Here is a 57,671-nt window from a genome sequence, read left to right on the forward strand (position 1 = left end):
TCGCTCTAAAGTGGAATCCTGACTATTATTTCTCATCGTAACAAAATTTATTAAAATTAAATTTTGTTACCGAAATAAGTAACCTTTACAGGAATGACAACTAAGCACCTTCTTGGTAATAACAAACATATGTTCCATAAAAAAAACCGGCAATCACTTGCCGGTTTTCTCTATTCAGATTAAAAGGATTATCCTTTTAACCATGCGTTTTTAAGTTTCTCTTTTGAAGCATCTGTAGCTTTAAAAGTTTCTGTTTCTTCGTAAGGTAATTTTACGGTTCCTTTTATAGTTTGTTCTACACCGCCACGTTTGATTTGAAGCGTGATTGCATCGTTATCTTTCCAGTTTTGACTTTCTGTAATTAAATCATAGATGTTAGTTACGGAATAAGGTTTACTGTTTACAGACACTATGATATCACCACCTTTTAAGTTTAGATTTTTGAAAAAATCATTTGATTCAATGTCTGAGCGAACCAGAATTTCTTTTGTTTGTTTGTCAATAGTGATATAAGGAGTTTGCCCTTTTAAGAAAATTTGTCCAGGTTTTTTCTCCATTGTTTTTGTTACACCAACTTTTGCCAAATAAACGTCATAAGGAATCGGAGTTGTTCCTTGTACATATGCTTTTAAGAATTCTCCAACTTCAGGATAAGTTAATGATGTGATTTTTGCAAAAAGCTCATTGTCATTAAATGGTTTGTCGATACCATATTCATTAGATAATTTATGCATTAAATCAAGAATTCCTCTTTCTCCGTTGCTTTTTTCTCTGATGATGATATCAATACACATACCGATTAAAGCTCCTTTTTGATATACATTTAAATACTGATCTTTATAAGGTTGGTCTAAAACGTTTGCACTCATTACCGTAAATGACATGGTGTCGTTTAAATGCTTAGACTGTTCTATTTTATCAGCAATACGAGTGTAGAATTCACTTTCGTCAATTAACGCTTGATTGATTTGAAAAAGATTAGCGAAATATTCTGTTACGCCTTCATACATCCATAAATGTTCTGACATTTTTGGTGCATTATAATCAAAATACTGAATTTCTTTTGAATGGATGGTTAATGGAGTTACAATATGAAAGAACTCATGAGAAACCACATCTTTCATAGATTCTACCAGTTTGTCTTTTGGCATTGATTCCGGTAAAACTACCGTTGTTGCTGTAGGATGTTCTAAGGCTCCGAAACCATGTGCATCATCTTTAGCCATGCTTGATAAATACAATAGAACAGTGTATTTTTTAGTAGAATTTACTTTCCCTAAAAAGTTTTTCTGCGCGGTCATCATGGTTTTCATTTCCGGAGTAATACTTTCTGCAGTAAATTTTCCGGTTGGAGAATATACCGCAATTAAAATATCCATTCCGTTTACATTAAAAGTAGTGTAATCCGGTTTTGAATACATAATTGGATTCTCAACCAAAACAGCATAACGTGGCGTTGTAAATACATCGCTTGTTTTGCTGGCATCTTCGTCTGTCATTGACGTTGCTCCCCAAAGTGTTTCCGGATGTGTGATGGTCACTTTGTAAGGAACATCTAGTTTATCTTTAAAATAACCTACAAAACCGTGTGTGTTGACCATGAAGTTAACTCCTGCGTTGATGTTGGTACCAGCCGGTGAGAAAACATCATCATTACCAAATCCGGTTCCTTTTTCTGTATCAAAAGTATCACCAACCAAATAGGTAATTTTTTTTAATGTTTTTGCATTTGAAATAGACCATGAATTATCGTCAATTCTTTTTACGGTCAAAGCGTTTCCTTTAGCATCATAAGCTTTAAAGTCATCAGAGAATTTACCGTAATTATCAGTAGAATAAGTTCCCGGTACTGTTTTAGGGATGCTGTAAATTACCTCGTCTGTTTTGATTTGTGGAGGCATAACTGTTACCAGAACCTTATCGTCTTTTACATCTGTAAGGTTAATGTTAACGTCAACGGTATTTGATTTTGCAGCTCCGGAAGAAGATCCCGTTTTACAGCTCCATAATGTTATGGCGAGCGCTAAAGTGTAAATTATTTTTTTCATTATGTTTGAGTTTAGTTATTTGTGTTTGACTGACAAAATGTAAAAATGTTACAGAATTGTGAGTAAACTTATAAAAATAAAAAAAAACTCCTGATTTACAGGAGCTTTATTTTTAGTCTAATTTGTTCTTTATATAATATTTGCCATCCAAATCTTCATCAAAATCATCAATTTTAACGGGTTTTGGTTTAGGTTTGTTTGCTAAAGCCTTTTTTTTCCACATCTCAAATTTTTCAAGAGGCATCTTCTTCTTCAAGATTTCCAGTACTTCTTTCTCTGCCAATCCAAATTCTTTTTTTATAATTTCAAATGGATTTTTTTCTTCTAAGGCCAACGAAACCAGCTTTTCCGTTTGTTCCCAGTTCAATTCTTTGCGGTTACTCTTTTTCATCTCGTGAAAATTAATTCAAAAATAGGTGTTAATGATTAATAGATTGATTTTCAATTTATATATCAATATTAATAAAAAAAATAATTAGTTGGTTCGATCGGGGATATTTTTTTTATGTTTTTAGCTGTTTTTTGCTGATCTCGATTCCTGAAAGGGAATATGGAGTAAGTTTTTTAATTTGTTGTTTTCTTCCGGCAGCATGTGTGTATCTACGCCATAAATCAAATCTTCTTTCGGAAGAGAGGTAAAAGTTCCGAAAAGACGATCCCAAATCGAGAAGATATTTCCGTAGTTACTGTCTGTGTAAGGCAGAACATAATGATGGTGTACCTTGTGCATGTTTGGAGAAACTAAAAAATAGCTTAAAAAGGCATCTAGTTTTGTTGGCAGAGCGATATTGGCATGAGTAAATTGAGAAGCTACGACGGATAGGGATTGATATAAAAACACCATCCACATTGGACTTCCAACCAGTAAAACACCAAGTGTAGTAAATACAAAACGAATTACACTTTCTCCCGGATGATGTCTGTTGGCACTTGTAGTGTCAATCCAAGTATCGGTATGATGAATTAGGTGAAAACGCCAGAAGAATTTTACTTTATGCTGCACAAAATGGGCTAAATAGGCCCCAATTAAGTCCAGTAACAGCAATCCAATGATGGTGTAGAGTACGATCGGAATTTCGGGGAGCCAGTTTAAAAGTCCAAAATGATGTTCGGTTGTCCAATTGGCAGTCTGAATTAGAATAAAGGCCAGAATAAAATTGACAATAATGGTAGTAAAGGTGAAAAAGAAATTGATACCGGCGTGATTCCATTTTTTATATTTCATCTGAAATAACGGAAAGGTATTCTCAATTATCCAAAATAAGGTTATTCCTCCAATCAGAATTAAGCTTCGGTGGGAAGAGGGAATCGTGCTAAAATAGGCTATTATTTCGTTCATGATTCTTATAAGTATTTTATCAAATTTAAGTAATTTATTGATACTCTTTTGAATAAAGTTCTTTCAACCTCTGTCATTCCGAAGAATAGGGAATCACACCTGAAACTCCGCGAAGAAATTTTCTAATCTTTGTCGAATTACTAGTGTGATTCCCCATTCTTCGGAATGACAAAAAAAGTAGCTTAAGTTGTTTAATGTTGCTAATCGTTGTCGAATACTGGATGCGATTTCTCCTAAAGTCGAAATTGACATAAAAAAACAACTAAACTAGAGGATTGTTTGACTTTGTAATAAGTTAAAGTGTAAACATAAAAAAAGAGAAAAACGAAGGCATTAACTTCACTTTTCTCTTTTATGTAATGTAGTAGTAGGTGTAATTTATCTACTACTATGATTTTTTTATGAGACTGATAATAAACAGTAGAATCCAGGCACCTCCGGCAGCTATAATAATTTGCCACAACAGGCCTCCGCCACCAATACCAAGTTTAGCTGCCAGCCATCCGCCAAAGATTCCACCAATAATACCAACGATAATATTGCCAAAAAGACCAAAACCTCCGCCTTTCCACAACTGACCTGCTAACCATCCTGAGATTGCTCCGATAAGTAAAAAATATAAAAAGTCCATAAGTTTATGTTTTTATAATTATTAATTGATTTTGGATGCTTGTTTTACGCTTTGTCGTGATTCTGCAGTAAGGTTTTGTATATAAATCCTGCGACGATGGCTCCCAATATCGGGGCTACCCAGAATAACCAAACTTGAGATAACGGTTCTCCACCAACAAAAACAGCCTGAGATAAAGATCTGGCAGGATTTACGGAAGTATTTGTGATTGGAATACTAATTAAATGAATTAATGTTAGTGCCAGACCAATTGCAACCCCGGCGAATTTTCCGTTGGCAAATTTATCTGTAGCACCCAAAATTACCAGTAGGAAAAATAAAGTCAAAACAAATTCAGCTATGAAGGCTGATTGCAAAGTATAGCCATCAGGAGAAAAGGCTCCAAATCCGTTTGAGGCAAAGGCACCGGCTTTTGTATTGTCGATTGCAAAACCGGCTTTTCCCGATGCAATAGTAAACAAGGTACCTGCGGCAGCAAGTGCTCCAACGCATTGTGCAATGATATAAGGAACAAGGTCTTTTGCAGGAAATCTGCCTCCGGCCCATAAACCGAATGAAACTGCAGGATTAAAATGTCCGCCTGAAATATGTCCAACAGCATAAGCCATTGTCAGGACGGTAAGACCAAAGGCAAGTGCTACACCAGCAAATCCAATTCCTAAGTCAGGAATTCCGGCTGCAAAAATGGCACTACCACAACCTCCAAAAACAAGCCAATAAGTTCCGAAGAACTCTGCAAATAATTTTTTCATAGTTAAATAATTTTAATTAATATTTAGTTGTTAACGGGTATATACATACGCCCATAAAATCAATGCGACTTGTAAGGGCAAGCGTATTAATAGAATGAAATTTAACAAAGAAAAACCCTTTTTGCTCTTTTGAAACATATACCAATTGGCAGGAAATACAGCAATTAACAAAGCTATAATTCCCCAAGCAGCAATAACTGTTGAAAAAGGAAGGGTGAGGAGGATGCCCAGAATAATTTCGGCAGCTCCACTTAAACTATTTAATAATTTGGGGTTCTGAAAATAAGGGGGAATGATGGTAATGTACATTCCCGGGTTTTTAAAATGATTGATTCCGGCAATTATATATAGAAAAGCCATTAGATATAAATGCCAAGGTAAATTCATGATATCACTTGTTTATCACGAATTTATAAAAAAATTAACAAATATTGTATTATATTAAGTTCTTTTTTTTGGAACTATATAAAATCGATTACTTTTTGCCTTTGAAATTTACATTCATTATAATGATCGCCAGTATGATTAAAACAATACCAACCCATTGTAAAAAGATTACTTTTTCATCCAGTAAAACATAAGCCATCATTACGGAAACAGGAAGTTCAAGTGCAGAAACGATACTTCCTAAACCAATTCCTGTTAGAGGGAAACCAGCATTCATTAACATCGGCGGAATAATGGTTCCGAATAAAGATAATATAATTCCCCATTTCAGGAAAATTGCAAGGTTAAAAGGAGTTACCTGAGTAAAAAAGGCAAAAGAGAATACAATTACAGCACCACCCATAAGCATGTACAAACTACGTTGTGCAGATGAAATTCCGGTTGCAACACGATTTGCAGTAAACATGGTTGTGGTAAAAGAAGCAGCTGCCATAGCGCCCCATGCCATACCTCTCCAGTCAAGTGCTACTTCGTTGTGTATAATATTGGTTGCTAAAACAGTTCCCAGCAGTACAATAAATACGGCGATAACTTTTTGTTTTGAAGGTAATTTTTTTTCTAAAATCATTTCAAGTAAAACCCCCATCCAAACGGTTTGCATTAACAAAACAATACCAATTGAAACCGGAATATACTTTACAGCAAGGTAGTAGAATAAACTGGTCATCCCCAAAGAAGTTCCGGCTGTCATCAGACTAATGATGTTTTTGGATGTTGCTTTTACAACGCTTTCTTTGTTTTTGACCTTCTGAAATGCATTAATAAGTAAAATACCAATTATACCCAATACAAATTGTGAAGTGGTAACTTCGGCAGTGGTATAGCCTTCTGAGTATGCCATTTTTACAAAAGTGGCTAACATTCCGTATGTTGTAGCACCAATTGCAACTAAAAATACTCCTTTTAATACATTATTTTGTAACATCCTAACTTGTTTAGTTTAAAAAATTAAAGCCGGCAAAGGTAAGCTATTTTGTTTAAGATTTAGTGTTAAAACTTCAAAAACCTTGTCATTGCTGTAATTTTAGCATTTGTTTTGGTGCTAAAATTGTGGAATTGAGGGAAAGTAGAAACGAAAAAACCACCAAAAGAATTTTCCTTTGGTGGTTTTTTTATATAAATCTCTGTGGCAATTATTTCACAGGCTGATTGTTGTACGTTTCGATTTCGAAAATTAAAGTAGCATTTGGCGGAATCACACCTCCGGCACCTTTTTCTCCATAGGCTAAATTAGAAGGAAGAAAGAAGATTGCTTTTTCTCCGTCAGTCATCATGTCTAATGCTTCAATAAAACCCGGTATCATTCCGTCTTTTTTACCTACTGCAAACGGAAAGGCCTGATATCCTTTTTGCGCATCTCTGTTAGCGTCATATTTGCCATACGCTTTTGCTACATTGGCAATGCTGCTGTCAAAAAGATTTCCGTCTTCAAAATAACCGGCATAGTGAAAATAGATGTTAGACCCTTCAGGAGATTTTACTCCGGAACCTTTTTGTGTGATTTTATATTTTAAACCGGAAGCTGTTGCAGTTGCTGTAGCTTTAGTTGCTGCAAAGTAAGCCGCTTTTTCGGCAATTACTTTTTGGTTTTCGGCTTTTTTAGCTTCTCCTTTTTTAGCATCATCGCTGATTACTTTTAAAGCATCAAATTTCTTGGCTGCAGCACCTTTGCGGGCGATTGTAATTTTTGTCATGATATCATCCTGAACTATTTTGTTCACAACGTCCATTCCTGAAACTACGTGACCGAAAATGGTGTGTTTTCCATTCAACCAAGGCGTATCTTTATGTGTGATAAAAAACTGACTTCCGTTGGTAGCCGGACCTGAATTGGCCATAGCCAAAACGCCGCCTTTTTCAAATTTTAAATCGTCTACGAATTCGTCTTTAAAGGCAAATCCGGGACCACCTGTACCGTTTCCGTCCGGATCACCACCCTGAATCATAAAATCGTTGATAACTCTATGGAATTTTAATCCGTCATAAAATGGTTTTCCTTTTAGTTTTTCCACTTTCATATTAGGATTTTTTCCTTCAGCTAAAGTAATAAAGTTAGCGACTGTTACCGGAGCTTTTACATACTCTAATGACAAAACGATGGTTCCTTTAGTGGTCTCAATTGTTGCAAAAATTCCTTCGGCAGCCGTTGTTGCTTTAGGAGCTACTTTTGTTGTAGCCGTTTTTGCAGCTGGTTTTGCGGCCGGTTTTTTTGTCGCTTGTGCCTGAATATTAACTACTGCCAGACAGAATAAGAATAGAAGTTTAAATTTCATCGTATTTAGAATTTAAGTCTATATTAGTTATTGTGGTTTCTCTAATAATTGAATTTCGAAAATGATATTCGCATTTGGTGGAATAACCCCTCCGGCTCCGGTTTCTCCGTAAGCTAAATGTGATGGAATGAAAAGAACGGCTTTATCTCCAAAAGAAAGTTGCTCGATTCCTTCAATAAATCCAGGAATCATACCGTCTTTGCGACCTGCCTGAAATGGAATTGGCTGGTAACCTTTTGCTTCTGCTCTTGCCTGATCAAACTTTCCGAATGTTTTACAAACTTCTTCTACGCTGCTGTCAAATAAGGTTCCGTCTTCTAAGAATCCTGCATAATGAATGTACAATTGTGCTCCTGTTGCAGGTTTTTTACCGGTACCTTTTTCTGTGATAATGTATTCTAAACCAGTACTTGTTTTAGTAGCTTTTGGTTTTAAAGAAGCATAATAAGCTACTTTTTCTTTTTGAACTCCTGCGTATTTACTTTTTTCTTTCGCTATTTCTGAAAAATAATCGTGAAATACTTTTACGGCATCAAACTTTTTTGCTGCCTCACCATTTCTGATAATTGTAATAGTTGTGATATTATCGTTTTGAACAATTTTATTAACGACATCCATTCCTTTATCCACTACGTGACCAAAAATCGTATGTTTTCCTTCTAACCACGGAGTCTCAACATGTGTGATGAAAAATTGACTGCTATTTGTTCCGGGCCCATTATTTGCCATTGCTAAAACACCGCCTTTGTCAAATTTTAAATCAGAGAACTCATCCTTAAATTTGTATCCTGTATCGCCTGAACCAGTTCCCAGAGGATCACCGGTTTGGATCATAAAATCAGCAATAACACGGTGGAATTTTAATCCATCAAAAAAAGGTTTCTTTTTAAGGTTTTCATCCGTTACAAATTCATTTTTGCCTTCAGCTAATGTTATAAAATTGGCAACTGTTATGGGTGCTTTTTTATAATCTAATTCTACAATGATACTTCCTTTATTTGTTTCAATTTCAGCGTATAAACCATCTGGTAAGTCACTGTGTTTGTCTTTACAAGAATAAAACGAGGTAGCGGCTAATAGTAATATTAAAATACTCTTTTTCATTTTTTTAATGTTGTTTTTACGGGTTTAAAGTGTCTTTTTTAGTCTGAACTGTTGGCTTTGGAGCTACCGGTTTCGGAGTTTGTGTACTCGGAGTCGTTGCTTTTGGCGCTTCTTCAGGTGTGAAATTTCTTAAGGTAACGGTGCAAATTAAGGATTGATTAGGTCCTATTTTTTTATTGTCTCCATGATAACCATATGCGATATGTGATGGAAATAAGAAGTTTACAGTTTCGTTTTTACGCATCAGTTTTATACCATCGCGCAATCCCATCATGATCTCTTGTTTGTCTACATGATAGGTTTGTGGACCAAGTTCAGCTTCAGGGTAGATAATTTTGCCCTGAATATCTTTTATTTCCAGATTGTAATAGGCAATATCTCCTCTTTTTGGTCGTAAAGTATCAATGAGATTTTGCTCCTCATAGGCGTACCAATATCCTTTTTGTGAAGCAAAATACTTTACTTTAGGATTGCTTTTGATTATTTTCTTTATGATATCTTCTTCGCTGGCAACTAATTTTTTGTTCCGATCAGCTGATTTTTTCATGAAAGTACCCGAAGCCCTAGAAATAGGTCTTCTGGCTTCTTCGTGTTGCTTACAGCCTACCAATAAAACGGCAAAAAGTAGGGCACAGCTGCTTAGTTTTAAGTAGTTCATATAGGTTATATTGCTAGTTTAGTTATTAAATCTTCAAACTTTTGAATAGTTTCTTCCATAGAAACGTCAGATCTTCCGCCGGCAGCATTACTATGTCCTCCGCCGTTAAAATGATCTCTTGCGAATTGGTTGACGTCAAATCCTCCTTGTGAACGGAATGATATTTTAATAATCTTTTCGTCTTTATTCTCTATAAAAATAGCAGTAAAAAAGATTCCTTTCATGCTTAATCCGTAATTAACAATTCCTTCGGTATCGCCTTTTACATAATTAAAAGAATCCAGTTCGTCCTGAGTAAGCGTAGTATAAGAAGTTTTATATTCTTCAAAAACTTTCATATTCTGCAAAGCACGACCTAATAACTGCAAACGGCTGTAGGAACTATTGTCAAATAATAAAACCGGAATTTGCGTGTTTTCGACACCCAAATCAATTAATTCGGCTATGATGCGATGCGTATTTCCAGTAGTTCCCGGAAAGCGGAAAGAACCTGAATCGGTTAGTATTCCGGTGTAAATACAAGTAGCAATGGTTTTGTCTAAATCTTCTTTTTTGTCTAAAAAAGAAATAAAATTGTAAACCATCTCACAAGTAGAACCAAACGAAGTGTCAGAATACATATAAGCAGCATAATCATCAGGTTTTTGATGATGATCGATCATAATAAATGGCGCTTTTAGCTTTGCTAAGGTATGTTCCATTTCACCTGTGCGATGAAAAGCATTAAAATCCAGCGTAAATATAATTTCTGCTTCTTCTAATATTTTCGTACAGTTTTCAGTGTCTTTTTCAAATATTTTTACAGTTTCAGAGCCCGGTAACCAAGCTAAGAAATCAGGAAAATCATTAGGTGCAATCACCGTTGGCAGATGATTGTTTTTTAATAAAAAATGGTATAAACCTAACGTAGAGCCCATGGCATCACCATCAGGACCTCTATGCGGAATGATAGCGATTTTCTTTGGGGTTGCGAGCAACAATTGTATCGCTTGAATATCTTGTATTTTCATAGTGTGCGAATTTACATTTTTTTAATGTAATGTTGAAAACAATTTGGAGATTAACACACTTTTAGCGATTAAGGTTGAAAGTTGTGTTCTTTGGCTTCGCTTAAGATGTTCTTCGGCTTCGCTCAGGATGTTCTTCGGCTTCGCTCAGAATGACAATAGGTATTGATTTTCCCTTCGACTTCGCTCAGGATGACAGTCGGTATTGATTTTCCCTTCGGCTTTGCTCAGGATGACAGTGGATATTGATTTTCCCTTCGGCTTCGCTCAGGATGACATTGAGTATTGATTTGCCTTTTGGAATTTGGAATTTTAAAATTGGATTTACCTATAGGTTTTCCAGCTCTTTTCGCTGTAATTTCTGGTACAATTTGTATTTGGCGCCTTTGACAATTTGTGATTTGTAAATACCAACTGAGCCCGAAGAAAAATAGGCAATAGTACAGGAAATAGCGATAAATAGCCCGGGTTGAGTGCCAAACAACTCCATTCCCATGATGGTGCAGGCAATGGGGGTGTGGGTCGCACCCGAAAATACGGCGACAAAACCCATACCGGCCAAAAGGGCTATTGGTATAGGAACGACAAGGGAGAGTGCGCTTCCTAAAGTAGCGCCGACAAAGAATAATGGAGTTACTTCACCACCTTTAAAACCTGCTCCAAGTGTAAATCCTGTAAACAGAATTTTGAGTAAAAAGTCATACCACGCATTTGCATTTGAAAAAGAATCCACAATTACCGGTACGCCTAAACCGGAGAATTTTGTGAATCCAAAGCCTGTAATGGCGATTGCAAGAACGATTCCTCCAACAAACGGACGTAGTGGGGGATATTTGATGTTTTTCGAAAATAGAGAACTCCAAAAATGAGTAGTTCTGGAGAACAGCAAAGCAGCAAATCCGAATAGAATACTGATAAGGATAGTGTAGAACAAATTGGTCAGATTGATTTCGGGTACATCGGGGATACTGTAATGCGTGTGTTTGACCTGCCAGAATTCAACTGTGAAATAAGCAGCATAAGCCACTAAGAAAGATAAAAAGATGCTTTTTAAGTTGATTTTACTAAAATACAGTACTTCCAAGGCAAAAATAGCTCCGGCTAATGGCGTTCCGAAAACGGAGGCAAACCCTGCGCTGATTCCCAAGATAATCAGAATCTTTCTTTCTGAGGGATCTAATTTAAAAAGCTTTGTAAATTGATCGGCAATAGCACCTCCCATTTGTACAGCTGTGCCTTCACGTCCGGCAGAACCTCCAAATAAGTGGGTCAGTAAAGTTCCTAAAAGAACCAGAGGAGCCATTTTAAACGGAATGGTTTTCTTTGGAGTTTCGTATTCTTCCAACAAGAGATTATTTCCTTTTACAACCGACTCTCCCCAATGATGATAGCTCAATCCGACCAGTAGTCCACCAAGGGGTAAGAGCCAAATAATCCAGTTGTGATGGATTCTAAATTGTGTAACCCATTCTAACGAAATTAAAAAAAAGGCAGAAGCCGATCCTGAAAAAACACCAATCAAAAGACAAATGAGAACCCACTTAAGTGTTGTCAGGAGTATTGTTTTAGAATTAGGTAAGGTCATTTACAGGTTTAGTTTTTTTAGCCACGAATTTCACAAATTTACACGAATTTTTATTTTAAAAAGAAAGCAATCTTCATAATCCCAAAATCTGTGGCAAAAAAAGTCGAGTGTTTTTTAGCCACGAATTACACAAATTTTTATTTTAAAAGATTGAAACGTTTAAAAAATACACGCTTAATCTGCAGCAAAAATAATTAGTGCAATTCGTGAAATTCGTGGCAAAAAAATTACTGCACAACAGCTGTAAATTCAATTTCAACTAAATATTCGGGAGCGATCAGTTTGCTGATTTCGTAAAATCCGGTTGTAGGTTTTACATCTTTAAAAAAGGAAGAATGTGCTCTGGCAACATCTTCAAAAGTATTGATATTAGTAGTGAAAATGCGGGTTCTGATTACATCTTTCATTCCGACATTTAAATCTTCCAGGACTTTTTCTACACGTTCCAGAATATTAAAAGTCTGTGCATAGGCGTCGTCAGCTTTTACTTTGTCGCCGTCAACAATTGCTACAGTTCCTGAAACTTCGATGATATTGCCAATTCGTACGGCGCGACAATATCCCATTTTGTCTTCCCAAGGTGATCCTGTTAAGATGTTTTCTCTTTTCATTTTTTTACTGTTTTATTGATTTGTTTTAGTCCTTTTAAAAACAAAATCCGGTTAGTTAATTAGGCTGCAATTTATAAAATACGAAATTGAAAAGAGCAAATTTTGTTTGAAATCGTTTTGAAAACCAAGCTTTTTTGTGATATTTTAAGAAATGGATTTTTATGAGTTATTCTATTTGATGTTGTTCGAAAAGACGAAGTTTATTCTGAGTTATCGTCAGATTTTGTTGCAGTGTTTCTATTTTGTTCAGGAGATGAGCGATGGCATCTATGCCTTCAAAATTAATTTTCAGATCATAATGCAAACGAATCATTTTTTCTATAGCGGGCAATTGTTTAATGTATAAATATTCGTCATTTTCCTGAACAATAATTTCTACCAGCCCGTAATTATTTAGTTCGGTTATAAAGGTGTGTTCAATTTCGTGATAGGTGCAAAATTGTTTGATTTGAATTAGATTTTTAGTGCTCATGACTTCTTAGTTTAGAAAGTTCTTCAAATAATTCTTTTTCTTTTTTGGACAGCTTTGTCGGAAGTTTCAAGTTGTAAGTAATATATAAATCTCCAAACTGACCTTCTTTTTTGTAGATCGGAAATCCTTTTCCTTTTAATTTGACTTTTGTTCCGGGCTGCATTTCTTCGGGGACTTTTATCTTTACTTTTCCGTCAAAGGTGTTAATGAAAATCTCGCCTCCGAGAATGGCGGTATATAAATCGAGAGCAACATCGGCGTAAAGGTTATTGCCTTCTCGTTTAAAGTCGGAATTGTTTTCGATGGAGAAAGTAATGTACAAATCGCCATTAGGCCCTCCGTTCGCACCAGGTCCACCATGACCAGGGAGTTTTATGATTTGACCGTTTTCTACTCCTGCGGGAATTGTAATCCGGATGTTTTTGCCATTTACGGTCAGATTTTGTTTGTGTGTGCTGTATGCAGCATTTAAATCTAATTGTAATTCGGCATTGTAATCCTGACCTCTGTATTTAGATTGGCTTCTGTTGTTTCCTGCCGAACCGTACATGGAGTTGAAAAAATCGGAAAAATCACTACCGGAGAAATCACCTCCCGAAAAGTCGCTGTAATCGGGATTGCTTTGTGGTCTGGTACGCTGTTGTTGGTTAGGGTTGTAACCGGCCTTTTCAAATTCGTCGGCATGTTTCCAGTCTTTTCCGTATTTGTCGTATTTTTTTCGATTTTCAGGATTGCTCAGGACTTCGTTAGCCTCATTTATTTCTTTGAACTTTTTTTCGGCTTCTTTGTCGTTTGGATTCAGGTCGGGATGGTATTTTCGTGCCGCTTTTCGATAGGCTTTTTTTATTTCGGCTTCAGTAGCGGACTTTGTAATTTCTAATGTTTTATAGTAGTCGATATAATCCATTTTTTATGTTTTTAATAAAGGTAGATTAAAACATTGAAGTTAGGAATAAGTTGTTAATTTTCAAAATGATATATTTTTTGAAAGGGAAATTGCGATTAAGAAGTAAGATATTAGGTGTGAATTTTTGTTGTATTAAAACTTATTTTTTTGATTTTTTGGCAGGTTTTTTGTTTCCAAAAAATAGCCTAATATATTGTTATAAAAGTCTTAAAGTTGTAGCGCCTAATTAAATTATGCTATTTTTGTGAAGCTATACTTGATTTTATAAAAATTAAAAAAGGCATTTGATAATACTTTTTTCAATGAAGCAAATTTTATTTTCCATACTATTTTTAACTGCCCTAACAGTATCAGCTCAGACTGAGTTTAGTACCAAGTTTAAGGCCATTCCGGCTCCTAAATTTAGTGCAAAACCTAAAAAACTTCCATCTCCGGAAATCAAAGATCCTGCAGGTACTAATTTAAATATCCCAAGTATAAAAACGCCCAATGTTTTTGATAATACCAGTATTACTCCTAAATCTAAATTTCAGGTTGGAGAGCAAAAAAGTACTTTTAGTATGTCAACCGAAACCGATTTTGCTAATCCGGGTGATCGTTATGTTCCTAAGATGGAAAAAGAGGTGGATAAAGCCTTAAGGGCGGAAGGACTTAGAGAAGGAAGGGGAGAATTGATTAAGAAAAATATCTCGTTAGGAGATTTTAGAACGCAATCGAATTATTTTGTTGTGAAATTCAGAGACTTTGGGGCTATTGATGGTGATTTAGTTAAGGTCTCATCTAATGATATAGTAATTAATCCTCAGTTGTTTTTGGATGCTAGTTTTAAAGAAGTAAGAATTACGCTTCAAAAAGGGTTCAATAAATTAGATTTTGAAGCTTTAAATATAGGTACTTTAGGAGGTAATACAGCAGAAATTCAGGTTTATGATGACAAAGGTGTATTGGTTACCAACGACTATTGGAATAATCTCGCTGCAGGTTTTAAAGCGTCAATAATAGTTACTAAAGAGTAGTTTTTTTTGAGGTACAAAGGTACAAAGGTACAAAGTGGCAAAGGTACAGAGGTAGAAAATAGATAAACTATAACCTGTTGGGTACAATTACTTCGTCAATTCGCTTTGCTCGGGTGGCAAAAATCATACTTAACACATAGAAACATAGCTTTTAGTTATGAAAAAGAGTATAGAAAAGAAACATATTTCTATCACATAGTCAATCAATCGACTTCGCTCAGACTGACAATTGAAAATTTAAATAAGTTAAACGCCTTTTTTCGTTTTCAAAACTATGTTCCTATGTGTTTAAAAAAAATACACCCAACGGGTTAAACTATAACTATATCCCTTTGAGCCTTTGCCACTTTGAACCTTTGCACCTAATAAGTTAAAAAGGATCAGCAGTAACTCTGAACTTCATATCTGCTTTTACCGTTACATCTTTGGTAAGCGTTTCTTTTAAGGTAACTTTTGTTCTGATTTTATATTTATCGGCTTTGATGTATTGGTCTAATCTGGCATCTGTGCTAATCAAATCAATTGTATTGCTTGTTGCGTTGATATTATCCTGATACGCTAATTCTATTTCGTCAGAGTCGTTTGTTGAGATATAGAGGTGAATTGATTTTAAGAAAGTAAATGTTTTTCCTTCAGGGTCCGTAATCGTTAGCCTAAGTGATTTTAGTTTTACATCTTTTACTAAACTCGCTTTGGTTCTGTTGTTGCTAAATTCAGCAGACGAGTTGGTGGTCACATCCGGTGTTATGATTTCCGAAGGTAAATTAATAGGGGAAGTACTTTTTATCTGAATCGAAGTTTCATTCGAAATTGTAAAAGTCAATAAATCATCAACAGAATTACAGGAAGCTAGAAATAAAGTAAGGAAAAAAGACAGGACGATTAATTTTGATTTCATGGGTTTTTTTGAAGTTGTTGAGTTTCTAAGTTACTGAGTGGCTAAGTTTTTTGTTTTCTTTTAATCTTAGGTAACGGATTAATTTAGAGATTTAGTATTAAATGTTTTTTTTGAAGTTTCTAAGTTGCTTAGATGCTAAGTTTTTTACTTTTAATCTAAGAAGCTCAGAACCTTATAGGCTTAGAATCTCAGTAAATGAGTAATTTCGGTTTTATTATTAAAATGTTTTTTTCGATACTTACGAAAAGTTGTTGACTTTGGTTTTTTCGAAGTCGGTAAGATATTAAGTTTTTCGTTTTTTAAATCTGAGATTCACAGATCCTTAGAATCTTAGAGTCTTAGAAACTCAGCAACTTTAAAAAAAAACTAAAATCAATTTTTCAAATTCGAATATAAAAAGTACTTTTGCGCATGCAACACAACGTACTTATTTTAGATTTCGGATCGCAATATACTCAACTTATTGCGCGTAGAGTTCGCGAATTAAATATATTCTGCGAAATTTTCCCATACAATCACTTCCCAAGTGATTTATCACCTTATAAAGCTGTAATTTTAGGAGGAAGTCCTTTTTCTGTTCGCGCAGAAGATGCTCCACATCCTGATTTATCTCAAATTCGAGGCAAGCTTCCAATGTTGGCAGTTTGTTACGGAGCACAATATCTGGCGCATTTTAGCGGTGGAGAAGTAGCTGCTTCTAATACCAGAGAATATGGTAGAGCTAATTTGTCATATATTAAGGAGAATGAAGTTTTCTTTAACGGAGTTTCAGAAAATAGCCAGGTTTGGATGAGCCACAGCGATAGTATCAAAGCTTTGCCGACAAATGCAGTAAAACTGGCGAGTACTCATGATGTAGAATTTGCAGCTTATAAAATTGAAGGCGAAACGACTTATGCTATTCAATACCATCCTGAAGTTTTCCATTCTACTGATGGATCAAAAATGTTAGAGAACTTTTTAGTTAACATTGCCGAGGTTCCTCAAAACTTTACACCAGGTGCTTTCGTAGAAGAAATGGTGGCAGAGTTAAAAGAGAAATTAGGTGACGATAAGGTTGTTTTAGGATTGTCAGGAGGAGTAGATTCTACTGTAGCGGCAGTTTTATTACATAAGGCAATAGGTAAAAACCTATACTGTATTTTTGTAAACAATGGTTTACTTCGTAAAAACGAATTCCAAAATGTATTAAATCAATACAAAGGAATGGGATTGAACGTAAAAGGAGTAGATGCAGGTGACCGTTTTCTTGGTGAATTAGCCGGAATCAGCGATCCTGAAACCAAACGTAAAACAATTGGACGTGTCTTTATCGAAGTTTTTGATGACGAATCGCATTTAATTGAAGACGTTAAATGGTTGGCTCAGGGCACTATTTACCCTGACGTAATCGAGTCAGTTTCTGTAAAAGGACCTTCGGCTACGATTAAATCACACCATAATGTTGGTGGATTACCGGATTATATGAAATTAAAAATTGTAGAGCCGCTTAGAATGCTTTTTAAAGATGAAGTAAGAAGAGTTGGAGCTACTTTAGGAATAGACCCTGAATTATTGGGAAGACACCCTTTCCCGGGACCAGGATTATCAATTAGAATTTTAGGAGATATCACTCCGGAGAAAGTTCAGATTTTACAAGATGTTGACGCTGTTTTCATCGAAGGATTAAAATCATGGGGACTATACGATAAAGTTTGGCAAGCCGGAGCAATTCTGCTTCCTGTAAACAGTGTTGGTGTAATGGGAGATGAGCGTACTTACGAAAAAGTAGTAGCGCTTAGAGCCGTAGAATCAACAGACGGTATGACTGCTGACTGGGTACACTTACCTTATGATTTCTTAATGAAAGTGTCAAATGATATTATCAATAAAGTAAAAGGGGTGAATCGTGTAGTATACGACATAAGCTCTAAACCACCTGCAACAATTGAGTGGGAATAATATTTTTTATAGTAAGGCGTTACAAATGTAACGCCTTATTTTTTTCTCCAATTCGTGTTAAATTCGGAAAATATTTTTATTTGGATGCAAGAAAAAGTCAGAAGAGGAGTTATAATAAGAACGTCATTATTGCTAAGACCGCAATTAATCTAAGATAATAAGCAAAAAAACAGGCTCTGGGAATCTCGCTTTAAACAAAAAGTAGTACCTTGTTTTTCGAATTAAAAATTAAATTGTTTTAAGCCCTATTATGAAGTATTATTTTACATTATTTTCGCTCGTTTTTTTAGTAACCTGCTCTGCTTTTTCTCAGGAAAAGGCCGTGAAGTATACGGTTTCGAGCGGAGAAACAATCAATCAAATTGCTCAAAAATTTAAGGTTACTCCTTATGATATTTACCAATTAAACCCGGACGCCAGAAAAGCATTGGCTCCAAATACCGTACTGTTAATTCCTACTAAATCAGATAAATCGGTAGCAACCAAAACAGAAGTAGCTTCTACAAAACCAAGTGCTTCCGGAAAAGTAATTACACATGAAGTACAGCCAAAAGAAACGCTTTTTGGGATAGAAAAAAAATATGGAGTTTCTGATGAGGCATTAAAAGCAGCCAATCCGTTTTTGGTAACGAATGGTTTGCAAATTGGTCAGACGCTTACTATTCCTTCAAAAGGAGCCGCAGTAAAAAGTACTGCTGCAGTAAGTGCTAAAGTCAATAAAGCACCGGCTCCTGAAAAATATATATATCACGATGTTTTGCAAAAAGAGACCAAATATTCTATCGCAAAACAATACAATACAACGGTTGAAGATTTAGAGAAGCGCAATCCGGAGATTGTTGCTAATTTAGCAGTTGGTCACAGGATTACGATTAAAGGAACTGCTCCAAAAACAGAGGAGACAGCTCTTGTGGTGGCCAAGGTAGCAAAAGCTGTTGAGCCTAAAAAAGAAGACAAACCTTCAAAAAAAGCAGTTACTTATATGGACTATCAGGTGAAACCAAAAGAAACACTTTATAGTTTGTCAAGAACGTTCCAGTTAACTCAGACCGAATTAACCGAATTAAATCCGTCACTTTCTGAAGGAGTAAAAGAAGGAATGGTTTTAAAAGTACCAACCGGATTCCTTGCACCGACTCCGATTATTGCGCAGCAAAAACCAATTGTAAAAGAAGGAGAGAAGTCAGCTGATGATTCCGAATTCGGAGCTATAAAAGTGATTGAAAAAACAAAATCGGAAACAGTTGGTGCCAATCCTGAAGTGGTTGAACTGACTAAAAGAAGAGGACAAAATGACCGTAAAAAATTAGTTTTATTATTGCCTTTTAACCTGGCTAAAATGCAGGCGGATACGGTAAGTAGTACTAATAAAATTAAAAGTGATAAATTTTTGAATATGACTCTTGATTTTTATTCGGGAGCTATGATGGCGATTGATTCAGCTAAAGTTTTAAGATTACCAATTGATGTTTCGATTTATGATTCACAGGAAACAAAAAACACTTCAAATACATTGACTTTAATTGCACAGAATAAGTTGCAGGATGCCAGTGCGGTTGTAGGGCCTTTTTATCAAAGTAATGCAGAAAGTACAGCTAATGCATTGCGTTCGTTTAATGTACCTGTAATTTCGCCATTATCAAAAGATGCAGCGAATCCAATTGACAATTTGTACCAGTCTATCCCAACAAATGATGTAGTTAAAAACGCTGTTTTTGATTATATGCGTGCTAAAAACGGAAACATTGTGGCGGTAGTTGATAAGAAAAAAGAATCGGTTGTTACCTATATTAAACAAAATCAAAAAGGAGTTGTTTTCGCTGCTTTGACAGAAACCGGAGGTTTAGATGTTGCAAACTTAAAAAGCTTGTTATTGCCTAACAGAATGAATTATGTTGTAATGGAAACTGCTAATACCGCTATGGTTAAAGCGACTATTAAAGCATTGATTGACGCGCAAAAAACCTGTCAGGTACAGTTGGTAATTTTAGAACCAAACAGTACTTTAGATACAGACGAAATTAGTTTTGAGAATTTAGTAAAATTGAAATTAATGTACCCTTCGGTAACGCGTGAAGGAAATGAACCGGGTGTTCAGATTTTTAAGAAAGAATATCGATTGAAAAATAAAGTAAATCCAAATACGTACGCTACTCGTGGATTTGATGTAACTTTTGATACCATGATGCGTTTGGTTCAGGGTAAAACGTATCAGGAAACGGCAGATTTAATGACAACAGAACAAGCTGACAATAAATTTCAATATTACAAAAAAGAGGATGGCGGACACGCAAACAAAGGTGTTTACATTTTATATTACGATTCAGACTTAACTTTAAAAGTAGCCAATTAATGACATCAAAAGTAACCTATTTAGGAGATTTAAGAACAAAATCAATTCATGTGCAATCCGGTAGTGAAATCATTTCAGATGCACCAATAGATAATAACGGAAAAGGAGAAGCCTTTTCTCCAACCGACACCGTTGCCAATGCTTTAGCAAGTTGTATGATGACAATTATGGGTATTAAAGCCCGTGATATGGAAATTAACATCAATGATTCTACAGCGGAAGTAACTAAAATAATGAACGCTGAACCAAGACGAATCGGAGCAATCGAAATTGTTTTTGAAATGAAAGGAACAACAGACGAGAAAAGCAAAACGATCTTAGAACGTGCTGCTATGACCTGTCCGGTTTTTTTGAGTCTGAATAGTGAAATTGAAAAGAAAATTAGTTTTAACTGGAACTAATTTTTAAGATTATATTTTTTAGAAAGCCTTTCGTAACAACGAAAGGCTTTTTATTTTGTGTCTGTGGCTACGGGAGTTTTGCGATTGCATTTTGTTTTTTATAGGACAGAAGAAATAGATTTTATGAGTTACGGTTATAGGAATAGTGTAAAGGAATTAACTCTCATAGCTTTTTAGTTTTTCTTCCAGTTGTCTGTTTTTTTCTTGTAACAATTCGATGTGGTCCATTATAAATTTAGGAATTGTAAATGTTTCTGCCTTAAGGGGATATTCATTGCTACTATTGCAGATCGTATCAATCTCATATATATCTTCTTTTTCTAAGCCTAAATGTTTTGCAAGTTTAGTCCATTCGGCTTCGGATATTTTCTTTAAACCATTTTCTCTCCTGGAATAATTTGCTTGTGACATTCCAACTAAATCTGCCAATTCTTCCTGAGAAAAACCTTTGTTCAGTCTGGCATTTAATAATTTTTTCTTCATTAAAGATATAGTTTAATAGGATTGATGATAATCTGTTTTTTTATGATTATACGTAACGTAAATCTGATGAAATAGCAATATATGCGGGTAAAAATAAAGATTGTAATTTTGTTAAATTCAAAAAAAAAGTTAAATGTCCTCGAACACATCTATTGAATTTTCTGTATAATATTCGCATGATTTTGCATAAGGATGTTTTTTGTAATCCTATATTTTTACTTATTATAATTATTTCTAATGTGTTAATTTTTTTATTTGATTAAGTTATGAATGTAAGAGTTTCAATTATTTGTTTTTTATTTTATTTGAATACGTCATTTGGACAAAGCTTAGAAGATAAGCGCGATTCTATTCCGTTTCAAAAGGAAGCGGTTTTTTGCAAAGTTTGGGGGTTCTTAAAATATTATCATCCCAATGTGGCTAGAGGAAAGTATAATTGGGACGAGCAGTTTCTGACTCAGTTGCCCTTAATTCAAAAAGCCAAAAACAAAGAGGAAATATCCTTAATCTATCTTAACTGGATTATTAGTCTTGGTGATGTAAAAAAGCAGAATATTTCCGAAGAAAAAGAGGATTCCAAATACTTTACTAAAAATTTAGATTTAGCATGGCTTGGTAATGAGCACTATTTTAATGCTGCTGTTGTGGAGAAGTTGCAGTTTATTAAAAACAACCGATATCAGGGAAAACCTTTCTATGTGGACAGAGCAAAGACAGGCAATATTTTGATGATTAATGAGAAAATGTATAAAGAAGCATTGTATCCGGAAACCAATATGAGAATTCTCAATCTTTGCAGATACTGGAATACTGTAGAATATTTTTTCCCATATAAATATATGACAGATCAGAAATGGGAGGATGTACTACCAGAAATGATTGGCAAATTTGTGCTGGTTAAAAATGAATTGGATTACAATTTAGCAATGTTGGAAACAGTGGTGAAAACTGATGACGCCCATGGCGTATTTATAACCGATAAAACGGCCGGCTTTTTTGGACAATTGTTTTTTCCTGCTACCTTAAAAATAATTGAAGGGAAGGCAATAGTAACAGGTATTCCCAATGATTCATTAGCAAAAATCAACGATTTAAAAGTGGGAGATATCATCGAGGAAATAGATGGCGTACCGATCGCCACAATTATAAAAAACAAATTAAAATATTTAAGCGGTTCTAACAAAGATGGCAAATTAAGAGGTACCTATTATTATTTAGCTAATGGAAGTACAAATACGGTTGATGTAGTATTGTCTCGCAATTCTGATACACTTCGAAAAAAGGTATCCCGATATCCGTATTATGCGATCTATAAAAGGGAAATTTCATCTGAAAAATATAAATTTCTGGAAGATGGTATTGGTTATGTAGACATGTCAGCTTTGCAAATGCCAGATGTTGACAAAATGATGAAACAATTTGAAAACGCAAAAGGAATAATTATTGACATACGCAATTACCCTAATTTTCTTCCTTATGTTTTGGCGCGAAGATTTATAAAGAAAAGTAAAGACTGTATCAATCTTATTGAACCTGATTTTACATACCCGGGCAGATTTCACCACAGAAAAACAATAACGATTGACCCTTTAAAAAACTATTTTAAAGGTAAAGTGGTCTTATTAGTTAATGAGCAGACACAAAGTAGAGCCGAGTTTAGCACTATGTTATTACAGGCAGGGGATAATGTAATCACAGTGGGTAGTCAGACAGCCGGAGCTGACGGGAATGTTTCGGATTTTTATTTTTTAAAAGACAGATCTATTTTGTCCGGAACCGGTATTTTTTACCCGGACGGTACAGAAACACAAAGAAAAGGTGTAAAAGTAGATATAGAAGTGAAACCTACTATAAAAGGAATTCAATCCGGTGTAGATGAAGTTCTTCAAAAGGGCATTGAACAAATAAAATAATGAGGCAGTTTCTGGATTGTGAAGTGGTTACTTAACCTGATTCGTCTTATCCTAGTTTGTAGAATTGCCTTTTAATTGTCAATGACGCAGGAGACCCGAGCGATAGCGAACAGGCGAGGTAAATAGCACTTGATACTTTATTCATTCATTCATTCATTCATTCATTCATTCATTCATTCATTCATAATTACCGTAAAATTGTCATTTCGACTTTAGGAGAAATCACAACAGGAATTCTATACAGCATATCGCCAATCTTTGTCGATTTACTAGTGCGATTTCTCCTAAAGTCGAAATGACATGTTAGAAAACACTGCGAGTTTTCCAGCCAAAAAAAGGGCATCTAATTCAATTAAGATGCCCTTTCTCACTAACTAACCAATATATTTACTTTGAAAACTCAAGTTTTTGTAGTTTGTTCCAACCTCCACGTGTGAAATCAGGGATTTCTACAGGAGCTGAATTATTGTCAAGAGAAATTTCTGTTAACGGACCTAAGCAAGACCATTCTGCTAAATCGTAAACGTCCATATCTAGTGGCAATCCTTTTTGAAGGCAGTAGATTAATCGGTAGTCCATTACGAAATCCATTCCGCCGTGACCACCTACTTTTTTAGCCTGCTCTTCGATATCTTTTACAATCGGGTGTTTGTATTTTTCCATCAATGCTTTTTTAACTTCTGCTGGAACAAAAGAGTGTGCATTTAATTTTTCATGATTTGGTTTTACATCATCTCCTAATTCTTTACCGTCTAAAGCGTACCCTTCTAATGGATATTTATTGGCAAAACCTTTAGTTCCGCTCAATTGATACATTCTGCTGTACGGACGAGGAGAAGTAACGTCATGCTGAATGTGGATTGTTTTTCCATTTTCAGTACGAATCATAGTCATGGTGTGATCTCCATTTCTAAAATCTTTAATTTCTTTTCCTGATTTTTCTTTGATATAAGCAGGGTTTCCAACTGCTTTTGTGTCCATAGAAACCAGGAAATTCATTTTATCACCACGGTGAATATTTAGTGCTTGACAAGCTGGTCCCATACCGTGAGTAGCGTAAATATCACCACGATGTTTAATATTGTAATCCATTCTCCAGTTGTTCCAGTACTCTCCCCAGAAAGGTTGTAAGCCATGAATATATGAACCTTCAGCATGAAGAATTTCTCCAAATACACCTTGCTGTGCCATGTTTAATGTCGTAAGTTCGAAGAAGTCATACACACAGTTTTCAAGTTGCATACAGTGCTTACGTGTCTTTTCAGACGTATCGATAAGCTCCCAGATTTCTTTCATTGTCATCGCACCCGGAACTTCTATGGCTACGTGTTTACCGTCTTTCATAGCCTGAACACCAATCATCGCATGGTGTTTCCAGTCTGTTGCGATGTATACTAAATCTACATTTGGTAATGCAGTAACTTTTTTCCATCCATTTTCATCACCATAAAATTCCTGTGCTTTTGGAAGTCCTGCTTTGGTTAAGATTTCGTTTGCTTTAGAGGTATTTTCCTGTGTCATATCACATAATGCGACAATTTCAACACCCGGTATATGTGTCATGCGTTCTACTGCTCCCGGACCACGCATTCCAAGACCAATAAAGGCCACGCGAACGGTCGGTATTGGCGTAGCGGCCAGACGTAAAACATCGGTTTGGCCTTTTGCGCGTGATGGAGTTTTGGTTTTAATCATTTGCGCCGATACAATTGCTCCACAAAACAAAATGCATACGGTTAAAATGAATTTTAAATTACTAGTTTTCATAATTAATTTGATTTAAATGATTTGATAATCTGTAATTGGATTATCGGTACTATTTTAATTTTTAATCTGTTAGTTGTACTTGTTCTCTATCATAATAGAAGCGATTTTTTGAGAATGAAAAGAGGATCACTTATTTTAAATCTTATAGTTTAACTATGTGAAAGAAGCGTGTTTCTTTTTTAAACTCCTTTTTTTAAATAAAATCTATGGTTCTATATGTTATAAAAAAATACAAATTACATCTAACAGGTTAACTTTTATTTTTTCTGTCAATTACCTATGGCAAAGCAGTGAAATTTATTTCCGGCTTTTTATTCGTTAACGGTCTTGTAAAGGTAGTTTTTGGCGTTACAAAATCATTAAAGAAACCTCCGTTTTTCAGAAAGAAAGAACCGTTTTCTGAACCACCTGCAAAATCCATTCTGTATTCTTTAGCTCCCGTATTGTCGTTTGTGAATCGAGCGGTATTAATTTCAGTCCAACTTCCTTTATCATCACAAACCCACTGATTGTTGAATAAAACTTTACGAGAAAAATCTCCTTGTTCCGGAACAAAATTCTCTAAAAAGGAGTGAAATCTTTTTAGGTAGGTATTGGTCTCAGGACGGTTAAAACTTGCAATTAAGGACCATTTTCCTAACTCTGGTGCGTAAAAATAAGCGGTGTAAGTAGTGGTATTGTTTCCTGCCGGAGTTCCACGAAGTAAAAACTTGTAGGTCGTTCCCGCTTTCCAATTGTATTTTAAGTAACTCTGTCCACCTGAACCTTCATTTCCGAATTCTCCCGTGTACACGTTTTCTCCTTTTTTCAACATTTTGATTTTATGCGAATCAGGAATACTGTTCGGATCATCGGTAGTAAACGGACTCCATACCGAAAACAAAACTCTTCGTTCTGTTGCAGAGTTCACCTGAATTCCAAAATAACCTTCACCAAAACCATTCGCCATAAAATAAGAACCTATTTTGTCTTCATTCTCAGGAATTGTCAACTCATTGTAATACCATTCGATATTGCTGGTTTCCGGTACCTGATAGTTTAAGTGAACAGATGGGCCACGTCTTCCCCAGTGATAAAAGCTGCCTTCGTTATTTGGTACATAAGCTATTTTGCCTTCATAATCAGCACTTGCAATCGTTAGACGACTAATAGACGGAAAACGATCGCCTGTTTTGCTGATTCCTTTTATTTTGACTGCAACATAACCGGCTTGTTTAATGGCCCAGGTTCCGGCAATAACTGCTTTTTTTGTGGTAGTGAAACTTACTTTTTTGGACTCGTTGTTGATTGAAAATTCTACTTCAGATTTTCCATTTACTTCAACAGATTCTTCTACGGTAATTTGGAATGTTCCGGCTTTTGCAATTTTAAAATAAGCGGTAAAAAACTCACTGGAATCGGTCCAGTTTTCTATACCGTTGTCTGTAATGGTGTTGTTTCCATCCAGATGTTTAGAGCTATAAGCATTCCCGCCAAGCGGAAGGGAAATTTTTGTTTTTGGGTTTGTTAGTAGAGTTTCGCTTCCCGGTGGTGTATTGTTCTGTGATGAATCATCATTATTGCTGGCGCAGGAAAACGATACTAAAGAGGTGGCAAGAAACAGGTAAAATATATTTTTCATTATTTGAGGTTGTTATAGGATTATGGTTTATAAGCTATTTTAAAAACAACCTCTCTAATAGTTTATTTAATTAGAGAGGTCGTAAACAAACAAAAAACAAATATTTAAACGTTTATGGATTCTGAGTCAAAGTTCCCGGATAAGCATTTACTTCCGATTGCGGAATGTATTGTATCACACGAGGACTTGAAGCCGGAACATCTATCATTGGCAAATGTGGACCCGGATAGTGACGTGTCATGGTTTGTCCGTTTCTGTAAACATCATAACCACGGTGCGCTTCGAAGGCCAATTCTAACTGACGCTCTTCATCAATTCTTTGTACGGCATTGGTACTGTTTAATGAAGTGTAACCTCCGCCAACAATTGATCTTTCTCTAATAATATTAAGATTGGTCAATGCATTGGTATAATCTCCTTTTTTAGCATACGCTTCTGCCATGTTCAGGTACATTTCTGCCAATCTCGAGATAATAGGAGAGTGCAGGTGTGAATCATTATTCTGTAAAGAACATTTTGTAATATAGAACATTGGGTATACACGATTTAAAAGCATCATGTAATCTTTTTCACCGGTATAGATTTTACCTTGGTAGGTGATCGCATATTGATTTTCGGCTGCGTTTACTACGGTAAGATCATAATCTGTGTTTGAAATGGTGATATAGTAATCTCCATTCGGTTTTGTTTTTAACGGTTGTTGTACATAATTGTAACCGGTTTGAGCCCCAGCGGTATTGAAAACATCAACAACAAAACGGAATGCTGGTGTTTTATTTCCATTAGCATCTTCTGTAAATTGCGGATCGATGAACGCCCAACGAGCATCTTTTTTCAGACCGGCTTTTCGTAATAAGTCAAGATATTCGCCACTGGCATACATTTCTCCCCATCCTTGTCCCTGAATATTGGCATACATTCCGCCAATTCCATAATAGTGATCAAATCCTGAATATTCTGATGCAACTCTTTTGATTGCAAAAATGGTTTCAGTTTGTTCAGGAGCGTCCGGTGCAAAAGTATTGTATTTCATAAAGTTCGTACGACTCAACAAATTGTATCTTCCGCTTGTAATTACTTTCTGAGCATATTCTATAGAAAGTGTTGCATACTGCTGATTTGGAGTTTCGTAAGTTCCACTCATGTATAAGTATACTCTTGAAAGCATCGCCTGTGCAGCTTCTTTGGTTGCAAAAGAAGCAGCCTTGCCAACAGTCATAAGAGCTTCAGCTTTCTTCAAATCACTTATTGCCTGATCGTAAGTTGCTTTTACAGTTGAACGATCCGGTAAATGAAGGTTACCAATATCAGCCGGCAGACCATTTACGATTGGCACACCTAAATTTGTCTCAGGCGATTGTGAATAAGGTCTTCCGTAAGTTCTTCCTAAGTAAAAATAAATCAGACCTCTTAGATAATAAGCTTCTCCAAGTTGTTGATCAACTGCAGCGCTTTCTCCTTCAGAAATAATTTTTATCAAATCACTTGATTGTGAAATGATTTTGTATCCATTATTCCAGAAAGTAGATAATCTGCCATTATCAGGAATGTGTTGATAAGAAATAAACGAGTAAAAAGAGTCAGTACTTGTCCCTCTGATCATGATGTTATCGCCCGGATATTCACCAACACGATGCATTACGTCTGACCATCCTTTTAGTTGTGCATAACACCCGTTTAGTAAAACTTCGATTGAAGCTTCTTTATCTTGTTGTATTTTTTCTTGTGTATAGGAGCTAAATGGCTCTCTGTCTAACTCACATGAGGACAGAAAACTAACTGCAATACCTAATATTAATATCTTTTTCATGATTTTGTTTTTTTTAAAGTGTTAGATTAAGTCCAAGTGTAACTCTGCTCGTTTGTGGATATACGCCCGTATTAACACCCGAAATTACATATTGACCGGTTGCACTATTGTAATTTGGTGACAACTCCGGAGTTACACCTGAAAAATGAGAGATCGTAAATAAGTTTTCACCTGCAACAAATAATCTTAAACCGCTGATACCTGTATTTTTAACCGGTATGTTATATCCGATAGAAAGGCTTCTCATTTTCAGGTAAGTTCCGGTTTCAAGGAAACGGGAAGAAGCTTTATTTGAGTTGCTTGTATTATCATAAACAGCCTGTGGGTGTGTAGCAATATCACCGGGTTTTTCCCAACGGCTCCACCCGCTATGCAGTTGCATTTGATTTCTGTCGGTATAAGCTCCGTCTGAGTCAAACTCTGTTCTTGAATAGTTATAGATTTCTCCGCCAACAGAATAGCTGAAAATGGCTGCAAAATCAAAGTTCTTATAGTTTAAACTTGTAGAGAATCCACCAAAGAAATCTGGAGTATATGATCCTATTATTTTTCTGTTTTTGAAAGCATCTGCATAATTGTATGTTTTTACGCGTTCTCCATCAGCATTGGTAGTATACCATTGTGGTTTTCCGTTTTCCGGGTCAACACCTGCCCATTCTGTTAAGTACCAGCTGTCTACATCTGTACCTGGTTTTAATAGTTTAGAAGCAGAACCTGCAACACCACTACCATCACCAACAATAATTTCTTTACGGTCTCCGTAAAGGCCGGTTACTTTGTTTTTATTTACACCAATATTGGCGTCAAAAGACCATTTCAGGTTTTCATTTTTAATGATATCTACATTAATAGAAGCTTCAAAACCTCTGTTGTTTACAGCTCCAACGTTTCTCCAGATACTAGTTACACCAATAACTCCCGGAAGCGGAACCTGGTACAATAAATCGGAGGTGTTTTTATTGTAATAATCAAATGTGATGTTTACTCTGTTGAATAAACTTACATCCAGACCTATACCTGCAGTATATGTTTTTTCCCAGCTCAAATCAGGATTTGCTAATTGAGAAATCAAAGCACCCGGATTTTCGTCATAACTTTGAGAGAAAGAGTATAATGGCAAGTGTCCGTATAAGCTGTTAGGACGATTACCTACTGAACCATAACTGGCTCTTAACTTCAGGTTATTTACCCAATCAGCTTTAAAGAAGGCTTCATTGTGAATGTTCCATCCTCCACTAATAGAAAAGAAATTACCATATTGTGCATTTTTTCCAAAGTTTGAGGCACCATCGCGACGGAAAGAAAACTGAGCTAAATATCTGTTATCGTAAGAGTAGTTCATATTGGAAAGTAGAGATTGTACTGCCCATTCTGATCTGTTTCCTTTTACTTTTTCCGGTTTAGCAGCAGGATCTGCTACAAAGATTCCAGGAGGAATTCCGGTTGCAATAGCGTTGCTGAATTTAGAACTATATTCATTCCACTCATAACCGGCAATAGCGTTTATTTCGTGTTTATCAATTTTGGTATTGAATTTTAATAATTGATTGGTGTAAAGTCTGTTGAACGTACTGAAATAATCTTCAATTCTACCTTTCACGGCTAAACCTGATGAAGATCTCGGATCAGAGTATGAGCTAGAATTTCCATTGCCAATAATGTAATTGTTTACAGATGCAAAAGTCAGCCATTTAGTAAATTTAATATCAAAATCCAGATTGGAACGCACGTTGAAATCTGCAGATTCAGAGAAATCCCATTGTAAGTCATACAAGTAATTAGATCCGGTCGTATTGACCCAGGTTGGATTCGGTGCGTTTCCTACCAATGATCCATCCGGTAAGTATGGGCTATCCCATGGCAGATTACGATACATAGCACCAACAGAATGTTGTTTGTCGTAATTAGTTTCTTTTGTTAAGTTTATCTGAGGTCTTATGGTTAACCAGCTATTTGGTTTGTATTCAAACTTCATCAAACCATTATATCTTTTATAATCATAACCAATTATGGCTCCGGTCTCTTCATAATAGCCTACTGAAACATAACTTTTAAAGTTTTCACCACCACCGCTTACAGATAAGTTATAATCTTGGGCAACACCGGTTTGAGTACCGTTTTTCCACCAATCGTAGTTTTTGTTTCTTAACTCAGGTGTCCACCAGGATGCATTTTGAAAGATTTGTTTGTTCGAAAAAGAATTGTACAGGTCATATAATTCGGCTCCGTTCATGACTTTGAAATTGCCTGAATTTATTCTGGCCAAAGCAGTTTTGGCAGAGAAGTTGATTGTTGCTTTACCGGCTTTACCACTTTTTGTCGTTACCACAATAACACCGTTTGCACCTTGTGAACCGTATACTGCTGTAGAAGCGGCATCTTTAAGAACGGTTAGGGATTCAATATCAGAAGGATTCATGGTTGGGGAGCTGCTCCCTACAATTACACCATCTACAACCCAAAGAGGATCGGTGCTTCCGTTTACAGTGCTTTTTCCTCTGATTACTACTTTTGATACACCTCCGGGCTGACCGCCACTTGTACTGACAAAAACCCCGGTTGCTTTTCCTGCCAATAGGTTTTCGACATTAGGAGTGGTAACATCAAGCAGTTTTTTATCGTCTAAAGTTTGCAGAGATCCTGTCAAACTTTGTTTCTTAACCTTGCTGTACCCAACAACAACAACTTCATCCATTTGTTGTCCGGCTTCTTTCATCGTGATTTTCAAATTACCACTTCCTGCCGGTGCTTCTTGTTCCTGCATACCCAGGAAAGAGAACACTAATACAGCAGAAGAATTGGGTACATCGATAGCAAAACTACCATCCATATCGGTCTGAACACCGGTTTTGGATCCTTTTATGATAACATTTACTCCGGGAATCGGAATTCCTTTCTCATCTACTACTTTCCCTTTTACTATTTTCTGGAATGCGAATAAACTGGTTTTGTTTAAAGTTCTTTCAGTGGAGGGAGCAGCTGCATCGGCTGTCTGAAAGCTTAATGACAAAAGTGAAACTAAAGCCGCTTTTAAGCTTTTGTCAAGTACAGTTTGCAGGGCTGAGTTTCGGGGCTCGTTTGCAAATACTTTTTTCATACTCTGGTTGGTTTTGATTAATAAAATTGAATCTTTTGTTAGTTGATTTTTTTTCTTTCAATAGTTAAAACTTAGTTTTTATTACCGCCTTTATTTTCACTTTAATACGCAAAAAAAAAGAGTGAAACGGAACTAAAAATGGAGCACTAAATTTTAATTATTCGACGAAACTATCGATTATATTTTTATTAAACAAGAAAAAACAGAAAAAATGTGCTCGAACACACAAAATTTGTGTTCTCGAGCACATAAAAATGCAATAATTGCTTTTTTTGACATAAAAAGATGACGATTTTTTAAAATAAAATAGAAAAGACAACGTTCTTTTGTTTAACAGGAATCTTAAGTTGAATATTTTGCTTTTAGTAAATAATAGTTATTTTGTTTTATTAAGTAAGAATGTGTTAATTTTTGAAGCTGTATATTGCTAATAAGTTGATTATTTGTTTGAGAAATGATATCGTGTTTTTTTGTGGGTTTTTTATTTCAGAGTTAAAAATAACTTAAAAAGTAGTGTTCCTTTTACGGAAAGTTTGACTTATATTAGCCTTTCAAAAGCGAAATAAAAGTGTGTTTTTTTGAGCACTGAAATTTCGAAAAAATGCCAGCCAAATTTGGTTAACGAATAGTTGAAAATCGGAAAAAATATGAGCGCAATTTTAAAAGAATATCAGGTTAAATTTATCGACCAAAAGAAAAAAAATGAGGCTGCAGATTTAGATTTTAATTTCTGGGAAAAAGCAAATTGTTTAACTGATTTTTGTTCGCCCTGGAATACGGATTCTTTTTCAAAAATTGAATTTCGGGCACTCTGGGATTTTGACTATTTGTATTTTAATTTTAAGGTTTTTGATGGTAACATTTATATTGATCAAAAAGACGATAGTATTGACAGTATCGGAAATTCGGACCGCGTAGAATTGTTTTTTAGAAAAAATGAAGCAATGAGTCCATACTATTGTCTGGAGATGGATACAACAGCCAGAGTGATGGATTTTGAGGCGTATCCCAATCATAATTTTGATTTTGAGTGGAGTTGGCCTAAGAACGAATTAAAGCTCAAGGCGTCAAAGGAAAGTACTTTTTTTATACTTCAGGGTAAGATTAGTATTTCGTCTTTAAAAGCTTTAGATTTAATTCACAATAACATCATAGAAACAGGTGTGTATCGTGCTAAATTTTCTCAAAATAACGATGCACAATATGAACCTACCTGGATTACGTGGGTGAATCCGGGCACGGAGACGCCTAATTTTCATATCGCTTCTTCTTTTGGGAGGTTTGTTTTAATGGAATAGCGGTTGTTGTTTAACTGCTAGGGGCGCAAAGTTTTCTACCGTGTCATTACGAAGAATGAGGAATCACACTAGAAACTCCACACAGTATGTCGCCAATCTTTGTCGAATTACTGGGTGTGATTTCTCCTGCGTCGAAATGATAATTACAAGGGCGATTCGGTAAATGATAGGGTGGTAATACAATAGCGACAGTTAGAAATAGTATGGCTTGAATAAAGCACAAAAAAAAAGAGATTGTCTCACAGCTATGAGACAATCTCTTCCAAAAACAAATAATACTAACTAAGTTAAGGTACTTAGATCTTAAGTTTCTTGATGTCGTTTTTTAGTATTTCTGACTGTTGAACCTCTTGATTAATGGAGTTACATGGTTTTTAGTGTCTTCGTCTAAAGAATTTAATGCTTTGTCGGCCTCATCAGCTGAAAATTTGGTTAATCCGCAGATGCCGGCTGCAATTACATTATATGATTGGTTTTTGATACTTTCCAGCATCAATCCTTTATATTCCGGATTGACTGTAGAACCTAATTTTATAATCGCGGCAGCTCTTGCAATTGTCTTTTTATCGTTTTTGGCGATATTCAGTAAGCTTTTTAGAGCAGCATTTTTGGTTTGATTGTCTTCTAAACTAATTGCTTTGATGCTTAAAACGCGCACATCGTCTTGTTGATCTTCTAAACCGGCCAATAGAATTTGCTGCGCATCCTGACTTTTAGCTGTAGTGGCAAATTTAACCGCTTCGATTCTGTTGTAATAGGAGGGAGCATTTTTATATTGAAAAAGATAATCTGCTATTTTTTTGTTGTCAATAATTTTACCTACTAAAATTTTATCAGGATCCAGGTCTGTAAAATTAGGCTGTGCCGGTACATCAAAACTAAAAGTTTGTTCTCTTTTGTCAATTAAAATATCCTTTCTTATTTTGGTTCCGTTAACGTAAAAATCAACTTTTAGAGGAAGGCTGAACGTTTGAACGGAGCTTTCTTGTGTTTGTTTTACCGCTATAGTTGCTTTTCCATCTGCATATCCGTATTCGACATTTAAAATAGGATTCCCACCTTGGTAGTACCATTGGTTAAAATAAGGGCTCCAGTCTTTCCCGGTGACCTCTTCCATTGCTAAACGCAGTTGATGTGATTCTCCCGATTTAAAAGCATTTACAGTTAAGTAACGATTTAAGGATTTAAAAAAGGCCGCATCACCCATTTGATTTTTTAAGGCATATAAAATAATGGATCCTTTGGAGTAGCTGATATTATCAAACATATCATCTTGGTTTTCGTAATGAAAACGAGCTAAAACAGGGCTGTCCCCATTTTTTTGAGAACGCAGGTAATTTTGTAATTTTTCATAACGAGATCGGTCTTCTGCGTCTTGTCCTGCATCATGTCCATGCCAAAGTACTTCACCAAAAGTGGCAAAAGATTCATTCATGGTTAAGTTAGACCAGGATTCGGCGGTAACATAATCTCCAAACCATTGGTGAAAAAGTTCGTGAGCAATGGTACTCTCCTGATTATCGTCTAACAATTCTCTTTCGGTTCTTTGCACATATTCACCATGTAAAGTGGCCGAAGTATTTTCCATTGCACCCGAAACAAAATCTCTGGCTACCACTTGTGAATATTTTACCCAAGGATAATCCACGCCTAACATTTTGCTGTAAAAAGCCATCATATCGGGTGTTTTTCCAAAAATCTGTTTCGCATAGGGTGCGTATTTTGGCTCCAGATAATAACTGACTTCTTTTCCTTTATAATAGTCTTTATAGATTTTAAAATCGCCAACTGCCATCATAAATAAATAAGGAGAATGCGGTAATTCCATTTTCCAGGTATCGGTACGCGTACCATTTTTATTTACTTTTTGTGCGGTTAACTTTCCATTGGATAGAGTGGTGTATTTGGACTCTACCGTCATAGCGATTTCAGAAGTTGTTTTCTGATTCGGTTTGTCAATTGTCGGAAACCAGGCCGAAGAAGCTTCTGTTTCGCCTTGCGTCCAGATTTGAACCGGTTTGTCTCCTTTTCCGTCAGGATTTATAAAGTACAGACCTCTTGCATCCGTAATCGCATTGCTTCCTTTGGCTTTTAATTGATCCGGTTTTGCTGTATAATTAATGAAAATCGTATATTTTTCTGTGCTTTGGTATTTTCTGTTTAGTGTAATAAAAATCTGTTGGTTATCGTATTTGTATTTTAAAGGAATACTTTTTTGTCCGTCAATAATGGCAATTTCTTTAAGATCCATTCCTTTGGCATCTAAAGTAAGTGTATCTGTTTCGTAAAAATGAGGTTTTAGCGTAAGCCATCCTTTTCCGTACAAATAACGTTTTCCATAATCAAAAGAGACTTCGAGCTTGGTATGAAGCAAATCGTGAACTTTTAAAGGTGTAACTCTATAAATCGACAAATCACTTTTGTTTTGCTCTGCATTTTGTGCCTCTATATTTTGGCAGCCCAATACGACAAGACTAAAAAAGGTGTATTTTAAAAAATGTTTATTCATGGTATTTTAATTTATATAAGGTAGTTTTTATAGTTTTTCAATAATTCGAACTTCACCGTCTTTTTCCTCTTCGGTTAAATTTCCCGACGGGTTTTTAGTGTATACTTGTAAAGTCCACTGAATAATTTTGTTGGAAGGATATAAAGAAGCTTGATTTTTTAACCATGCCGCCGCTTTTTCCGAAGAAGAAGTTTTTTCAATTGCCCAGGCAGAGACAAGTTGATTTGCGGGTAAAAAGTTCATAACCGTATTATCTATTTTCGGATTAAAAATAGTAATTTTTTCTAATGCTTGCCTAGCAGCTTCCAAATTATTAAGACCGCTATAACATTGATAATCCAGCCAGTTTTCCAGTCTTTCGTCGATATCTTCCTCGTAGGGTTTTCCTACACCCAGATTGGATGGCCACAACTTGGCATCGGCAATAAATTGAAGTGCTTTTTTGTATTGTTTATTTTTCAATTGAGTTACTGCCTGCATCAGTTTGGCTTCATGATAAAGCTGTCTTCCTATAGTGGCGCCTTCAAATGGAAGAATTTCCAGTTGGGTCAAAAAAGCATCCGCTTCTACGTATTTTTTGTTCAATAACAACGTTTTGGCATACAACATTCCGATGATATAATTTTCTGAATGTTTTTTGTAAAAAGGAGCTACAATTGCCAGTGCTTTATAATATTGTTTTTGACTGATATAATGTTCTGTCAGCAGTTTATAATACCTCCAGCCTTGATTGTCTAATTTAATGGCTTGTTGCAAACTTGATACAACCAGATTAGAGTTGTCTTTTAGTAAAGTCGCTTTAGCCGCATAAAAAGCAGGATCTGTTGGTTTGGTACCACATTGTGAAAACAATTCTTTGGCTTTGGAAAGCGAATTGCGATTCCATTCAATTAAAGCCAAATGGTATTTCAATTGCCATTGCTCATTTGTAGGGATTAGTTTTTCGAGAATTTCAGCAGTTTCGGGACGGAAAGGAAAACTGGTCCCGGGTTGTATGTTGCTTAAATCAACAGTTTTATTTTCTAAAAAGGCTGTCCAGTACCTAATTTCAGCATTTGGATTGGCAAGTGCAAAAACTTTTAAAGCATCGTCTGTACGATTCAATTGCTGGTACCAGATGCCTAATTCAAGATGCGTTTGCTCCGGCATTTCATTTCGGATAAGAGAGGTAAAGTGTAGTTTTGCTGCTGCTGAGTTTTCCCAAAGGTATTTTTCAAATCGAGCAAAATGATTCAACGCATCAATAGCGGTAATTTTGGCTAATACTGCAGTAGCTTTTTCGGAGTTGTTTTGCACACGATAAAGTACCGCCAACAATTGTAAACCTTCCAGATTGTATTGGTTGTATATGAGGCTTTTTTCGGCATATTCTATTGCTTTTTCCGGTTCATTTTCGGTAAAATAAAGTTTACTTAATTGGGTATAAGCAGCGGTGCGATATTCGACACTTGAGGCTGCAATATCAAAACCATCTTTGGCATCGGTGCTGTTTCCTAAATGTAAATTGGCTAAACCATAATAATAGTTTGCCGCAGGATCGTAAGTGTTTATGGCTAAAGCTTTACTTGCTGTTGCAACTGCTTCTTTGTATTGCAGTTTTCTAATTTGTAAAGAAGCCAGATCAGTCAGAGCGGGGGCGTAGTTTGGATCTTTATTTAGACAAGCCAATAGTTTTTCTTCCGCTTTGATGTAATCTTTAAAACTGATGTAATTTTTTCCTTGAAGATACAATCCGTACAGCGAATTGTTGTCAAAATCTTTTGGCATTTCTAACGGACGGCTGAGATTTCCGTCCTTAGGATCAGAATTCCAGACCAGTTTATTTTCGCCAAGTGTAAGCCTTATTTTATTCGGATCAACTGAAACTGAAACAGAGTCTTTGAATACCTGCAAGGTGGAAAGCGAAATAGTTTTAGAATAGATTTTCTTTTCGCCTTCAAAAATGTCCAGTTTATCATTTATTTTCTGAAGCGGAGAAAAATAGATTTTCAGCCACCCATTTTCATTTTTGACATTTACTGTACCATAATTATTAGCTTTTACGAAACCTTTGGTTTGTTTTACAGGAAACCAATATTCAGTCCAGGAATCGGTTTGATAAGGAGCAAATGAGCGTTGTTTAAAAGGAGTTAGGCTGCTATTTTCACTGGCTTGATTGAATAATCTGCCGCTTTGTACTTCTACGTATTGCCCGTTGGTATCGGTCAATAATTTTTCCCAAATCATTCCTTGTTGTGAGAGCCCCCAGATCCATATTTTTTTGCCTGCTTTATCATCGTGGTTGCTGTATCTGGCCATTCCAAAATCTTCGTCGTGCCAATAGCCACCGAAGAAATCAGTGTATTTTCCAAAGACATGATAGGATTTATAACCGCCAAAATCGTTGTTGTTATAAAAAGAGACATCTTTGCCGTTTTGCTTATTGATTGGCCAGGCATTGTGCTCGCCATCATGACCAAGATAGGTGGTGCCCGGATAAATAAACTGTAGATTTCCGGCTGCTTTGATTCCGGTATTCATCCAGGTGTAATAAGGCTGTTCGAATTCTGTGGAATTAAACCAAAACGAATTGGTGGTAAAATAAGCCTTGTCTTTTGGCAGATTGATGTCCAGTTTCCAGGAAGTACGGGTCAATAAGTCTAAAGCCTGAATCACACAGCTGACACTTCCGTCTTCTCTGTTAATAGTTATAAAATCGACCGGAGTGGCACAATTTGGTGTGTGACCGATAATGCCATAATTGCCTTCTACACCACCGCTGGTCCAGGGGCCACGCATGGCAATATCTCTGAATTTGATAACATGATTGTTATAAACAAAGTCTTTTCCGGTTGATTTCTCTATCGCAGACCAAACTTTTCCACCTACTTCGGGCAGAATCATTAATTTGATATAATCATTTTCCAACTCAATCACTTTCCATTCTTTTTGGATGGGTTTATCGGTAAAACCATCAAAACGGAAGTACGGATAAATTTTGGTATCCGGCTTCGGAATCGGATCAGGATCTGAAAAAGGATAAGTGGTAAATACTTTTTGATATTCCTTTATGGTTGGTGTTTTCTGGGCATTTACCAAAAGGCTGCCAAAAAGAAAAAAGGGTAGTAGCGGTTTGAGTTTCATAGGAAATGAATTATCGGTTTGGTAAGTATAACGGGATAAGATTTTTAACACATAGGAACATAGATTTTGGTCGACTAAAAAAGGCATTTTATTTTTTGTAAAAGCACAAAGCTATGTGAACCCAATAAGTTGGGCTATAAAAATCTTTTTTCCTTTTCTATAAACCTATGTTTCTATGTGTTTAAAAAAATATACGTCAAGTATTTAATATTGAGCTATGTTTCGGTATGCCTAAAAAATCTCGCAAAGTCGCAAAGCCGCCAAGTTTAAAAAAAAGAAAAAAAACTTTGCGACTCCGCGACTTTGTGAGAAATACCCCAGTGTTAATAAACCTGTCGTTTAGTATCGAAAATTACTTCACAATAAGCAACCAGCCTTTTCCTTTAGCAACCGGAATCTCTTCTTTTGTTGTAAAGTTCTGTGCAGGTTGGAAATTAGCCACTTCCAATGCTGTAATGGTTGCTTTGGCAGGGTTGATTCCGAGTTTTTTCCAGTCAATGTTCAGTTTTACTTTTACATCAGTATCAGCCCAGCTTGCGATCGAAATTAAAGCCGAATCCTTCTTTTTGTAAACCGTTGCCAAAACTTTTTCATTGCTTGTTTTTACCGGACAGTTCTCACTCCAATACCCAATCATTTCAGAACCTTTAATTCCGAAAGTATCCCATAATTTCCAGATTGGTCTTGGGTCAGCATTGTGGCTCCAAGGCATTCTGTTGGTCATTCCGTATACCATTCCCCTCCACGGATTTCCTCCATCTTGCAACATTTCTCCCATTAGTCCAAAAGGAATACCACTTACTTCTGTCAAGAAAAAGTCAGGATTGTTTTTTTCGTAGTCAAAATATTCTCCGAACCATAGTTTATTGATGTACGGGAAGTGCTCCATATACAAATTGGCGCTGTTGTTAAACCCATCACTTTTGTTGTATTGATTCGCACTGTGTAAATCTATAATTCCCGGATGACCGTCTTTGGTAAGCACTCTTTTGATACGTTTCATAGTGATTCTGTCAAAAGCCACGTCATCCAAATAAACACCATCAATGCCAACATTTTGTGTCAACCAATTCATTCCTTCCACATAATAATTGTGCCAACGATTCATACCGCTGTTTACAATGGCAGCATCTTTTATTTCTGGAACAAACCAGGCAGCGATATAATCATCGCCAACATGTTCCTGTAACCAGGAGAACCCGCCTCCTTTTCCCGGAGAGTAAATTTCGTGTCCTAAACTTCTTAAAGCAAAAGTTTCATAAGCCTTATTGGAAACCTCCCTAACCGTATTGTAAATTTTTACTTTCAGATTTTTTTGATGTGCTTCATCAATGTAATCCTTCATTTTTTTGAATTCAATAAAAGGATAATTGATATACGGATTAATCGCATTGGCATGGTGTATATTGACTACCGTTGCCCCAGTTTGAGCGATTGTATCCAGGTTGCTGTATTTATGGTAAAACTTGGTGTTCCATTGAAAATCAGTATCTATTTTACGAAACGGAGTTATCAATAAATTAAAGTTGTAGTATAAAACATCTCCTTTTTTTAGCGAACGATTGCCACTGTAGGCATTGACCAAAACTGTTTTTTGGTTTGGTGTTATCGTAATTCCGCCTTTGTTTTCGTTACCCCAGGAAGAAGGTAACAACAGCGGTTTTTGCAAATAGAAATTAGTATTTAGCGGACGGCTGTATTTTTCGTCTCGCAAAGAAAATTGCAATCCGGCATTCACATTTCCGATCCAGGCACCATCCTGATTTTTGTGTGCCACATCCCATTTCCAATCCAAAGTCTGAGGGCGATCTCCGCCTTTCTGACCTAATCCCATCATGTATTTTGAAGCAGAAGGCTGCATCGGCAGCTGAAAATTGATGTCGTTAAAAGAAGCATCTTCCAAAGCGGTAATTTTTACAGCATACGATACAAACCCATCAAATTCAATACTTCCTGTAACATCCATTTGAAGGGATTGTGAAGTAGAAACATTTTCCCAGGAAATGGTTCCGGCTTCTTTTTTCAGGAATTTAAGACCTGAATTTTTCCATTTTAGAGATTCTTTTCCGTTGGTATCTATAAAATGAAATGCTGCCGGAGCAGTGAAAATATCATTTGGTTTGGTACCAATAGAAGTCATTTCGGGAGTAAAGAAAGTTTGTATTTGAGTTGGAAAACCATTGGCCCCCAAAACTAATTTTCTTCCCAATAAAGAGATCTCAGAATCTTTAACTGTTATAGGAATATAAGGTGCTATGACAGTATTCTCCTGAGCTAAGGTTGAATTTAACCATTTTAAACGTGTCATTTTTTCCGGAGAATCGATTCCGCCGTTTTGGGTAACTTCGTTGCTTATTTTTATTTGAAGTGTGATTTCTTTTGTTTTGCCGTCACCACTTACCACCGCTTTTCCGGTATAGGTTCCCGCAGCCGTAGTTTGCGGAATATCAATACCACACCACATGGCTTGTATTTTTCCCTTTGAAACCGAAACCGTATTGGCAAAAACAGATCCGTCGTATCTTGTTCCGTCAGTATTGATGCAGTTGATGTATTTTGCTTCAAGGATTGCTCCCGTACTACTGATTAAATTTGAAAAAGTAATTTTTAAATTGTTGATATCCTGCAAAGCATAAACCCCCAATTGAAAAGCCAAATATTCGCCCTTTAATGCCGTGTCTGAAAAGGTGTTTTGAACTCCTTTTTGTATCCAGCGCTGTGGCAGATCATTTTTCATTCGGATGGAGTTTAATCGATCTTCCGGAAAAACGATAAAAGAACTACCGATGTTTTTAGCAATGAGGTCTTTGGTTTCTGCTGCTGTGGCAATTACTTCCATCGGGTAAAAACTGTTAAAAGCATTTACACTCTGAATTTCTTTAACAACAGTATTGTCTGCAACATCCGTTTTTATTTTTGCCAGCCATTGGGCATTGGCTTTGTTTTCCGGTTTGGCGTAAACTCCTTTTGGATAGTTTGCATCACCTTCGTCAATATAAGGCATATAGTACACATAATAAGTCGTTTGACCTGAAACAGGTTCAAAGAAAATGGTACCACTTTCTCTATTGATATTTGCCGTTTTTAGATTTGTAATTTCTTTTCCGGTGGCATCCTGAACGATAATTCTTTTTTGTTCCGGATTTTCATCTCTTCGGCGCCATTCGATAGTGGTTTTAGCAACAGTACCGGTGCCGGAAAATACCACTACTGCACGATGATTTCCCAGTTGATTTGGGTTCCAACTGTCGTTGCCGTCGGTATATTTTATTTGTTGCGCACTCAATGGAATACTGAGAATGAAAAAACACATTAACAATATTCGATTTAAAATTGGTTTGTTCTTAAGGTTTGACTTCATTTTTTGTTTAAGTTAAAGGAGGGTAATTATATAAAAAGTTAGTAAACGGCTTTCCATCCGTTTTGTTTCCAATAAGCGATAATGGGTTTGTAAGGCCCGTATTTATGTTGTTCTTCAGAAAAAGTATCACTAAATGGACTGTGGGCATAATCGATTGGTTTGCCCATTTTATTCGGATAGTCAAATGTTTTCGGATTTGGTCTGCTGTGTATAGCATCATCATTTACATAGGCGGCAATATCAAGTGCTTCCGCATCTGTGAGATAGGGTTTTCCAACTGTTACTTTATCGTATGGCATGTTGCTTTTTAGCCATTGTGCCTGTTTGATAACCCGATGCATGCTTGAACCCGGCTGATAGCCATATTGTCCCCAAAGCGGTGGATAAACGTAACCGGATTTATCCTCGTTGTATTTTCCTTCTCCGTCATTTCCGTGACAGCGAACGCAGTTTTCGATGTACAGTGCTTTTCCTCTTTCGGGACTGGCTGCTACATCTGGAAAATCAATTTCCAGGTTTTTGGCGCCTTTAAATTGTCCGTCTTTTGGAACAAACTTGCTAATCCATTTAAAATACGATAAAAAAGCAACCATTTCTTTTCCGTCAAGCGGAAGAGGTTTGCCCGAATGTGGACGCATAACGCAATTATTAACACGTTCTGCCAGCGTTAGAACTTTATTCTCACGTCCGCGATACTGCGGATAATTATCGTGTGAAGACATTAAGTTAAAGGCATAAGGTTTTGTACCGGCGTTCTGATGGCAATTGGTGCAATTCATTTTATTACCTAAATATTTTCCGTTGATGCCGTTTGGACCAATATAATAAGCTGTTTTTAGCATTAATTCTCTTCCATAACGAACGGATTCACCAAATTGATCGTCCGGAATTTTTGAGGTGTCTATAGTAATGTATCCTTCATCGTCTGAAGTCTCTTTTGCTAATGTTTGAGAATTAGAAGTATTGCACGAATTGAAAACTACAATTGGCAGCACTAAAGAGAAACCAATAAGAATTATTTTTTTCATGTTTAAAAATTTTAATCTGATACTCGAATACTAAAAAGAAATCTATTTAATACACAACTGCGTAACTTTAGAATTAACAATTTAAGAGGTTTCAGGAAAATCATAATTTTCTACCTCGTCTTATGTGATTTATTTTAAGTAAAACGCTTTTTTACGCCCAGTTAACTATGTCTCTATGTGTTAAAAAATACAGCCAAAGTTTTTTTAATTTAAAAGAAACGGCTTTAGCTTTTCTTCCTCTATAAATTCAACCCGATACGGAGGAATTTCGGACTCTAAAGCCCAAAGTAAAACCCCTTTTTTATTCGTCAGAACCGTTATATGTCTTTTGGAGCAACAGCATAAAATCGTTTCTTTGTCAATCATATAAGCACTTCCCATTCGGTCATTATAAATTTCTTTGGGCAATTTTATCTGAAAATCCAGTTGTACAGAACGATCTTTCTCGTTTACTTTCAAAGCAAATACAGAAGATTGTTTTTTGTCAACACCATTATCAAAAAAAAGTAAACTGCCTTCCGGATTAATGTGGGCGGCATGTGCTTGCGAGAAATTGGAATCTTCGTTTTGAGATAGGGTACCATTTTTCCCTATTTTCCAGATTACTTTCCCCGTTTTGGCATCCACTTTCCAAATCTGACCGTTATTATAAAAAGAGATCAGAAAGTTTCCGTCTTTATCATAATTCAGACTGTTGGCGTGCATCCAGTCTTTTTTCGTTTTTAATAATGCCTTATCTTTCATCGGATCGAGGTCATCAAAAACACTCCATTTCCAAAGTTGCTTTCCTTTTTTGTTTAAGATAAGAATACCATCTCCATTGATTGTATCTTGTTTTTTACCACCGATGGCGGTTAAGTCGATTATTCGTTCATCCACAAATAAAGTAACAATTTCATTGGTCGATTTTTTGATGATTTCATGATGAATGACTTGTTTAAAATCGCCTTGTCCTTTTTTAATATGTGTTAAAGTATCTCCTTGTAAATTGATTTCCAAAATCTCACTGCCATAACTTGTTGGCTCATTGTTTTTTCCTAAAATGGCAATAATAGATTGGTCTTTAGTAAAATGTGTCACCTTAAAACCTGTTCCTTCTACTGTATGATACCATCTCAGATTGCCTTTGTAATCTACAATATAAGCGACACCCGGCGTTTCTCTTTTGCCCATTAGTAAAAAGCCTTTTTTGAAATTTTGAGGTAAAAGCTCCGGTTTTTGAAAATTCGCTTTAAATTGTTTTTGTAGCCATTCCGGTAATTTTCTGGATTTAAAATGATATACTTTACTTGTCTTTTTTTCTCCGTTTGCAATAGTAACCAACTGAAAACTATAGTTAGTTTCAGGCGAAATGTTGCAAAGCACCAAAGAATGTGAAAGCCCTGCTTTTGAAACAGGCGAAGTCACTTTGTTTTTTATTCCTTTTTTATCAGCCCAATATTCCGCATATACCTGAAGATCGTCACTCGTACTAACATCGATCTGAATTTTCAGTTCGTTGTTGCTATGAGTGCCAATAGTAATGTTTAGAATACGATTCTGATTTTTAGAACAACCTGTCAATACAAGCAGCACCAAAATAAAAGACCATTTTACAATTAATTTTTTGATCATAGGAAAGCTTCTTTTGTGGAACAGAAAGATACCTCTTTTGTAGGTAATCAGGAACAGACAACATTAAAAACGTTTAGCTGTTCCTGATTTTTCTGCTTTTATTATCTGTTGGCGTTACTCAGATTAGGGTTGAGGTCAACCTGGCTCTGCGGATACGTATAATATTTATTTTGAGGCATTTTGATTAGTGCAGCTTCTCCAACTCTAAGATGATAGGCATTTACAAGTACATCGTATTTGTTCATTCGGATTAAATCTGAACGACGTTTGCCTTCGTAGAAAAGTTCCCATCCTCTCTCTTGTAGTATAGCATCTCTCAGTGTGCTTTGTGTGTGATCTGCGAGAACCAGTAGTTTGGCGTGAGATCTTCCTTTAACCTGATTGATCAGATCAATAGCTTCAATAGTTGGACCACTGATTTCGTTTAAGGCTTCCGCTCTGCTTAACAATACATCTGCATAACGTAAAATGTTTACACTATGACCATCATAATAGGTGGTCGTTTCATCGTCTGCATATTTTTTGGTCGCTACATCGGGCATGTAAAATACGCCGGCAGGAGGTTCTGCGCCCAAAGAAGGTGCTTGTTTGTGCAGCAAACCATCAGTTCCCATAAATTCAGGAAAAAAGCATTGTTTTCGCTCATCTTCATTTCCAAAGGTGTTGTAGAAATCCCAGTTTACGGTGTAATATTGCCATCTGTTTTGAACAACCGGATGATCAATTGGCCCAAAGTGATTCAATAGTTCCGTTCCGTTGGTATTGGCATCACTCAGAGAAGAAAAAATGTTTTCGGCGCACCATTTGTTACTTTCTTTAAACAATCCTAAATAACTAGGATAAAGACTGTATTGTCCTAAATTCATGACTTGTTGCGTAAGGGTAACCACTTTTGGCCAATCGTGGGCACGCAAATACAATTTTGCTAATAAAGTAAGGGCGGCGCCTTTTGTAGCACGACCTACATCATTACCTCCGTAAGTAGGGTTGTCCTGATAATTTACAGGAAGAACAGCAGCAGCTTCGTTAAGTTCTTTGATCAGAAAAGCATCAATTGCCTCAACAGAGGTTGGAGGGGTTTGCTCCAGATAGTTTGGATTATCTAAATTAGCATCCGTAATTAAAATTACGGGGCCCCAGGAATCTGTTAAGTCCATATAGGCGGAGGCTCTCAGAAATCGGGCTTCTGCTATAAATTGGGTTTTATCTGCATTAGTGATTTCCTGCATACGATTGATATAGTAAATCGCATTATTGGCATTGGAGATCAACTTGTACATAGAATTCCAGTCTTCTGCAAGCAAACCGTTGGTTGAATTCCAGGTTCCTAACGACAATTGTCCGGGATCTCCACCATACTGGCAATGTCCCAGATCGGTTGCAATATCGGTTAGCGCAAAATGGCGGGTAGCCCAGTATGAAAAATTATCCGATACTGAAGGACCTTTTAGTCTTCCGTAGATCGCGTTAACAGCCGCTATCGCATCCGATTTTGTTTTATAACCGTTTATATTGGTCAAATTACTGTACACCGTGGGATCAAGATCCTCATTGCACGAAAACTGTATTCCTGCGGTGAGTAAAAGTAAAAGGATAGTATATTTTTTCATTTTAATAAATTTAATGTTATTAAAAAAGTACTTTAGACTAGTGAATGGTAACTTTAATACCTAAAATAAACGTTCTGGAAGCCGGAAAGGAATTAAAGTCAATTCCACCGCCTAAGTTTTGTTTTGTGGTATTATCAGCAACAAAATGTCCGTTTACTTCAGGGTCATTTCCGGAGTATTTTGTGAAGGTCACTAAGTTCTGGCCAATAGCGTACAATCTGATATTGTCTATAAATTTAATTTGTTTCAGCACGCTTTGCGGAATACTATACCCCAGAGTAACATTTTTCAAACGAAGGTAAGAGGCTTCTTCAACAAATTTTGAATTGACATAACTACCATATTTACTTTTATAATACCCGTCTCTCGGGATATCGGTATTTTCGTTTGTACCCGCAACCCAACGATTTAAGGCGTCAGTACTGGTTGTAGATTCTCCAACCATAGCAGTCATATTGTACACAGAATAATCAAAAGCACCCTGAAAGAAAATATTCAGATCAAAATTTCCATATTTAAAATCATTGTTTAAACCGGCAGTATAATGAGGAGTAGAGTTACCTAAATAAGTTCTGTCCTTGGCTGTAATAGTTCCGTCACCGTCTAAATCCTCATACTTTGGATCTCCCGGTACAGAAAGAGGTTGAGCTGCATAAGTTTCTCCTGTTTTTATGACTCCGGCATATTTGTATCCGTAGAGTACACCCATTTCTTTGCCGGGTTCTAATCGGGTAAATTCTTGCCCGGAAACCGTACCGCTTGGGTTAGAGGTGTTATTGCTGATGATCTTAACATTGTTGGCAAGTGATACGACTTCCTGTTTGTTGTACGCAATATTTAGAGACGTTGTCCAGGTAAAAGTATCTGTTTTGAAATTTTGACTGGTAAAACCTAGCTCAATCCCTTTATTATCGACAGTACCTGAGTTAATGGTTTGTGAACCAAAACCCCACCATCTTCCAACAGGAACATCCAATAGAGCGTCTGTAGTTCGTTTTTTGTACACATCCAGGGTAGCACTTAATTTGTCGTCAAAGAATCCCATGTCCAGACCAAAATTGATTTGGGTTTGTTGCTCCCATTGTAAATCAACATTTGGCAAGTTGGTAGGCTCATTAGCACCGACAAAATTACCCGGTGATATTGTTACTCCCCAAGGTGATAAGAAAGAAAGGAATTTGTAATCACCTACACCATCACTTCCCGTAACACCGTAGCTTGCTCTAAATTTTAACTCGGAAAATATATTTTGATTTTTCATGAAAGGCTCGTTTGTAATTTTCCAAGCAATCGCTCCGGATGGAAATTTTCCATACTGATTGTTAGGGCCAAATCGGGAAGAGCCGTCAAGTCTAAAAGTAAATGCAACCAGATATTTATCTGCGAAAGAATAATTCAGCCTTCCGAAATAAGAAGTTAGCTTCGTTTCAAATTTTTGGGTTTCAGGTTTTAGATAAACAGAGGCACTCTCAAGTCTGTGATAGGTTAGTTCATCACTGGCAAAACCCGTACCGGCTGCTTTTATACGTTCGTAAGTATCTTTTTGATTGGAAGTCCCGACCATTGCGGTTATGCTATGTTCTTTTATAGAAAAATTATAAGTCAGATACGTATCGGTAATCCATCTGAAGTAGGTTTTGTTTTCTTGAGATCCCGAACCTTTCAGTGCTGCTCCGGCAACCAAAGTACGAGGCGTATATTTTCCCTGAATGTTTTCCTGCCATTCTGCACCTGCTCCAAAATGAAACGTCAGCCCCTTGATAATTTCATAGTCCATAAACATGTTTCCGTTGACCAATCGGTTAATCTGATGATCTGTAGGTTCTAACAACAGCGCTAAGGCATTGTCTTTTCCTTGGAACTTATAATAGGAACCATCGGGATTGTAAATTGGAACAGATGGGGGAGCGGTCTGAATAGAAAACAATGGCGCTAAAATATTATCTCCGAAATCACTGTTGTTTCCTTCGCTGGCTGAGCCGTAAACATTTGTTCCTATATTTAGTTTATCGCTAAATCTTTTTTCACCGCCCATTCTCACCGTATATCTTTTAAAGTCTGTGTTTTCCAGTGCTCCGGTTTGTTTCAAATAGTTTCCGGAAAGAAAAAATTTAGAGGTTTTGTCGCTTCCGCTAAAAGTAATCGTTCTGTTAATCACTTCTCCCGGACGTGTTGCAGCTTCGAACCAATTGGTATTGGCAATCGGAAAACTTGCCGGGAAAACAGGCGGTCTGCCGTTTTCTTTTGCAATGGCATTCTGAATGGAAGCATATTGCTGCCCGTTTAGCAAAGAAGGTTCTTTGATAATACTTTGAAAACCATCAGAAATCTCCGCTTCAATTTGCATTTTACCGGATTTTCCTTTTTTGGTCGTGATCATGATGACACCATTTCCTCCTCTCGAGCCATAAATAGCGGTAGCAGAAGCATCTTTTAAGACCTGAATCGTCTCAATATCATTTGGACTTATAGAAGCACCCGTGGCGGTGATAAATCCGTCTACAACATACAAAGGATTATTGGATGAGTTAATAGAATTTCCCCCTCTGATGATGATAGAGGGTGAAGTTCCCGGCGCATAACTGTTTTGCTGAACTTGTACTCCCGAGGCACGACCTTGCAAAGCCTGACCTACATTGGTAACAGTTCCGCCTAAATTTAAATTGTCTTTATTAATGGAGCTTATTGAACCGGTAAGGTCTTTTTTCTTTTGTTTTCCGTACCCGATAACCACAACTTCATCTAATTTCTGACCGGTTTCTTTCATTGTAATCTTTAGAAAGCTGCTCCCGATTGTTACTTCCTGATCTTCCATTCCAATGTAAGACACTATAAGTTTGGTAACATTGTCTGCAACTGTAATCGTAAAAGTACCGTCAACATCTGTTTGTACGCCGGTAGTGGAACCTTTTGCTAAAACATTAGCACCCGGCAAAGGAAGTCCGTTTTGATCCGTTACCTTGCCTTTAATCGTTTTTTCAAAAAACAACCCAGTATTATTTTTGTACGTCGTATGCAATAAAGAAGCTGCCGAGGCCTGAAACGTAAAAACTAATAACGAGAGAACTGTTAATTTGACCTTTTTACCGGATAGAACATTAATCCGAAAATCTCTAGGCTTTTTTTGGGTTAATAATTTCATACTTTAATTGAGTTTGGTTAATTAATAATCTGCTTTTTTTATTTGTAGGTTTTGGATTTCTTTTTTGACTGGGAATACTATGTTATTCATGAATTGAATTCGTTTTTCAATAAATCACCATTTCATTTTGTCAACCTTACTTTCGGTTTATTTGCTGTATTTCTGCCTGCTTTAAACCTTCTAAAAATGCTTTAAAATTTCACCTATTAACTTAATTTTAAGAATAGTACCTAACGAAATTATCGATTATATTTTTATAAAACAAGAAAATCACAATAAAATGTGCTCGAACACATTAAATTAATGTTCTCGAGCACATAAAAATATATAAAATGTAGTTTTTAACTTAAAACAATATGTTTTTCGTGAAATATTCTGACACGGAAATGATGTTTTTGATTGAGTATTTTTTAATGTTATACGGTTATTTAGTTGGTTATCATTAGTTCTTGTGTAAAAAGTGTGAATATTTGATAAATAAAAATAACATCTTGTGTGGATAAAAAGGACTTGTATATCTGCAAAAATAATGGCTTAAAAAAGGGCATTTCCTGTTAAATTTATGATGTGATAAATAATCTTGAAAATGAGATTAAAATGGAGTGTGTTTTTAAGTTATTTTTAATTTTTGAAGAAAATAAAATTAACAAAAAATTAAGAATTCGTTTTTGAAGCGGTTGAGGTTGTTTTTGGATAAATATATCCGGAATATTTTAAAGACAGATTTGGGTCTCGCAAAGTCGCGAAGACGCAAAGTTTTTTTATAGCAGGTTGTATTTATGCTAGTCCACAAATCTGATGGTTCAAGTTCTTGGAAGTTTTCTCACGCAGATTTGCTTCGCCAGTTCGCTATCGCTCGGGTAGCAGATTTATTCAGATTTTATCTGAGCACAAAACAAATATCGGCTTAATCTGCAAAATCTGCGTGCAAAAGACTTTGCTTTGTATTGATACTTTGCGAACTTTGCGTTCAGTACAAACAAAACTCTTTGCGCACCTTGCGGTTAAATCTGGATAAAGGCCTTATGAAACATAAAACCCCGCATTCTCCACATTAATAATATCAATTGGCAGCAATACCGTCTCCGGAATCTCTTTGCTGTATAAGAAATGCTCCACCAAAGTGCTTACGCCTAAATAAGCCTGTCTTTTTTGATTTTGATGAATTAAAAAATGAACCAGTCCCTGATTTAAGAAGCTCACATTTTTTTCGACTAAATCATATCCGATAAGGGCTATTTTTTTATCTTTTTGTGCCGCAAGTATAGAGGCAATTTCGTAGGCTTTTGATGTGGTAATAAAAACTCCTTTTAGATTAGGATGTTCTTTGGTGAAATTTAAAAACTTACTTTCTACATTCGCATGTTTTAATTTTAAAGTAGTCAAAGAAAAGTTGTTCAGTTTTTTTTCATCAAAATAATTTCTGAAGCCTTTTTCTTTCTCCTGCATGTGCACGGCATTTTTCAGACTTTCGTCAATATGTACAATTGCAATGTGACCATCTTCTAAGATCAAATTCATTAAACTGGCTGCCACGCGACCGCTTTTGTATAAATCCTGTCCGACGAAACTTTTAATGGTATCTGATTCGACCTGATTATTAAACGTATTCACCATGATGTTTAATTCATCATATTGTTTTACGGCTTCTAAAGTTTCTTTGTGAAATAAGGGTGCAATCAGAACCGCTTCAGGCGAAAGGTTAAGGACGGTTTCATTTGCGGCTATAAATGATTTTTTGCTTTCCGGACTAAAATAATGAATGGAAATATTTACATTGTAAGCTTTGTATTCTTTTACAGCATCCTGAATCCCGTTTACGCAAGGAAGCCAATAAGGATCTATTTTAGGATCGGGCAATAATACACAGATGCGATAAATCTTATTGTTTTTTAAATTCCTCGCAATCAGGTTAGGTTCGTAATCTATTACTTTCAAGACTTCGTTAATCTTTTCAAGAGCTGCAGGAGAGACCTTTCCTCTATTGTGTAAGACACGGTCGACTGTCCCTTTAGAAACTCCGGCCATGTTTGCAATATCCTTAATAGTGTATTTCTTATCCATAGTAGCAAATATATAAATTTGATTTAATTATTTGATTATATAGTTTTGAGTAAAAATAAAAATGTGCTCGAGAACATTTTTTAGTGTGTTCGAGCACATTTTTCTATTTTTTCTTGTTTAATCAAAAAATAATCTATAGTTTCGTAAAATCAAAACCCAAAATCAGAGCGAAATTTATAATCAAATAACATTGTATTTTTATGAAATTCAGTGTTTTAATATCATGTACATAAGTGAAAAGAATCATAGCATCAGCACCGGGGAGAACGTGTCTTTTTGGAGACCATCAGGATTATTTAGGGCTACCGGTTATAGCCTGCGCCATCAATAGAAAAATAAGCTTAACTGCAGAGCAAAATGACAGAAATGCATTTGTTCTTAATATGGTTGATATCGACGAAGTTAGAATAATTGCCATAGATGCAGCTTTTGCAACTTTAGAACCTCGTGATTATTTTGCTTCCTCACTGAGGGTGTTGCGCAGATACGGTTGCATACCAACGGTTGGTTACGATATCACCATTACAGGAGATATTCCAATCAATTCGGGAACATCAAGTTCATCGGCATTGTTGATGGCCTGGATTCGTTTTTTAATTGCCGCTTTCGGAGTTAATGATGAGGTTACACCTGAGTTTATTTCGAAAATAGGATACGAGTCAGAAGTGTTGGAACACAGAGAGCCGGGCGGAATGATGGATCACTTTAGCATTGGAGTCGGGAATATTGTTTATATCAACACCAAAGATCCTTTTTCTTACAGAGTTATAGGACAAGAATTAAAAGGCTTGATCACCGGAGTTTCCGGGGTTCCAAAAGAAACAATTGGTCTGCTTGGAGATTTAAAAGGAAATGCTTTAATGTCTATTGATATCGTAAAACAAAACTTTCCAAATTTTGATTTGCATAAGTCAGAAATCGAAGACGTAGATCGATATAGAAATTGTTTACCGGATCGGTTAATTCCGTTTTTTGAAGCTGCTATTAAAAATTACCATTATACCAAAGAAGCCTTAAAAGAGTTCGAAAAACCGGTTTTAGATCTTAAAAAAATTGGTTCTTTAATGAATGATCACCATGCTGTTTTACGTGATTTACTTAAAATTACAGTCCCAAGAATTGACGATATGGTAAACGCTGCCCTTAAAGCAGGGGCTTACGGAGCTAAAATTGTCGGTTCAGGCGGTGGCGGAAGTATTGTTGTTATTGCTGATCCTAAAGTAGAGGATGCGGTTATAGAAGCGATCTTGAAAGCCGGAGCAGAAGAAGCTTATGCGGTAAATGTAGATTCAGGCGTAAGGATTTTAGAAAATATTGAAATTTAAAAAAAGAATATGCATAACAATTTAGTTATTCTTGCCGGAGGAGCTTCTTCCCGCATGAAAAAAGAAGCGATTTCTGCTAATTTATCTCCGGAAGAAACAGCGCAGGCAAATGAAAGAAGTAAAGGTTTGATCGGAGTAGGGGCCAGTGGAAGACCACTCTTAGATTACCTTTTGTTGAATGCAAAAAAAGCAGGTTACCAAAATATTTACATTATTATTGGAGAGCAGGGAGGTTTGTTTAAAGAGTTTTACGGTAGTGAAATGAAAAACAATAATTTTCACGGACTCAATATCTCATTTGCAGTGCAATATATTCCGGAAGGAAGACAGAAACCGTTTGGTACAGCTGATGCTTTGTTTCAGGCTGTAGAGCAATATCCGGAATTAAATACACAGCAGTATTCGGTTTGTAACAGTGATAATTTGTATTCCGCTGCCGCATTACTGGCACTTCGTGAAACAGAAAGTCCTAATGCTTTTATTAGTTACGATCGTGATGCCTTGGTGTTTCCGTTAGAGCGAATTTCGCGTTTTGCAATCGCTAAACTGGATCAGAACAATCAATTGCTGGATATTTTGGAGAAACCATCAGCCGATGTTTTAGAAGATTACAAAGATGTGCAAGGAAAAATCAGAGTGAGTATGAATGCTTTTAAGTTTAATGGAGCTACCTTATATACGCATCTTAAAAATTGTCCGGTTCATCCGGAGAGAGATGAGAAAGAATTGCCTACTGTACTTTTAAACTCCGTAAAAGAAAACCCCGGCACAACGGTTGGTATCGCATTTTCGGAGCATGTACCTGATTTAACGGCAAAAGAAGATATTGCAGACGTAAAGGAATACCTTCAAAAATATTACCCTGACCTAAATTGGGAAGCAAAAAATTAACACAATTTTCATATCTAAATTAGGAATAAGACCAACTTATTGTATTACTTTTGCCTTGCAAAAAAAACGCAAAAAACCTGCGTTAAAAACGCAAAAAGTAATTTAGTGTTGATTCTACTTTAGATTTGAAACCAAAATCTTTTTAACAATCAACCAAAAATAGTATGTCAAACATTGAAAATGCAGTTCGTTTAGAGAGAGGGAATCCGGTTATTCCGATGGTGATTTTAACCTTGTTGTTTTTTATTCTGGGTTTTGTTACCTGGCTTAACGGACCTTTAATTCCATTTTTCGAATTGGCCTGTGAGTTGTCTTCTTCACAAGCTTATTTTGTGACTTTTGCTTTTTATATTGCCTATTTTGTTATGGCAGTTCCATCCTCCTGGATTATCGAGAAAGTAGGATATAAAAATGGTATATCTTTAGGATTAATGATTATTGCTGCCGGTGCGTTTATGTTCTATCCTGCTGCATCAAGCCGTACTTTTTTGTTATTTTTGATTGCATTGTTTGTAATGGGAACCGGTTTAGCTGTTTTGCAGACTGCTGCAAATCCGTATGTGGTTGTTATTGGTCCGCGTGAGAGTGCTGCGGCTAGAATTAGTGTGCTTGGAATTGCAAACAAACTGGCCGGATTTGTGGCCCCACTTGTATTAACGGCTTTAGTTTTGTCCAACATGCAGGACTTTACTGCCGACAAGATTGCCTTGCTGGACGAAGCATCTAAAACAACAGCCTTAAACGCTCTTGCTTTACAATTACAAAGACCTTATCTTTATATGGGGTTGATCATTACGATTTTAGCCTTATTGGTTAAGTTTTCTCCGCTTCCGGAAATTGATTTGGATGAAGAAGGAAATGTAACAAATTTGAGTGTTTTTAAGCAAATAAAAAACGCATTCAGATACCCGCAATTGGTTTTAGGAGTTGTAACTTTGATGCTTTACATATCCGCAGAAGTTTTGGCCGGTGATTCGATTGGAGGTTTTGGAAAACAATTAGGAGTTTATGGCGAGGAAGGAAACTTTTATTTGAAATTAACATCATTCACCATGTCATTTATGGTAGTGGGGTATGTATTGGGAATTACATTAATTCCAAAATATCTTTCGCAGGTTACGGCTTTAAAAGCTTCGGGTCTTTTAGGTTTAATTTTGGTTTTAGCAATTGTGCTGATCTCGCCAAAGTTGATGATTCAGTTGCCTGGAATTCCAAATTTACCGGTTGTAATCCTTTTGGTGTCGATGCTGGGTCTGGCCAATGCACTTTGCTGGCCTGCAATCTGGCCAATGGCATTACAGGATTTAGGAGGATATACTAAAATTGCGAGTGCAATTTTGATCATGGGGATTATTGGCGGTGCCATTTTCCCATTGTTTTATGGAATGATTGTGGAGTATGTAAATACATCAAATATTGAAAACGGAACGGAATTAACTTCAAAAAGCGGTAATCAGATTGCTTATTTAATGTTATTGCCATCGTATATAATGATTCTTTTTTATGCTGTAAAAGGGTATAAATACAGAAGATGGAAGGTTTAGAGTCAGGAATAAAAAAATAGATATATCATGTTAAAAAGTAAAATAGACAAAGCAACAGGCTTCGAAAAACGATTTGAAAACATCAATACGGTAGTTTTTGAAAATTCTAATGAAGCTTCTAAAGAGGTTGCTCAGGAAATTGCAGCTTTAATTCAATCAAAACAAAAAGAAAATAAACCTTGTATTCTAGGTTTGGCAACAGGTTCTTCTCCAAAAGGATTGTATGCAGAGTTGGTACGTCTTCACAAAGAAGAAGGTTTGAGTTTCAAAAACGTAATCAGTTTTAATTTGGATGAATATTATCCGATGGAACCAAATTCTATCAACAGTTATGTTCGTTTTATGAAAGAATTGCTGTTTGACCATGTCGATATTTTACCTGAAAACTACCACGTTCCGGATGGTCTTTTGACCAAAGAGCAAATCGCGGATTACTGCCATGATTACGAAGCTAAAATTGAAGCTTTAGGCGGAATCGATTTGCAGATTCTTGGAATTGGAGGAAACGGACATATTGGTTTTAATGAATCCGGTTCGCTTCAAAACTCTAAAACACGTTTGGTGGCTTTAGATCATATTACCAGAGTTGCAGCAAGTAAAGATTTTTTTGGATTGAGCAACACACCAAGAACGGCAATCACGCTTGGAGTTAAAAAAATCATGGAAGCGAAACAGGTTATTTTATTGGCTTGGGGAGAAGGAAAATCAAATATTGTAAAGAAATCAGTAGAGGATGAAGTTACGAATCGCGTTCCGGCTTCCTTTTTACAGGAGCATAATAACGCAGTTTTTGTTTTAGACAAAGAAGCTTCTTCTAAATTAACCCGAATCAACAAACCGTGGTTGGTTGAAAAAGTAATCTGGAGTGATAAATTAATTCGTAAAGCGGTTTTAGGATTAGCATTAGATCTTAAAAAACCAATTTTAATGCTTACCGATGCCGATTATATCGAAAATGGTATGAGTGATTTATTGGCAGATTCAGGTCCGGCTTACGATATTAACATTAAGATATTTAATAAATTACAAAATACCATTACAGGATGGCCGGGAGGAAAACCCAATGCAGATGATGTTAACCGTCCTGAAAGAGCAGAACCGACTAAAAAACGTGTATTGATTTTTAGCCCGCATCCGGATGATGATATTATCAGTATGGGAGGAACATTTATGCGTTTGCAAGAGCAAGGACATGAGGTTCATGTAGCGTACCAAACTTCCGGAAACATTGCAGTGGCAGATGATGAAGCGTTGCGTTTTGCAAGATTCGTAATCGATTACAATGAGAAATTTGGAATCAAAAGCCCGGAAGCTGATGCGATTTACGAAAAAGCAATTGCATTTTTAAGCAATAAAAAGAACAGTGAAATTGACATCCCTGAAGTTCGTTACATCAAAGGACTAATCAGAAAAGGAGAGGCGAGAGCAACAAGTCACTTCGTTGGTTTGACAGACGACCAGATTCATTTTATGGAACTTCCGTTTTATGAAACCGGTACAATCGAGAAAAAACCAATCGGAAAAGAAGACATTCAGCTGACAATGGATTTAATTGAAAAAATTAAACCACATCAGATATATGCTGCAGGAGACTTAGCAGATCCACACGGAACCCATAAAGTATGTTTAGATGCTATTTTTGAAGCCGTGAAAGCCTTAAAACCAAAATCATTTATGGATGACTGTTGGTTATGGTTGTACCGTGGTGCTTGGCAAGAATGGGGAATCGACGAAGTGGAGATGGCAGTGCCAATGAGTCCGGATCAGGTTTTGGCAAAACGTCATGGAATCTTCAAACACCAATCTCAAAAAGATGGTGTTGTATTTCAGGGAACTGATGCCAGAGAATTTTGGCAGAGAGCCGAAGACAGAAACCACGAAACAGCAGCTTTGTATCAGCAATTAGGTTTAGCGACTTATGCGGCTATGGAAGCTTTCGTGAGATGGCATTACTAGTTTGATAGAAAGTTAGCCACGAATTGCACGAATTTCCACGAATTGATTTTTGAAAAGTTGGTGCGGAAATTTTGCCACAGATTAAAGGATTAGAGTGATTTCTATAAAAAAGAAATTAGTGCCAATTCGTGTAATTTGCGGCTAAAAAAAAATCTGTGCAAATCTTTTAATCTGTGGCAGAAAAAGCATGAAAAACTTTTAATCTGTGGCTAAAAAATAAAAAAATAAGAATAGCTTTGCGCTACAATAGAAGCAAGAGAGAGAATAGGTCTATGTTCTTTTCTCTTGCTTTTTTTTCTTAAAAAATGGAATCAGATAAAAAACTCCTCATAAAACTTGCTCATACCAAAATGCCTTTCGGGAAATACGAAGGACGTTACTTAATAGATTTACCTGAATATTATGTCGTTTGGTATCACAATAAAGGATTTCCAAAAGGCGAATTAGGGCAGCAATTACAACTGATCTACGAATTAAAACTAAACGGATTGGAAGAATTAATCCGAAATATTAAAAAGCAGTATCCTAAGCCTTTAAAGTAGTAGAAATGTTTGTTTAGTTTTCTTATTGCTATAAAATTAGAAAGGAATAAATAGAATACTCAAAAAGAACTTGGTTTGCTGGCTAAAATTAAAGATTAAAGAAAGAAGTAAACGATCTGTTTATAAATTTGCAAATTATCTCACTGGCTATTTGATAAAATGTCCAATTAAATTTGTACTTTTGCCAAGTTTTTTACACAACTACAATACAAACAACAACAGAATGAATCAGACAAAATATATTTTTGTTACAGGTGGTGTGACTTCATCTTTAGGAAAAGGAATTATCGCGGCATCTTTGGCAAAATTGTTACAAGGGAGAGGGTATCGTACAACAATTCAGAAATTTGATCCGTATATAAATGTGGATCCTGGTACGTTAAATCCATATGAGCATGGGGAATGTTATGTGACTGATGATGGTGCTGAAACGGATTTGGATTTAGGTCATTACGAGCGTTTTCTTAATGTTCCTACTTCTCAGGCGAATAATGTTACTACAGGAAGAGTATATCTTTCGGTTATCGAAA

41 protein-coding genes (1 of these 41 running past the window's edge) are annotated in these 57,671 nt (G+C 36.2%); 12 read left to right on the top strand and 29 right to left on the bottom strand.

Going from position 1 to position 57,671, the window contains the following annotated elements:
* Positions 1–188: 188 nt before the first annotated feature.
* From G3A47_RS20420 to G3A47_RS20490, 15 genes are all read right to left on the bottom strand, one after another.
* Positions 189–2,048: a M61 family metallopeptidase gene (locus G3A47_RS20420; RefSeq protein ID WP_166925773.1), complete on the bottom strand. Its 1,860-nt coding sequence runs from the start codon at positions 2,046–2,048 to the stop codon at positions 189–191.
* Between the two features lie 112 nt (positions 2,049–2,160).
* A complete protein-coding gene (locus tag G3A47_RS20425; protein WP_047775685.1) occupies positions 2,161–2,439 on the bottom strand; it encodes a DUF2805 domain-containing protein in 279 nt (92 codons plus the stop codon).
* Positions 2,440–2,559: 120 nt separating this feature from the next.
* Positions 2,560–3,387, bottom strand: a complete 828-nt coding sequence (locus G3A47_RS20430; protein WP_166925775.1) for a sterol desaturase family protein — start codon at positions 3,385–3,387, stop codon at positions 2,560–2,562.
* Between the two features lie 388 nt (positions 3,388–3,775).
* Positions 3,776–4,018, bottom strand: a complete 243-nt coding sequence (locus G3A47_RS20435) for a GlsB/YeaQ/YmgE family stress response membrane protein (RefSeq protein ID WP_166925777.1) — start codon at positions 4,016–4,018, stop codon at positions 3,776–3,778.
* 44 nt (positions 4,019–4,062) lie between these two features.
* A complete protein-coding gene (gene aqpZ / locus G3A47_RS20440; RefSeq protein ID WP_166925779.1) occupies positions 4,063–4,770 on the bottom strand; it encodes an aquaporin Z in 708 nt (235 codons plus the stop codon).
* A 30-nt stretch (positions 4,771–4,800) separates the two neighbouring features.
* On the bottom strand, positions 4,801–5,157 hold the full coding sequence (locus G3A47_RS20445; protein ID WP_166925781.1) for a DoxX family protein: 357 nt from the start codon (positions 5,155–5,157) through the stop codon (positions 4,801–4,803).
* An 88-nt stretch (positions 5,158–5,245) separates the two neighbouring features.
* Complete coding sequence (locus G3A47_RS20450; protein ID WP_166925783.1) at positions 5,246–6,142, bottom strand: EamA family transporter; 897 nt, start codon at positions 6,140–6,142, stop codon at positions 5,246–5,248.
* Between the two features lie 208 nt (positions 6,143–6,350).
* Positions 6,351–7,490 (bottom strand): peptidylprolyl isomerase, encoded by a 1,140-nt coding sequence (locus G3A47_RS20455; RefSeq protein WP_166925785.1) that lies wholly within the window; start codon positions 7,488–7,490, stop codon positions 6,351–6,353.
* Between the two features lie 27 nt (positions 7,491–7,517).
* Positions 7,518–8,594 (bottom strand): peptidylprolyl isomerase, encoded by a 1,077-nt coding sequence (locus G3A47_RS20460; RefSeq protein ID WP_166925787.1) that lies wholly within the window; start codon positions 8,592–8,594, stop codon positions 7,518–7,520.
* A gap of 16 nt (positions 8,595–8,610) precedes the next feature.
* Positions 8,611–9,252, bottom strand: a complete 642-nt coding sequence (gene gldI, locus G3A47_RS20465) for a gliding motility-associated peptidyl-prolyl isomerase GldI (RefSeq protein WP_166925789.1) — start codon at positions 9,250–9,252, stop codon at positions 8,611–8,613.
* A 5-nt stretch (positions 9,253–9,257) separates the two neighbouring features.
* Positions 9,258–10,262: a DHH family phosphoesterase gene (locus G3A47_RS20470; protein WP_166925791.1), complete on the bottom strand. Its 1,005-nt coding sequence runs from the start codon at positions 10,260–10,262 to the stop codon at positions 9,258–9,260.
* 325 nt (positions 10,263–10,587) lie between these two features.
* The gene (locus tag G3A47_RS20475; RefSeq protein ID WP_166925793.1) at positions 10,588–11,844 is read right to left on the bottom strand and encodes a voltage-gated chloride channel family protein; all 1,257 of its coding nucleotides are present in this window, start codon (positions 11,842–11,844) and stop codon (positions 10,588–10,590) included.
* 227 nt (positions 11,845–12,071) lie between these two features.
* On the bottom strand, positions 12,072–12,455 hold the full coding sequence (locus G3A47_RS20480) for a RidA family protein (RefSeq protein WP_166925794.1): 384 nt from the start codon (positions 12,453–12,455) through the stop codon (positions 12,072–12,074).
* Positions 12,456–12,621: 166 nt separating this feature from the next.
* The gene (locus G3A47_RS20485) at positions 12,622–12,927 is read right to left on the bottom strand and encodes a chaperone modulator CbpM (protein WP_166925796.1); all 306 of its coding nucleotides are present in this window, start codon (positions 12,925–12,927) and stop codon (positions 12,622–12,624) included.
* Positions 12,917–13,834 (bottom strand): DnaJ C-terminal domain-containing protein, encoded by a 918-nt coding sequence (locus G3A47_RS20490; RefSeq protein ID WP_166925798.1) that lies wholly within the window; start codon positions 13,832–13,834, stop codon positions 12,917–12,919. Before G3A47_RS20490 ends, G3A47_RS20485 begins: the two co-directional genes overlap by 11 nt.
* A gap of 302 nt (positions 13,835–14,136) precedes the next feature.
* Here G3A47_RS20490 and G3A47_RS20495 point away from each other — a divergent pair, with 302 nt between their 5' ends.
* Complete coding sequence (locus G3A47_RS20495; protein WP_166925800.1) at positions 14,137–14,850, top strand: hypothetical protein; 714 nt, start codon at positions 14,137–14,139, stop codon at positions 14,848–14,850.
* Between the two features lie 370 nt (positions 14,851–15,220).
* Here the strand turns inward: G3A47_RS20495 and G3A47_RS20500 are convergent, their stop codons facing one another.
* The gene (locus tag G3A47_RS20500) at positions 15,221–15,748 is read right to left on the bottom strand and encodes a hypothetical protein (protein WP_166925802.1); all 528 of its coding nucleotides are present in this window, start codon (positions 15,746–15,748) and stop codon (positions 15,221–15,223) included.
* 411 nt (positions 15,749–16,159) lie between these two features.
* Here G3A47_RS20500 and guaA point away from each other — a divergent pair, with 411 nt between their 5' ends.
* The 3 genes from guaA to G3A47_RS20515 all read left to right on the top strand — a co-directional run bounded on the left by guaA (position 16,160) and on the right by G3A47_RS20515 (position 20,443).
* Positions 16,160–17,689 carry a glutamine-hydrolyzing GMP synthase gene (gene guaA / locus G3A47_RS20505; RefSeq protein ID WP_166925808.1) on the top strand — a complete coding sequence of 510 codons (1,530 nt, stop codon included), beginning with the start codon at positions 16,160–16,162 and terminating at the stop codon, positions 17,687–17,689.
* Between the two features lie 250 nt (positions 17,690–17,939).
* Positions 17,940–20,042 (top strand): PBP1 and LysM peptidoglycan-binding domain-containing protein, encoded by a 2,103-nt coding sequence (locus G3A47_RS20510; RefSeq protein WP_166925810.1) that lies wholly within the window; start codon positions 17,940–17,942, stop codon positions 20,040–20,042.
* A complete protein-coding gene (locus G3A47_RS20515; RefSeq protein ID WP_166925815.1) occupies positions 20,042–20,443 on the top strand; it encodes an OsmC family protein in 402 nt (133 codons plus the stop codon). The genes G3A47_RS20510 and G3A47_RS20515 overlap by 1 nt, the downstream gene beginning before the upstream one ends.
* A gap of 156 nt (positions 20,444–20,599) precedes the next feature.
* On the opposite strand, the gene G3A47_RS20520 is transcribed toward G3A47_RS20515, so the two are convergent.
* Positions 20,600–20,926, bottom strand: a complete 327-nt coding sequence (locus G3A47_RS20520) for a helix-turn-helix transcriptional regulator (protein ID WP_166925816.1) — start codon at positions 20,924–20,926, stop codon at positions 20,600–20,602.
* Between the two features lie 266 nt (positions 20,927–21,192).
* Between G3A47_RS20520 and G3A47_RS20525 the strand changes: the two genes are divergently transcribed.
* The gene (locus G3A47_RS20525) at positions 21,193–22,839 is read left to right on the top strand and encodes a S41 family peptidase (protein WP_166925818.1); all 1,647 of its coding nucleotides are present in this window, start codon (positions 21,193–21,195) and stop codon (positions 22,837–22,839) included.
* Positions 22,840–23,226: 387 nt separating this feature from the next.
* Here the strand turns inward: G3A47_RS20525 and G3A47_RS20530 are convergent, their stop codons facing one another.
* The 4 genes from G3A47_RS20530 to G3A47_RS20545 form a co-directional block, all read right to left on the bottom strand.
* Positions 23,227–24,606 (bottom strand): Gfo/Idh/MocA family protein, encoded by a 1,380-nt coding sequence (locus G3A47_RS20530; protein WP_166925820.1) that lies wholly within the window; start codon positions 24,604–24,606, stop codon positions 23,227–23,229.
* Positions 24,607–24,883: 277 nt separating this feature from the next.
* Positions 24,884–26,227 carry a DUF3472 domain-containing protein gene (locus G3A47_RS20535; protein WP_166925823.1) on the bottom strand — a complete coding sequence of 448 codons (1,344 nt, stop codon included), beginning with the start codon at positions 26,225–26,227 and terminating at the stop codon, positions 24,884–24,886.
* Positions 26,228–26,339: 112 nt separating this feature from the next.
* The gene (locus G3A47_RS20540) at positions 26,340–28,037 is read right to left on the bottom strand and encodes a RagB/SusD family nutrient uptake outer membrane protein (protein WP_166925825.1); all 1,698 of its coding nucleotides are present in this window, start codon (positions 28,035–28,037) and stop codon (positions 26,340–26,342) included.
* 13 nt (positions 28,038–28,050) lie between these two features.
* Positions 28,051–31,134, bottom strand: coding sequence for a SusC/RagA family TonB-linked outer membrane protein (locus G3A47_RS20545; RefSeq protein WP_166925827.1), 3,084 nt, complete (start codon positions 31,132–31,134; stop codon positions 28,051–28,053).
* Between the two features lie 647 nt (positions 31,135–31,781).
* Between G3A47_RS20545 and G3A47_RS20550 the strand changes: the two genes are divergently transcribed.
* Complete coding sequence (locus G3A47_RS20550) at positions 31,782–32,432, top strand: sugar-binding protein (protein WP_166925829.1); 651 nt, start codon at positions 31,782–31,784, stop codon at positions 32,430–32,432.
* A 325-nt stretch (positions 32,433–32,757) separates the two neighbouring features.
* Here G3A47_RS20550 and G3A47_RS20555 read toward each other — a convergent pair whose 3' ends face one another.
* The 8 genes from G3A47_RS20555 to G3A47_RS20590 all read right to left on the bottom strand — a co-directional run bounded on the left by G3A47_RS20555 (position 32,758) and on the right by G3A47_RS20590 (position 50,883).
* Positions 32,758–34,941, bottom strand: coding sequence for a M1 family metallopeptidase (locus tag G3A47_RS20555; RefSeq protein WP_166925831.1), 2,184 nt, complete (start codon positions 34,939–34,941; stop codon positions 32,758–32,760).
* A 27-nt stretch (positions 34,942–34,968) separates the two neighbouring features.
* On the bottom strand, positions 34,969–38,064 hold the full coding sequence (locus G3A47_RS20560) for a DUF5107 domain-containing protein (protein WP_166925868.1): 3,096 nt from the start codon (positions 38,062–38,064) through the stop codon (positions 34,969–34,971).
* A 352-nt stretch (positions 38,065–38,416) separates the two neighbouring features.
* Positions 38,417–41,425, bottom strand: coding sequence for a glycoside hydrolase domain-containing protein (locus G3A47_RS20565; RefSeq protein ID WP_243860530.1), 3,009 nt, complete (start codon positions 41,423–41,425; stop codon positions 38,417–38,419).
* Between the two features lie 38 nt (positions 41,426–41,463).
* Complete coding sequence (locus tag G3A47_RS20570; RefSeq protein WP_166925833.1) at positions 41,464–42,453, bottom strand: c-type cytochrome; 990 nt, start codon at positions 42,451–42,453, stop codon at positions 41,464–41,466.
* Positions 42,454–42,657: 204 nt separating this feature from the next.
* Positions 42,658–44,067 (bottom strand): aryl-sulfate sulfotransferase, encoded by a 1,410-nt coding sequence (locus G3A47_RS20575; protein ID WP_166925835.1) that lies wholly within the window; start codon positions 44,065–44,067, stop codon positions 42,658–42,660.
* Between the two features lie 101 nt (positions 44,068–44,168).
* Positions 44,169–45,677, bottom strand: a complete 1,509-nt coding sequence (locus G3A47_RS20580) for a RagB/SusD family nutrient uptake outer membrane protein (protein WP_166925837.1) — start codon at positions 45,675–45,677, stop codon at positions 44,169–44,171.
* A 37-nt stretch (positions 45,678–45,714) separates the two neighbouring features.
* A complete protein-coding gene (locus G3A47_RS20585) occupies positions 45,715–48,819 on the bottom strand; it encodes a SusC/RagA family TonB-linked outer membrane protein (RefSeq protein ID WP_166925839.1) in 3,105 nt (1,034 codons plus the stop codon).
* Positions 48,820–49,842: 1,023 nt separating this feature from the next.
* A complete protein-coding gene (locus tag G3A47_RS20590; RefSeq protein WP_166925841.1) occupies positions 49,843–50,883 on the bottom strand; it encodes a LacI family DNA-binding transcriptional regulator in 1,041 nt (346 codons plus the stop codon).
* A gap of 233 nt (positions 50,884–51,116) precedes the next feature.
* Between G3A47_RS20590 and G3A47_RS20595 the strand changes: the two genes are divergently transcribed.
* The 6 genes from G3A47_RS20595 to G3A47_RS20620 form a co-directional block, all read left to right on the top strand.
* Positions 51,117–52,208 (top strand): mevalonate kinase family protein, encoded by a 1,092-nt coding sequence (locus G3A47_RS20595; protein ID WP_166925843.1) that lies wholly within the window; start codon positions 51,117–51,119, stop codon positions 52,206–52,208.
* A gap of 9 nt (positions 52,209–52,217) precedes the next feature.
* The gene (locus tag G3A47_RS20600) at positions 52,218–53,099 is read left to right on the top strand and encodes a sugar phosphate nucleotidyltransferase (protein ID WP_166925844.1); all 882 of its coding nucleotides are present in this window, start codon (positions 52,218–52,220) and stop codon (positions 53,097–53,099) included.
* A 164-nt stretch (positions 53,100–53,263) separates the two neighbouring features.
* On the top strand, positions 53,264–54,643 hold the full coding sequence (locus G3A47_RS20605; RefSeq protein WP_166925846.1) for a sugar MFS transporter: 1,380 nt from the start codon (positions 53,264–53,266) through the stop codon (positions 54,641–54,643).
* Positions 54,644–54,670: 27 nt separating this feature from the next.
* Positions 54,671–56,599, top strand: a complete 1,929-nt coding sequence (gene nagB, locus G3A47_RS20610; protein WP_166925848.1) for a glucosamine-6-phosphate deaminase — start codon at positions 54,671–54,673, stop codon at positions 56,597–56,599.
* A gap of 305 nt (positions 56,600–56,904) precedes the next feature.
* Positions 56,905–57,141: a DUF3820 family protein gene (locus G3A47_RS20615; RefSeq protein ID WP_166925850.1), complete on the top strand. Its 237-nt coding sequence runs from the start codon at positions 56,905–56,907 to the stop codon at positions 57,139–57,141.
* Between the two features lie 223 nt (positions 57,142–57,364).
* Positions 57,365–57,671, top strand: partial view of a CTP synthase gene (locus G3A47_RS20620; protein ID WP_166925852.1) — the 5' end (the start) only. The gene runs 1,307 nt beyond the window's last position; only the first 307 of its 1,614 coding nucleotides appear in the window; its start codon is at positions 57,365–57,367; its stop codon lies beyond the right edge, outside the window.

The organism is Flavobacterium poyangense (assembly GCF_011751075.1).
GTDB classification, from domain to species: Bacteria; Bacteroidota; Bacteroidia; order Flavobacteriales; family Flavobacteriaceae; genus Flavobacterium; species Flavobacterium poyangense.

Bases quoted from the DNA above. Each gene is read 5' to 3' on its own strand.
- G3A47_RS20580 (WP_166925837.1), bottom strand. From the start codon at position 45,677: ATGAAAAAATATACTATCCTTTTACTTTTACTCACCGCAGGAATACAG.
- G3A47_RS20530 (WP_166925820.1), bottom strand. From the start codon at position 24,606: ATGAAAACTAGTAATTTAAAATTCATTTTAACCGTATGCATTTTGTTT.
- G3A47_RS20615 (WP_166925850.1), top strand. From the start codon at position 56,905: ATGGAATCAGATAAAAAACTCCTCATAAAACTTGCTCATACCAAAATG.
- G3A47_RS20550 (WP_166925829.1), top strand. From the start codon at position 31,782: ATGAGCGCAATTTTAAAAGAATATCAGGTTAAATTTATCGACCAAAAG.
- G3A47_RS20515 (WP_166925815.1), top strand. From the start codon at position 20,042: ATGACATCAAAAGTAACCTATTTAGGAGATTTAAGAACAAAATCAATT.
- G3A47_RS20560 (WP_166925868.1), bottom strand. From the start codon at position 38,064: ATGAAACTCAAACCGCTACTACCCTTTTTTCTTTTTGGCAGCCTTTTG.
- G3A47_RS20555 (WP_166925831.1), bottom strand. From the start codon at position 34,941: ATGAATAAACATTTTTTAAAATACACCTTTTTTAGTCTTGTCGTATTG.
- G3A47_RS20495 (WP_166925800.1), top strand. From the start codon at position 14,137: ATGAAGCAAATTTTATTTTCCATACTATTTTTAACTGCCCTAACAGTA.
- gldI (WP_166925789.1), bottom strand. From the start codon at position 9,252: ATGAACTACTTAAAACTAAGCAGCTGTGCCCTACTTTTTGCCGTTTTA.
- G3A47_RS20590 (WP_166925841.1), bottom strand. From the start codon at position 50,883: ATGGATAAGAAATACACTATTAAGGATATTGCAAACATGGCCGGAGTT.
- nagB (WP_166925848.1), top strand. From the start codon at position 54,671: ATGTTAAAAAGTAAAATAGACAAAGCAACAGGCTTCGAAAAACGATTT.
- G3A47_RS20470 (WP_166925791.1), bottom strand. From the start codon at position 10,262: ATGAAAATACAAGATATTCAAGCGATACAATTGTTGCTCGCAACCCCA.
- G3A47_RS20420 (WP_166925773.1), bottom strand. From the start codon at position 2,048: ATGAAAAAAATAATTTACACTTTAGCGCTCGCCATAACATTATGGAGC.
- guaA (WP_166925808.1), top strand. From the start codon at position 16,160: ATGCAACACAACGTACTTATTTTAGATTTCGGATCGCAATATACTCAA.
- G3A47_RS20525 (WP_166925818.1), top strand. From the start codon at position 21,193: ATGAATGTAAGAGTTTCAATTATTTGTTTTTTATTTTATTTGAATACG.
- aqpZ (WP_166925779.1), bottom strand. From the start codon at position 4,770: ATGAAAAAATTATTTGCAGAGTTCTTCGGAACTTATTGGCTTGTTTTT.
- G3A47_RS20425 (WP_047775685.1), bottom strand. From the start codon at position 2,439: ATGAAAAAGAGTAACCGCAAAGAATTGAACTGGGAACAAACGGAAAAG.
- G3A47_RS20485 (WP_166925796.1), bottom strand. From the start codon at position 12,927: ATGAGCACTAAAAATCTAATTCAAATCAAACAATTTTGCACCTATCAC.
- G3A47_RS20520 (WP_166925816.1), bottom strand. From the start codon at position 20,926: ATGAAGAAAAAATTATTAAATGCCAGACTGAACAAAGGTTTTTCTCAG.
- G3A47_RS20605 (WP_166925846.1), top strand. From the start codon at position 53,264: ATGTCAAACATTGAAAATGCAGTTCGTTTAGAGAGAGGGAATCCGGTT.
- G3A47_RS20450 (WP_166925783.1), bottom strand. From the start codon at position 6,142: ATGTTACAAAATAATGTATTAAAAGGAGTATTTTTAGTTGCAATTGGT.
- G3A47_RS20575 (WP_166925835.1), bottom strand. From the start codon at position 44,067: ATGATCAAAAAATTAATTGTAAAATGGTCTTTTATTTTGGTGCTGCTT.
- G3A47_RS20570 (WP_166925833.1), bottom strand. From the start codon at position 42,453: ATGAAAAAAATAATTCTTATTGGTTTCTCTTTAGTGCTGCCAATTGTA.
- G3A47_RS20435 (WP_166925777.1), bottom strand. From the start codon at position 4,018: ATGGACTTTTTATATTTTTTACTTATCGGAGCAATCTCAGGATGGTTA.
- G3A47_RS20535 (WP_166925823.1), bottom strand. From the start codon at position 26,227: ATGAAAAATATATTTTACCTGTTTCTTGCCACCTCTTTAGTATCGTTT.
- G3A47_RS20480 (WP_166925794.1), bottom strand. From the start codon at position 12,455: ATGAAAAGAGAAAACATCTTAACAGGATCACCTTGGGAAGACAAAATG.
- G3A47_RS20430 (WP_166925775.1), bottom strand. From the start codon at position 3,387: ATGAACGAAATAATAGCCTATTTTAGCACGATTCCCTCTTCCCACCGA.
- G3A47_RS20490 (WP_166925798.1), bottom strand. From the start codon at position 13,834: ATGGATTATATCGACTACTATAAAACATTAGAAATTACAAAGTCCGCT.
- G3A47_RS20540 (WP_166925825.1), bottom strand. From the start codon at position 28,037: ATGAAAAAGATATTAATATTAGGTATTGCAGTTAGTTTTCTGTCCTCA.
- G3A47_RS20475 (WP_166925793.1), bottom strand. From the start codon at position 11,844: ATGACCTTACCTAATTCTAAAACAATACTCCTGACAACACTTAAGTGG.
- G3A47_RS20460 (WP_166925787.1), bottom strand. From the start codon at position 8,594: ATGAAAAAGAGTATTTTAATATTACTATTAGCCGCTACCTCGTTTTAT.
- G3A47_RS20510 (WP_166925810.1), top strand. From the start codon at position 17,940: ATGAAGTATTATTTTACATTATTTTCGCTCGTTTTTTTAGTAACCTGC.
- G3A47_RS20500 (WP_166925802.1), bottom strand. From the start codon at position 15,748: ATGAAATCAAAATTAATCGTCCTGTCTTTTTTCCTTACTTTATTTCTA.
- G3A47_RS20445 (WP_166925781.1), bottom strand. From the start codon at position 5,157: ATGAATTTACCTTGGCATTTATATCTAATGGCTTTTCTATATATAATT.
- G3A47_RS20585 (WP_166925839.1), bottom strand. From the start codon at position 48,819: ATGAAATTATTAACCCAAAAAAAGCCTAGAGATTTTCGGATTAATGTT.
- G3A47_RS20545 (WP_166925827.1), bottom strand. From the start codon at position 31,134: ATGAAAAAAGTATTTGCAAACGAGCCCCGAAACTCAGCCCTGCAAACT.
- G3A47_RS20455 (WP_166925785.1), bottom strand. From the start codon at position 7,490: ATGAAATTTAAACTTCTATTCTTATTCTGTCTGGCAGTAGTTAATATT.
- G3A47_RS20565 (WP_243860530.1), bottom strand. From the start codon at position 41,425: ATGAAGTCAAACCTTAAGAACAAACCAATTTTAAATCGAATATTGTTA.
- G3A47_RS20600 (WP_166925844.1), top strand. From the start codon at position 52,218: ATGCATAACAATTTAGTTATTCTTGCCGGAGGAGCTTCTTCCCGCATG.